Annotated in this window: 44 protein-coding genes (1 of these 44 running past the window's edge); 17 read left to right on the top strand and 27 right to left on the bottom strand. The window is 69.3% G+C overall.

Going from position 1 to position 57,671, the window contains the following annotated elements; translation table 11 throughout:
• The 3 genes from Aph01nite_RS13870 to Aph01nite_RS13860 all read right to left on the bottom strand — a co-directional run.
• On the bottom strand, nucleotides 1–644 hold the 5' portion of the coding sequence (locus tag Aph01nite_RS13870) for a LacI family DNA-binding transcriptional regulator (protein ID WP_204041268.1). It extends 358 nt beyond the left edge of the window; the window shows 644 of its 1,002 coding nt (coding positions 1–644); the start codon lies at nucleotides 642–644; its stop codon lies beyond the left edge, outside the window.
• On the bottom strand, nucleotides 641–3,418 hold the full coding sequence (locus Aph01nite_RS13865) for a glycoside hydrolase family 3 protein (RefSeq protein ID WP_204041267.1): 2,778 nt from the start codon (nucleotides 3,416–3,418) through the stop codon (nucleotides 641–643). Before Aph01nite_RS13865 ends, Aph01nite_RS13870 begins: the two co-directional genes overlap by 4 nt.
• Nucleotides 3,419–3,587: 169 nt before the next feature.
• The gene (locus Aph01nite_RS13860; RefSeq protein WP_204041266.1) at nucleotides 3,588–4,790 is read right to left on the bottom strand and encodes an ROK family transcriptional regulator; all 1,203 of its coding nucleotides are present in this window, start codon (nucleotides 4,788–4,790) and stop codon (nucleotides 3,588–3,590) included.
• A gap of 245 nt (nucleotides 4,791–5,035) precedes the next feature.
• Between Aph01nite_RS13860 and Aph01nite_RS13855 the strand changes: the two genes are divergently transcribed.
• Genes Aph01nite_RS13855 through Aph01nite_RS13845 form a run of 3 tightly spaced genes read left to right on the top strand, consistent with a single transcriptional unit; the run spans nucleotide 5,036 to nucleotide 8,578 of the window.
• Nucleotides 5,036–6,697: a type 2 periplasmic-binding domain-containing protein gene (locus tag Aph01nite_RS13855; RefSeq protein ID WP_204041265.1), complete on the top strand. Its 1,662-nt coding sequence runs from the start codon at nucleotides 5,036–5,038 to the stop codon at nucleotides 6,695–6,697.
• Nucleotides 6,684–7,685 carry an ABC transporter permease gene (locus Aph01nite_RS13850; protein ID WP_204041264.1) on the top strand — a complete coding sequence of 334 codons (1,002 nt, stop codon included), beginning with the start codon at nucleotides 6,684–6,686 and terminating at the stop codon, nucleotides 7,683–7,685. The genes Aph01nite_RS13855 and Aph01nite_RS13850 overlap by 14 nt, the downstream gene beginning before the upstream one ends.
• Complete coding sequence (locus Aph01nite_RS13845; protein ID WP_204041263.1) at nucleotides 7,682–8,578, top strand: carbohydrate ABC transporter permease; 897 nt, start codon at nucleotides 7,682–7,684, stop codon at nucleotides 8,576–8,578. The genes Aph01nite_RS13850 and Aph01nite_RS13845 overlap by 4 nt, the downstream gene beginning before the upstream one ends.
• A 24-nt stretch (nucleotides 8,579–8,602) precedes the next feature.
• On the opposite strand, the gene sthA is transcribed toward Aph01nite_RS13845, so the two are convergent.
• The gene (gene sthA / locus Aph01nite_RS13840; protein ID WP_204041262.1) at nucleotides 8,603–10,006 is read right to left on the bottom strand and encodes a Si-specific NAD(P)(+) transhydrogenase; all 1,404 of its coding nucleotides are present in this window, start codon (nucleotides 10,004–10,006) and stop codon (nucleotides 8,603–8,605) included.
• 161 nt (nucleotides 10,007–10,167) lie between these two features.
• Here sthA and Aph01nite_RS13835 point away from each other — a divergent pair, with 161 nt between their 5' ends.
• Nucleotides 10,168–10,515, top strand: coding sequence for a peptidylprolyl isomerase (locus tag Aph01nite_RS13835; protein WP_204041261.1), 348 nt, complete (start codon nucleotides 10,168–10,170; stop codon nucleotides 10,513–10,515).
• 3 nt (nucleotides 10,516–10,518) lie between these two features.
• Here Aph01nite_RS13835 and Aph01nite_RS13830 read toward each other — a convergent pair whose 3' ends face one another.
• Together Aph01nite_RS13830 and Aph01nite_RS13825 are read right to left on the bottom strand one after the other, a co-directional pair.
• The gene (locus tag Aph01nite_RS13830) at nucleotides 10,519–11,325 is read right to left on the bottom strand and encodes a family 1 encapsulin nanocompartment shell protein (RefSeq protein WP_204041260.1); all 807 of its coding nucleotides are present in this window, start codon (nucleotides 11,323–11,325) and stop codon (nucleotides 10,519–10,521) included.
• Complete coding sequence (locus Aph01nite_RS13825) at nucleotides 11,325–12,368, bottom strand: Dyp-type peroxidase (RefSeq protein ID WP_204041259.1); 1,044 nt, start codon at nucleotides 12,366–12,368, stop codon at nucleotides 11,325–11,327. Before Aph01nite_RS13825 ends, Aph01nite_RS13830 begins: the two co-directional genes overlap by 1 nt.
• Nucleotides 12,369–12,516: 148 nt before the next feature.
• Between Aph01nite_RS13825 and Aph01nite_RS13820 the strand changes: the two genes are divergently transcribed.
• From Aph01nite_RS13820 to Aph01nite_RS13810, 3 genes are read left to right on the top strand one after another with little or no spacing between them, the layout of a single operon-like run.
• Nucleotides 12,517–12,936 (top strand): helix-turn-helix domain-containing protein, encoded by a 420-nt coding sequence (locus Aph01nite_RS13820; RefSeq protein ID WP_204041258.1) that lies wholly within the window; start codon nucleotides 12,517–12,519, stop codon nucleotides 12,934–12,936.
• A gap of 9 nt (nucleotides 12,937–12,945) precedes the next feature.
• The gene (locus Aph01nite_RS13815) at nucleotides 12,946–13,416 is read left to right on the top strand and encodes a VOC family protein (protein ID WP_204041257.1); all 471 of its coding nucleotides are present in this window, start codon (nucleotides 12,946–12,948) and stop codon (nucleotides 13,414–13,416) included.
• A gap of 27 nt (nucleotides 13,417–13,443) precedes the next feature.
• Complete coding sequence (locus Aph01nite_RS13810) at nucleotides 13,444–13,800, top strand: YciI family protein (protein WP_204041256.1); 357 nt, start codon at nucleotides 13,444–13,446, stop codon at nucleotides 13,798–13,800.
• Nucleotides 13,801–13,816: 16 nt separating this feature from the next.
• On the opposite strand, the gene Aph01nite_RS13805 is transcribed toward Aph01nite_RS13810, so the two are convergent.
• The 10 genes from Aph01nite_RS13805 to Aph01nite_RS13760 form a co-directional block, all read right to left on the bottom strand.
• On the bottom strand, nucleotides 13,817–14,065 hold the full coding sequence (locus tag Aph01nite_RS13805) for a metallothionein (protein WP_204041255.1): 249 nt from the start codon (nucleotides 14,063–14,065) through the stop codon (nucleotides 13,817–13,819).
• A 147-nt stretch (nucleotides 14,066–14,212) separates the two neighbouring features.
• Nucleotides 14,213–15,664, bottom strand: coding sequence for a hypothetical protein (locus Aph01nite_RS13800; RefSeq protein ID WP_204041254.1), 1,452 nt, complete (start codon nucleotides 15,662–15,664; stop codon nucleotides 14,213–14,215).
• Nucleotides 15,665–17,823: 2,159 nt separating this feature from the next.
• Entirely contained in the window at nucleotides 17,824–19,167 is a 1,344-nt protein-coding gene (locus Aph01nite_RS13795; protein ID WP_204041253.1) for a serine/threonine-protein kinase, read from the bottom strand.
• Nucleotides 19,167–20,657 carry a serine/threonine-protein kinase gene (locus tag Aph01nite_RS13790; RefSeq protein ID WP_204041252.1) on the bottom strand — a complete coding sequence of 497 codons (1,491 nt, stop codon included), beginning with the start codon at nucleotides 20,655–20,657 and terminating at the stop codon, nucleotides 19,167–19,169. Before Aph01nite_RS13790 ends, Aph01nite_RS13795 begins: the two co-directional genes overlap by 1 nt.
• A 78-nt stretch (nucleotides 20,658–20,735) precedes the next feature.
• Nucleotides 20,736–21,866 (bottom strand): MFS transporter, encoded by a 1,131-nt coding sequence (locus Aph01nite_RS13785; protein ID WP_204041251.1) that lies wholly within the window; start codon nucleotides 21,864–21,866, stop codon nucleotides 20,736–20,738.
• A 227-nt stretch (nucleotides 21,867–22,093) separates the two neighbouring features.
• Nucleotides 22,094–25,000 (bottom strand): glycoside hydrolase family 3 protein, encoded by a 2,907-nt coding sequence (locus Aph01nite_RS13780; RefSeq protein WP_204041250.1) that lies wholly within the window; start codon nucleotides 24,998–25,000, stop codon nucleotides 22,094–22,096.
• 28 nt (nucleotides 25,001–25,028) lie between these two features.
• The gene (locus Aph01nite_RS13775; protein ID WP_239161659.1) at nucleotides 25,029–25,841 is read right to left on the bottom strand and encodes a carbohydrate ABC transporter permease; all 813 of its coding nucleotides are present in this window, start codon (nucleotides 25,839–25,841) and stop codon (nucleotides 25,029–25,031) included.
• Nucleotides 25,838–26,695, bottom strand: a complete 858-nt coding sequence (locus tag Aph01nite_RS13770; protein ID WP_204041249.1) for a carbohydrate ABC transporter permease — start codon at nucleotides 26,693–26,695, stop codon at nucleotides 25,838–25,840. Before Aph01nite_RS13770 ends, Aph01nite_RS13775 begins: the two co-directional genes overlap by 4 nt.
• The gene (locus Aph01nite_RS13765; protein ID WP_204041248.1) at nucleotides 26,692–27,987 is read right to left on the bottom strand and encodes an ABC transporter substrate-binding protein; all 1,296 of its coding nucleotides are present in this window, start codon (nucleotides 27,985–27,987) and stop codon (nucleotides 26,692–26,694) included. The genes Aph01nite_RS13770 and Aph01nite_RS13765 overlap by 4 nt, the downstream gene beginning before the upstream one ends.
• Before the next feature lie 8 nt (nucleotides 27,988–27,995).
• Nucleotides 27,996–30,254 (bottom strand): TIM-barrel domain-containing protein, encoded by a 2,259-nt coding sequence (locus Aph01nite_RS13760; RefSeq protein ID WP_239161669.1) that lies wholly within the window; start codon nucleotides 30,252–30,254, stop codon nucleotides 27,996–27,998.
• A gap of 173 nt (nucleotides 30,255–30,427) precedes the next feature.
• On the opposite strand from Aph01nite_RS13760, the gene Aph01nite_RS13755 reads away from it, so the two are divergent.
• Entirely contained in the window at nucleotides 30,428–30,625 is a 198-nt protein-coding gene (locus Aph01nite_RS13755; protein WP_204041246.1) for a hypothetical protein, read from the top strand.
• A 115-nt stretch (nucleotides 30,626–30,740) separates the two neighbouring features.
• Nucleotides 30,741–32,003, top strand: a complete 1,263-nt coding sequence (locus Aph01nite_RS13750; protein ID WP_204041245.1) for an ATP-binding protein — start codon at nucleotides 30,741–30,743, stop codon at nucleotides 32,001–32,003.
• A gap of 57 nt (nucleotides 32,004–32,060) precedes the next feature.
• On the opposite strand, the gene Aph01nite_RS13745 is transcribed toward Aph01nite_RS13750, so the two are convergent.
• The 3 genes from Aph01nite_RS13745 to Aph01nite_RS13735 form a co-directional block, all read right to left on the bottom strand.
• Entirely contained in the window at nucleotides 32,061–33,569 is a 1,509-nt protein-coding gene (locus Aph01nite_RS13745) for a glycosyl hydrolase 53 family protein (RefSeq protein WP_204041244.1), read from the bottom strand.
• The gene (locus Aph01nite_RS13740; protein WP_204041243.1) at nucleotides 33,566–34,681 is read right to left on the bottom strand and encodes a glycoside hydrolase family 53 protein; all 1,116 of its coding nucleotides are present in this window, start codon (nucleotides 34,679–34,681) and stop codon (nucleotides 33,566–33,568) included. Before Aph01nite_RS13740 ends, Aph01nite_RS13745 begins: the two co-directional genes overlap by 4 nt.
• Before the next feature lie 71 nt (nucleotides 34,682–34,752).
• The gene (locus tag Aph01nite_RS13735) at nucleotides 34,753–36,720 is read right to left on the bottom strand and encodes a beta-galactosidase (RefSeq protein ID WP_239161658.1); all 1,968 of its coding nucleotides are present in this window, start codon (nucleotides 36,718–36,720) and stop codon (nucleotides 34,753–34,755) included.
• 163 nt (nucleotides 36,721–36,883) lie between these two features.
• Here Aph01nite_RS13735 and Aph01nite_RS13730 point away from each other — a divergent pair, with 163 nt between their 5' ends.
• Genes Aph01nite_RS13730 through Aph01nite_RS13715 form a run of 4 tightly spaced genes read left to right on the top strand, consistent with a single transcriptional unit; the run spans nucleotide 36,884 to nucleotide 40,937 of the window.
• A complete protein-coding gene (locus tag Aph01nite_RS13730) occupies nucleotides 36,884–38,200 on the top strand; it encodes an ABC transporter substrate-binding protein (protein WP_204041242.1) in 1,317 nt (438 codons plus the stop codon).
• Nucleotides 38,201–39,091, top strand: coding sequence for a carbohydrate ABC transporter permease (locus Aph01nite_RS13725; RefSeq protein WP_204041241.1), 891 nt, complete (start codon nucleotides 38,201–38,203; stop codon nucleotides 39,089–39,091).
• Nucleotides 39,088–39,924, top strand: a complete 837-nt coding sequence (locus Aph01nite_RS13720) for a carbohydrate ABC transporter permease (protein ID WP_204041240.1) — start codon at nucleotides 39,088–39,090, stop codon at nucleotides 39,922–39,924. Before Aph01nite_RS13725 ends, Aph01nite_RS13720 begins: the two co-directional genes overlap by 4 nt.
• A 14-nt stretch (nucleotides 39,925–39,938) precedes the next feature.
• Entirely contained in the window at nucleotides 39,939–40,937 is a 999-nt protein-coding gene (locus Aph01nite_RS13715; RefSeq protein WP_239161657.1) for a LacI family DNA-binding transcriptional regulator, read from the top strand.
• On the opposite strand, the gene Aph01nite_RS13710 is transcribed toward Aph01nite_RS13715, so the two are convergent.
• Nucleotides 40,934–43,195 (bottom strand): glycosyl hydrolase family 95 catalytic domain-containing protein, encoded by a 2,262-nt coding sequence (locus tag Aph01nite_RS13710; RefSeq protein ID WP_204041238.1) that lies wholly within the window; start codon nucleotides 43,193–43,195, stop codon nucleotides 40,934–40,936. The genes Aph01nite_RS13715 and Aph01nite_RS13710 overlap by 4 nt on opposite strands.
• A gap of 47 nt (nucleotides 43,196–43,242) precedes the next feature.
• Here Aph01nite_RS13710 and Aph01nite_RS13705 point away from each other — a divergent pair, with 47 nt between their 5' ends.
• Together Aph01nite_RS13705 and Aph01nite_RS13700 are read left to right on the top strand one after the other, a co-directional pair.
• The gene (locus tag Aph01nite_RS13705) at nucleotides 43,243–45,153 is read left to right on the top strand and encodes a beta-galactosidase (protein ID WP_204041237.1); all 1,911 of its coding nucleotides are present in this window, start codon (nucleotides 43,243–43,245) and stop codon (nucleotides 45,151–45,153) included.
• Nucleotides 45,154–45,575: 422 nt separating this feature from the next.
• Nucleotides 45,576–45,752 carry a hypothetical protein gene (locus Aph01nite_RS13700; protein WP_204041236.1) on the top strand — a complete coding sequence of 59 codons (177 nt, stop codon included), beginning with the start codon at nucleotides 45,576–45,578 and terminating at the stop codon, nucleotides 45,750–45,752.
• Between the two features lies 1 nt (nucleotide 45,753).
• Here the strand turns inward: Aph01nite_RS13700 and Aph01nite_RS13695 are convergent, their stop codons facing one another.
• A complete protein-coding gene (locus Aph01nite_RS13695) occupies nucleotides 45,754–47,703 on the bottom strand; it encodes a phosphocholine-specific phospholipase C (RefSeq protein WP_204041235.1) in 1,950 nt (649 codons plus the stop codon).
• Nucleotides 47,704–47,751: 48 nt separating this feature from the next.
• On the bottom strand, nucleotides 47,752–48,360 hold the full coding sequence (locus Aph01nite_RS13690; RefSeq protein ID WP_204041234.1) for a class I SAM-dependent methyltransferase: 609 nt from the start codon (nucleotides 48,358–48,360) through the stop codon (nucleotides 47,752–47,754).
• A gap of 52 nt (nucleotides 48,361–48,412) precedes the next feature.
• Here Aph01nite_RS13690 and Aph01nite_RS13685 point away from each other — a divergent pair, with 52 nt between their 5' ends.
• Complete coding sequence (locus Aph01nite_RS13685; protein WP_204041233.1) at nucleotides 48,413–48,838, top strand: MerR family transcriptional regulator; 426 nt, start codon at nucleotides 48,413–48,415, stop codon at nucleotides 48,836–48,838.
• Here Aph01nite_RS13685 and Aph01nite_RS13680 read toward each other — a convergent pair.
• Nucleotides 48,829–49,596, bottom strand: coding sequence for an SDR family oxidoreductase (locus Aph01nite_RS13680; RefSeq protein WP_204041232.1), 768 nt, complete (start codon nucleotides 49,594–49,596; stop codon nucleotides 48,829–48,831). The two genes, Aph01nite_RS13685 and Aph01nite_RS13680, sit on opposite strands and share 10 nt — an antisense overlap.
• Nucleotides 49,597–50,093: 497 nt before the next feature.
• Here Aph01nite_RS13680 and Aph01nite_RS13675 point away from each other — a divergent pair, with 497 nt between their 5' ends.
• Complete coding sequence (locus Aph01nite_RS13675) at nucleotides 50,094–50,528, top strand: YbjN domain-containing protein (protein WP_204041231.1); 435 nt, start codon at nucleotides 50,094–50,096, stop codon at nucleotides 50,526–50,528.
• Here the strand turns inward: Aph01nite_RS13675 and Aph01nite_RS13670 are convergent.
• The 4 genes from Aph01nite_RS13670 to nrdR form a co-directional block, all read right to left on the bottom strand.
• Entirely contained in the window at nucleotides 50,497–51,306 is an 810-nt protein-coding gene (locus tag Aph01nite_RS13670) for an MBL fold metallo-hydrolase (RefSeq protein WP_239161656.1), read from the bottom strand. The two genes, Aph01nite_RS13675 and Aph01nite_RS13670, sit on opposite strands and share 32 nt — an antisense overlap.
• Before the next feature lie 161 nt (nucleotides 51,307–51,467).
• Complete coding sequence (locus Aph01nite_RS13665; RefSeq protein WP_204041230.1) at nucleotides 51,468–52,535, bottom strand: Fic family protein; 1,068 nt, start codon at nucleotides 52,533–52,535, stop codon at nucleotides 51,468–51,470.
• A gap of 754 nt (nucleotides 52,536–53,289) precedes the next feature.
• Nucleotides 53,290–56,127 (bottom strand): vitamin B12-dependent ribonucleotide reductase, encoded by a 2,838-nt coding sequence (locus Aph01nite_RS13660; RefSeq protein ID WP_204041229.1) that lies wholly within the window; start codon nucleotides 56,125–56,127, stop codon nucleotides 53,290–53,292.
• 332 nt (nucleotides 56,128–56,459) lie between these two features.
• Nucleotides 56,460–56,912, bottom strand: coding sequence for a transcriptional regulator NrdR (gene nrdR, locus Aph01nite_RS13655; RefSeq protein ID WP_204041228.1), 453 nt, complete (start codon nucleotides 56,910–56,912; stop codon nucleotides 56,460–56,462).
• Nucleotides 56,913–57,671 lie beyond the last annotated feature (759 nt).

The following is a 57,671-nucleotide window of genomic DNA, read 5'->3' as shown; positions in this document are numbered from 1 at the left end:
AGGCCCCTGGCCGCGGCCGTGAACCCGGCCCTGGTGCGCTCCGCGAAGCCGGTGCCGCGCTCGTAGACCACCCGCGGCGCGCCCAGCAGCGCGATCTCCCGGTGCCCGCCCGCCGCCAGGTGCTCCGCGCAGAGCGCGCCGGCCCGTGCGAAGTCCAGGTCCACGCAGGTCAGCCCGTCCGCGTCGGCCGGGAAGCCGATCAGCACGCTCGGCTCGCCGAGCTCCCGCAGCAGCGGCACCCGCGGGTCGCGCACCTCCACGTCCATCAGCAGCAGCCCGTCCACCAGCGCGCTCGCCGCCACCCGCTGGATGCCCTCCGGGCCCTCGTCGGCGGTCATCAGCAGCACGTCGTGGTCGAACTGCCGGGCGGTGGCCACCACCGAGGTGGCGAACTGCATGAGCACCGGCAGGTTCATGCCCGCGCGCAGCGGCAGCACCAGCGCGATCACGTTCGCCCGCTTGCTGGCCAGCGCCCGCGCCCCGGCGTTCGGGTGGTACCCCAGCGCGCGCACGCTCTCCAGCACGCGCTGCCGGGTGGTCGCCGAGATGGCCCGCTTGCCGCTCAGCACGTACGACACCGTGCTGACCGCGACTCCGGCGTGCCTGGCCACGTCGGCGATGGTGACCGTACGGACTTTCCTCACCGGCCCAGCCTGAGCGTGCGCAACGTGACTCCTTCGTTCTCGAACACCACATAAAGATCGCGCACCCCGGTCACGGGCGAAAGGGCGGTCCCCGCCTCGACGAAGTCGTGACCGCCCGCGGTGGGCCGTACGGTGACCGTGCCCAGGACCTCGCCGTGCAGCGGATCGTCCAGGCGGAGGGTGAGCACACCGCCCTCGGTGCTGGCCGCGCTGAGCACGGCCTGCTCCGGCCGGTCGCCCAGGTCGGCGTCGCGGAAGGCGATCCAGGCCCCCGGCGCGGCCGAGCGCACGGCGTCTCCGCGTTCCCTGGCGGCGTCACACAGCACTATTCCGTCGTACTCGTCATGGTCGGCCGCGTCCAGCCCGCGTACCTGCCGCGGCGGCACCCGCTCGCCCTTGACGGTGAACGGCGCGCACAGCCGTACGTCGCGGCTGGAGGCGCCCACGAGCACCTGGTGGGTGGCGTCCTCGATCACGAAGCGTCCCCGGGTGACGTCCCAGAACGCCAGGTCCGCGACCGGCACCTGGATCTCGACGACGCGGCTCTCGCCGGGCGCGAGCCGTACCTTGCGGAAGCCGCGCAGGGCGCGGACCGGCTGTTTGACGCGGGAGCGCTGCTGGTGGGTGTAGACCTGCACGACCTCCTCGCCCGCGCGCCAGCCGGTGTTGGTGACGGTCACCCGGACGGTGAGGGTGTCGCCGGGGCCGAGGTCGTCACCGGCCAGGGTCAGGTCGGCGTAGCCGAAGCGGGCGTAGCTGAGGCCGTGGCCGAACGGGTAGAGCGGCGTGCCCCGGAAGTACAGGTACGTGGCGTCGGTGGCGATGATGTCGTAGTCGAACAGGTCGGGCAGTTCGCCGGCCGAGCGGTACCAGGTCTGGGTGAGGCGGCCGCCCGGGTCCTCGTCGCCGAACAGCACGTCGGCGAGGGCGTGGCCGTACTCCTGGCCGCCGTGCGAGGACCAGATGATCGCGGGCACGTGCGCGTCGGCCCAGTTGACCGCGAACGGGTAGCCGCTGGAGATCACCAGCACGGTCGCCCTGTTGGCCTCGTGCACGGCCCTGACCAGCTTCTCCTGCATCGGCGGCAGGGCCAGGTCGGCCCGGTCCTCGGTCTCCCTGCCGTTCACCAGCGGGTGGTCGCCGACCACGACGACGGCCACGTCCGCCGCCGCGGCGGCCTCGGCGGCCAGCGCCGCGCCGCTCTCCACCAGGTCCACGGTGAGCACGGTGGCCAGATCGGGGTCCTCGGTGAGGCGCAGGCTGCCGCCGTCGGCGGTGACGTACTGGTCGGTGGAGATGTGGCGGAGCACGACGCCGCGGAAGCGCTCCTCCATCCGGAAGGTCTGCCTGACCTCCCAGCCGTTGGGGCCCGGCTGGTCGTTGACCAGCACGCCGTCGTCGCCCACGCTGACGTGCCGGCCGTTGGCGACGCTGCGGAAGGCGTACGCGCCGCCGCCCCAGTCGAAGACGTCGAACTCGGCCGAGGCGCCGATGCCGAGCGGGCCGCCGGTGTAGTCGGAGACGGCGCTGACGTAGCCCTCCTCGGCCCGCAGCGTGACCCGGTCCACGCCCTCGCAGTAGACCGTCTCGCAGCGTTCGGCGATCCCGTTCCTGGCGGTCACCCGGTAGGGCAGGGTGCCGCTGTACCAGTCCTCCAGCAGCACGTCGGCCAGCGGGCCGATCACCGCCACCCGCTTGGGCGCGCAGAGCGGCAGCAGGCCGTCGTTCTTGAGCAGCGTGATCGACTGCCGGGCCGCCTCGCGGGCCAGCCGCTGGTGCTCGGTGCAGTTGACGACGTCCTCGCCGATCTCCTCGTACGGTTCCACCGGGTCGAACTCCCCGAGCCTGGTCCGGACGGCCAGCGCGTGCCGGACCGCGGCGTCCACGTCGGCCTCGGTGATCAGCCCCCGGTCCAGGGCGGTCCTGAGGTGCCCGAGGGTGGCGGCGGTGCTGGCGTCGTCCTGGGTGAAACTGTCCAGGCCCGCCTTCAGCGCGTGCGCGTACGCCTCGGCGGGGTCGTCGTGGTAGGCCTGGGTGCCGAACAGGTTGGCGGGGGCGTACGCGTCGGAGACCACCAGCAGGTCCTGGGCGGCCCAGGCGCGCAGCACGTCGTTGATCAGCGGGGACAGGTGCGCGGGACGGCCGTTGACCAGGTTGTAGCTGGGCATCACCGCGACGGCCGCGCCGGACTCGATGGGCGGCCGGAAGGCGCGCAGCTCGTACTCGTGCAGGACCCGGGGCGGCAGGTTGCTGGAGCTGACGCAGCGGTCGGTCTCGTTGTTGTAGGCCAGGAAGTGCTTGAGGGTGGGCGCGGTCTTCAGCACGGGCCCGTCCCCGCGCAGGCCGGTCGCGTACGCGGTGCCCATCACCCCGGTCAGCCACGGGTCCTCGGAGTAGCCCTCCTCGTTGCGCCCCCAGCGCGGGTCGCGCAGCGGGTTCACCACCGGCGCCCACACGTTGCGCCCGGCCCCGGCGGGGTCCTTGCGGTGGAAGGCGATCACCTCGTCCGCGGTGGCGGCGCCCACGCTCCGTACCAGCTCGGGGTTCCAGGTGCTGGCCAGGCCGATCGCCTGCGGGAAGACCGTCGCCGGGCCGAGCCAGGCCAGGCCGTGCAGGGCCTCCGTGCCGGTACGGAAGCTGCGCAGGCCGAGCCGTTCCACCGGGGCCTGGTACTGGTGCAGCAGCCCGATCTTCTCCGCCAGGGTGAGCCGGGCGAGGAGGTCGGCGACCCTCGACTCCGCGGGGAGGCTGGGATCGCGGAACGGCTCGGACATTGGGATCCACCATCCTCGGTGTCGAAGCGCTTCGATGAACGGGCGAAAGAAAGCGCCTCAATCGAAGCGCTTCGATTAGGTATCACCCAGATGAAATCGGCCTCACACCCGAAGGGTGCCGCTTGACGAACCTTCGGTCAAGACCCATTTGTCGGGGCTGTCAGCATGATCAACCGAGCGCGGGAAGCCTGCCCGAATCGACGGAGTCGAGGACCCTGGCCGCCGCGCCGAGCGCCCCCGCGCCGTGCCCCAGCGTGGAGACGACCAGGCGGCAGCCGCCTCCCCCGGGGGCGATCGAGCGGCGGAACAGCTCCTCCTCCGCCCGCTTGTGCACCCACGGCGCCAGCCGGACGAAGTAGCCGCCCAGCACGATGACCTCGGGGTTCAGGGTGTTCGCCAGGATCGCCACGCCGGTGCCGAGCGCGCGGCCCACCGCGTCGAAGGAGGCGAGGACCTCCGCGTCGCCCGCGCGGGCCCGGCGCAGCACCTCGTCGAGCTCGGGCTCCAGCTCCGCGGGCGGCACCCCGGGCGGCAGCACCGCGCCGATGCCGGCCACCGCCTCCAGGCAGCCCCGCCGGCCGCACCGGCAGAGGGGGCCGTCCGGCTGGACCTCGATGTGCCCGATCTCGCCGGTGTAGCCCTGCCCGCCGCGCCGCAGCCGCCCGTCCATGATCACGCCGGCGCCCACGCCGGCCTCGCCCGTCAGGTAGACCAGGTCGGTCACGCCGCCGTGCGGGCCGAAGCGCAGCTCCGCCAGCGCGCCCAGGTTGGCGTCGTTGTCGACCAGGACGGGGAAGCCGGGATCGCGCATCGCCTTGGTGAGGTCGCCGCAGAGGTCGACGTCGCGCCAGCCGAGGTTCGGCGCGAGCCGTACTGAACCGTTCACGTCCACCAGTCCCGGCACGGCGACCGTGAGGCCGAGCACCTGGCGGGCCTCCTTGGCCATCCGGCTCACCACGCGGCGCGCGATGGCGGCCATCCCGGCGACCGCCTGGGCCGCCGAGGCTGTGCCGCCGGGGAAGGAACGCCGCCAAGACAGCAGCTCCTCGCCCTTGAGGTCCACCGCGACCGCGGTCAGGTAGTCCACGTTGACCTCGATGCCGATCGCCGCGTACGGCGAGCCGTCCAGCACCAGCATGGTCGCCGGACGCCCGACCCGGTTCTCGGTCAGACCGGTCTCGCGCAGCAGCCGCCGGTCGATGAGATCGGCGACCAGGCTGGAGACCGTAGCCTTGTTCAGGCCGGTGGACGCGGCGATGTCAGCGCGGGAACAGGGTGAGTTCTCGCGGACGAACCGCAGGACGACGGCCAGATTGGTGGCGCGGACGTCGGTGAAGTCGGCCGGCTGAGGCCCGTTGTGCGAAGTGATCAAAGTCAGCCCCGTTCCTGCTCGGGCTCATCATGCCTCATGCGCCCCCGATCCGGCCTCTGTCATCCGCTGTCATCCGCTGTCATCAATCTGTGATCGGGTCCCGGGGGTCCGCGGGGGCGAAACCTTGTGGTAACCGTCACCCTCGACTAATTTGTTTGGTCGAAAGACGAACTAACTCTACCGCGTAGATGTGGTTCTCCGCACCCCTCTCCAACACGCACGAACCTAAAGGAAGGGAGCGCGTCGTGACGCATTCCCCCGATGGCGCGACTACCACCCGGCGCGGGTTCCTCGCGCTCGCCGGCCTCACCGCCTTATCGGCCTGCGCCGCCCCCTCCGGGCCCAAACCCGGCGCGGCCAAGGCGACCGCCGCGGCCATGGACAAACTGACCTCGCTGGTCCCCAAGTTCGTCCCGCTCCAGGCGGTCAAGCCCGACATCACCAGCAGCGTGCCCGGGTTCGGCCGGGACGGCTTCCTCAAGTACCCGACCGCCCTGGTCGACTCCATCACCGCCAAGCCGGGCAAGGGCGGCACGTACAAGGTCATGGTGCCGACCTGGAGTCCGCTGCCGCCGCCGCTGGGCAGCAACTCCTACTACGACGCCGTCAACACCGACATCGGCGCCACCATCGACTTCAACTACCTCGACGGCATGACCATCCATGAGAAGCTGCCCACCCTGCTGGCCGGCGGCGACGTCGCGGACGTGACCACCGTGCCCGGCTGGGCGCTGACCGCCGTGCCCGACTACTCCAAGGCCGTGGACGGGCTGTTCGAGGATCTCACGCCGTACCTGGCCGGGGACATCTCCTCGAAGTATCCGGCGCTGGCCGCGATCCCCACGCTGGCCTGGCAGTACTCGGTCTTCAGTGGCAAGCTCAAGGCCGTGCCCGCGTGGCCGACGCCCATGTTCGGTCTGGTGCTCTTCCACCGCAAGGACCTCTGGGACAAGCTCGGCCTGACCGCGCCCAAGTCCGCCGACGAGTTGTTCGAGATGGGCAAGCAGGCCACCGACCCCAAGGCCAAGCGCTGGGCGTTCAGCGACGTCTTCGAGATCATGCGGGAGATCTACCGGGTGCCGCGCAAGTGGCGTAAGGAGGCGGGCAAGCTCGTCCACGCGTACGAGACGCCGGAGTACGAGGCCACGGTCGCGTGGATGCGCAAGGTCGTCGATGCCGGCCTGGTGCACCCCAACGTGCTGTCGGCCAAGCAGGCCGCCGACACCAAGGAGCTGTTCAAGTCCGGCCAGGTCCTGGTGGCCTCGGACGGCTTCAGCTTCTGGGCCGAGACGCTGATCCAGATGTCCAAGGAGGACCCCGACTTCTGGATGGAGCCCCTCCCGGTCTTCGGCGGGGACGGCGGCAAGCCCGAATACCGGGTCAACCAGGACCCCAGCTACACCTTCATCAAGAAGGGCACCCCGAAGGAGAAGATCGAGGAGCTGCTCTCGCTGTTCAACTACTTCTCCTCCCCCTTCGGCACCCAGGAGCAGCTGCTGTTCAACAACGGCGTCGAGGGCAAGCACTTCACGCGGGACGCCGCCGGCGCGCCGCAGCAGACCGAGCTCGGCCCCAAGGAGATCGTCGGCAGCTACGTCTGGCTCGGCGGCCGGATCGACCCGATCTTCGAGTCCCAGGCCCACCCGAACTACGTGCAGGCCGCCACCACCTGGTGGAACTCCGCCGTCCAGGTACGGCACCAGGACCCCTTCGACGGCATCCGGGTCCAGGAGCCCGGCGACTTCACCGCCGCGGTGAAGCCCTTCGAGGACAAGGTGACCGACATCATCCGGGGCCGCCGCGACGTGAGCACGCTGTCCCAGGCGATCGACGAGTGGCGCAAGGGCGGCGGCGACGCGGGCCGCGAGTTCTACCAGAAGGTCCTCACCGACAATGGCCGTGCTTAAGAGCCGCACCGACTCGGAACCGGCGGGTGACCTGACCTCACCCGCCGGCTCCGCCCGCCGCAGACCGCGCCCGGGAGCGCTCCCGTTCCGGGCTCGGCTGCGGCGGGACTGGCAACTCCTGGCGATGACGCTGCCGGCCGCCGGCCTGGTGCTGGTGTTCCACTACGTGCCCACGCTCGGCAACGTCATCGCCTTCCAGGACTACACCCCGTACGACGGGGTCGCCGGCAGCCCCTGGGTCGGCCTGTACAACTTCCAGTGGCTCTTCTCCGACCCCGAGTTCTGGCAGGCCCTCCGGAACACCGTCACGATCACCACGTTCCAGCTGGTCTTCTACTTCCCGGTGCCGATCGCGCTGGCGATCCTGCTGGACAGCGTGCTCTCCAGGAAGCTGCGCCTGTTCATCCAGGGCATCGTCTACATGCCGCACTTCTTCTCCTGGGTGCTCGTGGTCAGCCTGTTCCAGCAGATCCTCGGCGGGGCCGGGCTGCTCGCCCAGACGCTGCGGCAGCACGGCCACGAGCCCTGGGACATCATGACCAATCCGGACGCGTTCCTCGTGCTGGTGACCGCCGAGTCCGTCTGGAAGGACGCCGGCTGGGGGACGATCATCTTCCTGGCGGCGCTGGCCGCCATCAACCAGAACCTGTACGAGGCCTCCGCCGTGGACGGCGCGTCCCGGTGGCGGCGGATGTGGCACATCACCCTGCCGGGCCTGCGCCCGGTCATCCTGCTGCTGCTCATCCTGCGCCTCGGCGACGCGCTCAACGTCGGCTTCGAGCAGTTCTTCCTGCAACGCGACGCGGTCGGCGCGCACGCGGCCGAGGTGCTCGACACCTTCGTCTACTGGCGCACCCTGATGACCGGCGCGTGGAGCTACGGCGCCGCGGCGGGCCTGTTCAAGGGCCTCGTCGGGCTCATCCTCATCGTGATCGCCAACAAGGTGGCGCACAGGTTCGGCGAACAGGGAATCTACAAACGATCATGAGTACGCGACCGACCTGGCAGGAGCGGCCCACGCTGTTCGGGCTGACGATCAAGGGCTTCCTGCTCACCCTCATCGTGCTGTGCATGATCTACCCGATCTACGTGGTGATCCTCACCAGCGTCTCCACCGCGCAGGCCGTCACCGAGGCCGGCGGCCTGGTCACCCGCCCCAGCGGCCTGTCCCTGGACGCCTACCGCGAGCTCTTCGGCGGCGGCGTCGTCACCCGCGCCGTCCTGGTCAGCACCGGCGTCACCGTCGTCGGCACCGCGGTCAGCCTCGGCCTCACCATCCTGGCCGCGTACGGCCTGTCCCGGACCAACTCGCTGTTCCACCGGCCGCTGCTGTTCCTGTTCCTGCTGACCTTCCTCTTCACTCCCGGCATGATCCCCAGCTACCTGCTGGTCCGCGAACTCGGCCTCATCGACAGCTACTGGTCGCTGATCCTCCCGTCCGCGATCAGCGCCTTCAACCTGGTCGTCATGCGCGCCTTCTTCATGAACATCCCCGGCGAGGTCATCGACAGCGCCCGCATCGACGGCGCCGGCGACTTCCGCATCCTCGGCCGCATCGTCCTGCCCATGTCCAAGGGCGTCACCGCCGTCATCGGCCTCTTCTACGCCGTCGGCTACTGGAACGCCTTCTTCAACGCCGTCCTCTACATCAACGACAACGCCAAGTGGCCTCTCCAGCTCATCCTCCGCCAGTACGTGCAGCAGGGCATGAACCTCGTCCCCAACACCCGCACGTACGACACCGCCACCGGCGCCCTCCCCCCGAACCTCGCCATCAAGATGGCCATCGTCGTGGTCGCCCTGGTCCCGGTCCTGATCATCTACCCCTTCGTCCAGAAGCACTTCACCAAGGGTGTGATCATCGGCGCGGTCAAGGGATGACCGGTGGCGGGCCTCCCTTCGTGATCAATCCGCGAAGCGGGCCACGCGGCGGAGTTTGTTCATGGCGTCGAGGGCGGCGACCTTGTAGGACTCGGCGAGGGTGGGGTAGTTGAAGACCGCGTCGACGAGGTAGTCGATGGTGCCGCCGCAGCCCATGACGGCCTGGCCGATGTGGATGAGTTCGGTGGCGCCGGTGCCGAAGACGTGGACGCCCAGGAGGGAGCGGTCCTCGGCGGAGACCAGGAGCTTGAGCATGCCGTACGTGTCGCCGATGATCTGGCCGCGGGCGAGTTCGCGGTAGCGGGAGATGCCGACCTCGAAGGGGATGCTGGCGTCGGTGAGCTCGTCCTCGGTGCGGCCGACGAAGCTGATCTCGGGGATGGTGTAGATGCCGATGGGCTGGAGCAGGTGCATGGCGTTCACCGGCTCGTCGCAGGCGTGGTAGGCGGCCAGCCTGCCCTGTTCCATGGAGGTGGCGGCGAGGGCGGGGAAGCCGATGACGTCGCCGACCGCGTAGATGTGCGGGACGGAGGTGCGGTAGTACTCGTCGACGGTGATGCGGCCGCGGGCGTCGGCGGCCAGGCCGGCCTCGCCGAGGGCCAGGTTCTCGGTCATGCCCTGGCGTCCGGCCGAGTACATGACGGTCGCGGCGGGGATCTTCTTGCCGCTCTCCAGGATCGTCAGGGCGCCCCGCTCGCGGCGTTCCACCGCGGCCACGCTCTCGCCGAACCGGAAGGTGACCGCCAAGTCGCGCAGGTGGTACTTGAGGGCCTCGATCACTTCGAGGTCGCAGAACTCGAGCATGCGGTCGCGGCGTTCGACCACGGTGACCTTCGTGCCGAGGGCGGCGAACATGGAGGCGTACTCGATGCCGATGACGCCCGCGCCGACCACGACCATCGAGTCCGGCACCCGGTCCAGCTCCAGGATGCCGTCCGAGTCGATGATCGTCTGGCCGTCGAACTCCACCGTGTCCGGCCGGGCCGGCCGGGTGCCCGTGGCAATGATGATCTTGTCAGCGGTGACCTTGGTCTCCCGGCCGCGTTCGTCGATCACCGCGATGGTGTGCGGGTCCACGAAGTGCCCCGAACCGGTGAGTACGGTGACGTGGTTGCGGGAGAGCTGGTTGCTGATCACCTCGACCTCGCGGCCGACCACGTGCTGGGTCCTGGCCGTCAGGTCGGAGACGGTGATCTCTTCTTTGACTCGGTAGTTGCGGCCGTACATCTCGCGCTGGCTGAGGCCGGTCAGGTACAGCACGGCCTCGCGCATGGTCTTGGAGGGGATCGTGCCGGTGTTGATGCACACGCCCCCGATCATGTTCCGTCGTTCGACGATCGCCACCCGGCGTTCCAGTTTGGCCGCGGCGATCGCGGCCTTCTGCCCACCGGGCCCGGAACCGAGAACAAGCACATCAAAGTCGCTCACACCGCAAGTGTGAGCGGTTGGCGCAGTAGGGTGAAGACCCTGACCGCCCTTCACCTGACGAATGACGATTTGTTGCTTGGTGGCAACTTCGCTGTAAATATCCGGCGGGGTGCAATCGAGGGACAAGCAATCGTCAAGCGCGTACCGGAAAGATCCCATCCATGTGGAGAGACACCCCTGAGTACCTCGGCGAGCTGCTCATCTGGGAGATCGAGGACTACCTCAGCGCTCAGACCGTCCAGCCCGAGCGGGCCAGGGTGGCCTTCATCCGGCTGGCCGACGAGTGGGCGGCGGCGTCCATCGGCGCCGAACTGGAGACGGGCGGCAGCTTCTACGCGGCCGCCAAGCGCGCCGACTCGCTGGGCATGACCGTCCCGGGCGACATGTTCGGCATCGTCACCCGCGACGAGCACCCGGAGATCTTCAAAGCCGTCCCGGGGACGACCTTCCCGCCCGTGCCCGATGGGAATGGTTTCGTCATCATCCGGCTGGTCGCGTTCGAGCTTTAGGAATCATTCGGATGATTCGAGCAATGTCACCGTGGCCTCGGCGGTGTAGACCAGGAAAGTAAGGCTCTCCTGGAAATACAGCCGCACGGTGTCGGCGTCGTGGCTGAGATAACCGATCGAGACGTCCTGGCCGAGGTGCAGCTCGAAGTCGCCGCCGCGCGTGGACAGCAGGAAGGCGCCCGCGACGGCGGGCGCCCAGACGAGTTCGCCGTCCACGAGCCGGGCGAGATGATCGTAGATCGGATAGCCCTGGTCGGTCGTCTCGACGACCGCCGTGTACGCGTCCGCGCTGAGGGCCAGCCGGTACGGGCCGTTCACCCCCGCCAGGCGCAACGCGGACAGGGCCCGGCTGATGGCGTCGGGATACTCGCGCACCTGCGCCGGAAGCGTGAGCGCCGGATTGGACGAGCCCTCGCGAAGGCCCGTGATACCCGCGTCCGCGTACCCCTCGAAGATCGCGCGGTCCTCGGCGAAGGCGAGCAGGCGGGCGGCGTCCTTGACCGGCTGCCAGTCCGCGTCCTTGGCACCGCGTTCGACGTCGTCGATCTGCCGGCGGTCGAGGGTGAAGGGCACCCGCAGTTCGACGATCGGCTGCGAGCGGCGGGCGCGGGCGGTGACGCCCTCCGAGTGCGGGCCGAGGTCCCGCAGATGACCGGTGCCGACGGCCGCCAGCTGGATCCCCGCGGGACCCGCGACGTCAACGAGGCGGCGACCGGCCACGTAACGCTTGAAGGTGCGCCGCGCCTCCTCCTCCAGGTCGCTCCACGCGGCCGAGGAGATCGGCGCCAGCTCCCGATACAGGTTGTCCATCAGACATCGCCTCCTTTGAGATCACCGATCCCCAGGGACGGTGCGAACAGGGGTTCAGGTACAGCCGGGGTCTCGGCGCGGACTTCGGTCGTGGCGCCGGGCGGGTCGGGCAGGTCGTCGAGGAAGTCGGCGCTCGGGACGAAGAACAGGGTCCCGGTCACGGCGACGGAGAAGTCCAGGATGCGGTCGTGGGCGGCGGGCGGCTCGCCGAGGAACATGCGCCGGAGCATGCGTTCGGTCACGTCCGGGGTACGGGCGTAGCCGATGAAATACGTGCCGAACTCGCCGCGCCCGACCTCCCCGAAGGGCATGTTGTCGCGGAGGATCTGGCGTTCCGTCCCGTCGGGATCCTCGATCGTGGTCATCGCGACGTGGGAGTCGGCCGGCTTGACGTCGTCGTCCAGTTCGATGTCCGACAGCTTGGTGCGGCCGATCACCTTCTCCTGGGCCTCGACCGGCAGGGCGTTCCAGGCCTGGAGATCGTGCAGGTACTTCTGGACGATCACGTAGCTGCCGCCGGCGAAGTCCGGGTCCTCCGCGCCGATCAGGACCGCGTCGGACGCCGCCGGGCCGACCGGGTTCTCGGTGCCGTCGACGAAGCCCAGCAGGTCGCGTACGTCGAAGTACTTGAAGCCGTGGACCTCGTCGCGGACCGTCACCACCTCGCGGATGCGATCCATGATCTCCGAGGCCAGCGCGAAGCACAGGTCGGGCCGCTGCGCCCTGATGTGGAACAGCAGGTCGCCCGGGGTGGACACGGCCCGGTGCACGGGTCCGTCGAGTTCCCGGAACGGGTGCAGCTCGCTGGGGCGAGGGCCGGCGAACAGGCGGTCCCACGCGTACGAGCCGATCCCGGCGACGCAGCTCAGGGTGGCCTCCTGCGCCCGGAACCCGATGGCCCGCTGGAGACCGGCCAGGTCGGACAGGAGGTCCCGGACGCGGGACTCGCCTCCTGAGTCGATCGTCACCACCAGGAAGATCGCCGCCCTGGTCAGCGGGCTCAGCACCTCCTGCGGGATCGCCTCCCGTCCCGGTTCCGCCATCGTCGCCCTCCTGTAACAGCTGTTCTACCAGCGTATTTGCCCATTTCGGTCCTGCCGGATCCGCCCCCTTCCGGCTCTTTTCCCGCCTGCGTACGGGACGGTCCTACCATGAACGAGGTGCCAGGGTTTGGGGGAACGAGTGGGTGGCATGAGTCCGCAGGAGGACCAGAACCGGCGGCTGTTGCGGGCCAGGGACGCGATGGACCGGGACTTCGCCAAGCCGCTCGACGTGCCCGGACTCGCCGCCGTCGCCTTCATGTCGGCCGCGCACTTCAGCCGCAGCTTCCGGGCGGCCTTCGGCGAGACGCCCCACCGCTACCTGCAGCGGCGCCGGATCGAACGGGCGATGGCCCTGCTGCGGGAGACGGCGACGCCGGTCACCGACGTGGCGCGGGAGGTCGGGTTCGAGAGCCTCAGCACCTTCATCCGGACGTTCGGCTCGATCGTCGGGTCGTCCCCCACGGAGTTCCGCGCCAAGGCCGCGCCCTTCTCGGCGCCGATCTGCTTCGTGAAGAGCTGGACGAGACCGAGCAGTTTTGGACAAGCCGAATCCGGGGCCGGCTCATAGCCTGGACCCATGTTCAAGCAGATCAGCATTCATTCGGTACGCGTCCTGGACCAGGACGAGGCACTTGACTTCTATGTCGGCAAGCTCGGGTTCGAGGTCAGCAACGATGTCGACCTCGGCTTCATGCGGTGGCTGACCGTCGCGCTGCCCGGCGACCCCGACCGGCACATCCTGCTGGAGGTGCCCGGCCCGCCGGCGCTCAGCCCGGAGGTGGCCGTGCAGGTGCGCGAACTCGTGACCAAGGGGGCCATGGGCGTGGCCGCCATCCTCACCACCGACGACTGCCAGAAGACGTTCGAGACGCTGAAGGCCCGGGGCGTCGAGTTCACCGAGGAGCCCGTGGTCCAGCCGTACGGGATCGACTGCGCGCTCCGGGACCCGTTCGGCAACCACATCCGCATCACCCAGCCGGCGCTCCAGCCGCGGAACGTCGACGAGAGCGACATCGCCCGCTGGGGCGGCGAGCCCGGGAACGGCTGACCCCGGGCAGCGGCTAGCGTCGATGGCATGAAGTATCTACTGATCATCTACGGGACACAGGAGTCCTGGGACGCGATCCCGCCGGACGAACGCGACGCGATGATCGCCAAATTCGACGCGTTCAACACCAAACACATGAAGTCCGGCGAGCTCCTGGGCGCGTACGGTCTCGCTCCGGAGTCCGAGGCGAAAACCGTCCGCGTCCGTGACGGTATGCCCGTCGTCACCGACGGGCCATACCTGGAGGCCAAGGAATACCTGGCCAGTACCTACCTCCTGGACGTCGCGGACGAGGCCCGCGCCCTGGAGATCGCCGCAGAACTGCCCGCGGCGGCCCTCAGCCAGGTGGAGTTCTGGCCGATCCTGCACGAGGCGTCCCCCTGACCTACTGCCACGCGGATCAGGTGTGGGCGGCGCCGACGCGGTCCACGATGTCGGTCTCGCCGGCCTTGCGGGCGCAGTGGGCGCAGCAGTACCAGCTGCCGTTGGCCTCCACACCGTGACCCATGATGCGGCAGGAGCAGTGCTCACAGACGGGCGCCATCTTCGTGATCGCGCACTCGAAGCTGTCAAACGTGTGCACCGCGCCCTGGGCGTGGATCTCGAAGGTCATGTCGTAGTCGTTGCCGCAGACTTCACAAGCCGCCATTGTCTCCCCCTTATGTAGATGCTTACGGCGGGTTGGTACCCGTTGGCGGGGGCGCGGCAAGGGCCTTGCTGAAGGCTTTGGGGGGTTCAGAGGGATTGTTTGCTGGGCGCCCGCTCCGTCTCGATGACGAAGCGGGCGCCCGGCGTTTCACAGGGCCTTGAGCAGGGTGGTGATCGTGGTCTTGGCTCCGGCGAAGGCCTCGGGAAGCTCCATCAGCGTGGAGTCGGTGGAGTTGATGGGGGTGTCGGCGGGGCGGTCGCTGCCGCCGAACAGGATGTACACGACGCGGGTGCCCTGCAGGGCGTAGATCTCGTACCGGGCCGAGTACGCGGTGTCGGTCTTCTGTTTGATCGCCTGGCCGAAATTGTCCTCACCGATGCCGGGAAGCTTCGCGATCTTGCTCCAGGCGATGCCGCCGATCCGGGAACCGGCCGTGAACTTGGTCTTGCCGCGCCGGTCGATGAGGAAGAAGCGGGCGGTCTCCGCGTCCGGGAACTCGCGGACACTGACCAGGAGGTTCCGCCAGCGGATCTTCCCGCCGGCGACGGGCATCTTGTCGTTCCACCACTGGCACTGGGTGTGGTCCGCCTTGCCGTCCTTGGCGGTGACGGCCTCGCCCTTCGTCGCGGGGACGAGCTGACCGGCGACCGCGTTCAGGGCGACGCAGTGCGGGGGCAGGTCGATGCGTACGGGCTTGGGGCTTTCGCTCGGGCTCGGGCTCGGCTGGGGCCGGGCGGCGAAGGGCGGCGGCTTGCCCTGCTGCCAGGCGGTCACCGACTGGGCCAGCTGGCCGAGCAGCGTCTTGACCTCGCGGATCGCGTTGGCCTCGGTGATCGACTGCTTGGTGTCGGTGGAGAACAGGTCGGCTTCCTTGTGCTGCTGGCTCGCCTCGTACCGGACCTGGAAGGTCACGTTGCCGACGCGGCCCATGCCCTGGCCGAAGGAGTAATGGTGATCCTTCTCGCGGACCAGCTGGTACTGGGCGACGGCCTCCTCGCCGACGCCGGTGAACTTGGTGGGCTTGGAGTAGTAGCGCTCCTCGGTGGAGTTGTTGCCGCCATAGGTGTACTGGCTGACCTCGCCGTTGAACTGGATCTTTGCGGCCTTCTCCGCGGTGGTCTCGCCGAGGGCCTCGTAGCGGGCGACGTTGACGACGATCTCGCGGCTGCGGGTGACGTCGCGGTAGGAGATGTCACGATTCGCCCAGGTGCAGGTCCAGCGGACGTAGCTGACGATGGTGTCCGACCGGTTGTCGTTCGTCGTAGAATCGATCTTCGCCCGGGGCACGAGGCGTTCCGTCTCCACGGGGTCGAGCATCCCGCACACGTCGGCGTTCGCACCCGCGCTCGCGGCGGCCGAAGCCGTCGCCGACGGAGCCGCGCTCCCCGAGGACGACGCCGCAACCGGCGCCTGCTCCTCGGACCGCGTCTTCATGAACACGAACGTGCCGCCCGCCACCAGCAGCACGACGACCAGCGCCAGCACCGGCACGACCCAGCCCGCCCGCTTCCGCGGCGGCCCCTGCCACCCCCCGCCCGGCTGCGTCGTCCCCGGCCAGGGCCCACTCCCCGACCCCTGCCCTCCCATCTGGTACGGCATGCTCTCCTGCCCGGACGGCTGCCAGGGCCCCCCGACCGGCGGCGCCTGCGCCCCACCCGACCACTGCCCAGCGGCGTCCGGCGAAGACGGCCCGCCCCAATTCCCGGGCGTACCTCCCTGCGGAGACCCACCTGACTGCGCTCCCGGCGCCTGCGGACCGCCGCCCGGCCAAGCCCCCGGCGGGCTCCCCTGAGGAGGCCCATCCGCCTGCGGACCCGACCAAGATCCCGGCGCTCCCCCTTGTGGAGGACCGCCTGGCCACTGCCGCGTCGAATCCGCCGATTGAGGTCCCGGGGACCAAGATCCGGCAACTCCGCCCTGCGGAAACCCGCCCCGCTGCGAGTCCGGAGCGTCCGATGGCGGAACCGCACCCGGCCAAGCTCCCGGGGCATTCGGCGCTTGCGGACTGCCGGGCCACGCTCCAGACCCATCCGATCCCTGCGCCGCAACGGGCCAGGCACCGGGCATACCCGGAGGCTGCGAGCCTCCGGACGCATCCGGCGACTCTGCTCCATGAGGCCACGAACGAGGCCCCTCCGGTCCCTGGGCGGCAGTCGGCCACGAACCAGGCATACCCGGACCCGGCGCATCAGGCGATTGTGCTCCGTGAGGCCACGAGCCGACCCCCTCCGGTCCTTGCGCCGCAGTCGGCCACGAGCCAGGCATTGCTGAACGTTGCGAACCTCCGGGCCGGGATCCAGGGGTGTCCGGCGACTGGGATGCGTGGGGCCACGAGCCAGGCGGGTTGGGCGGCTGGGCTGGGGACCACGCTCCGGGGTCCGGGGATGTGGTGGGCCATGCGCCGGGTGCGTCCGGAGGTTCGTTCGTCCAGGGTCCCGAAGCGTTCGGAGGAGTGTCTTGCTGGGGTCCCGGGGCGCCGGAGGGGGTGGGGGTAGCCGGTTCCCGGCCTGTGGGAGGACCGCCCCAAGGTCCGGGGGCCGCTTCCGGCGGAGGGCTGGAGAGCGGAGGCGTGTGGAGGGAGTAGTCGTTGGGGCCGGTTGTCTCGTCGTTGGCGGTGGAGGGTGTGGGCGGCCAGCCGGGGGCGGCCGGGGGTTCGTGCTGACGGCCTGGCGGGGGCGGTAACGGAGAACCGCTGCGCCAGGGCTCTTCGCTGTCCGTCGCCGCGCGCGGCTCGGGGCGGTCGCCGGAACCGGAGGGCCAAGGGATGGGGCCGGAGGGTAAACGTTCAACCGGTCGGGTGTCGGGGTCCGAATCCTGTGGCTCGCCAAGCTTGCCGGCTCCCTCAGGTGCCGAAGACGGGCCAAAACGATCGTCCGGTTTCAAGCCTGGAGAGCGGTCAATCGGCGGGCCAGACCGGTCTTCAGGTCGGAACTGCGTGACGGCGCCAAAATGCCCGCCCGCGACTCTGGTCGTCGGCATGTCAAAGGAAGGCCGGTCCGCCGGATCCTCCGGACGCTCGTCCGAGTTCCGCCCGAACTTCGGACGGAGGATCTGGGCCGACTGCGTCTTGGAGTCGTCCTCGGGCTCCGGCTCCGACAGCCGTCCCCTCGGCTCCGGGGGTGGACCAAAGGGCAGATCAGAATTGTCCGGCCAATCGGGCACACGCGGGGAATGCCCGCTCCCCGGAGAGTCCGGGCGTCCGAAGCCCTGGTCGCCGTGGTCCCGGTAGTCAGAAGGTCCGGCCATCTCGGTATTCACCGGTGTGGGCGCGGTGGTGTCAGATTGCGACCCAAGAGATTCGGATTCACGGCCGGAAAACCGCGCCGAAGCGAACTTCCGCGTGAACGACTCAGGCTGAACAGCCTTAGGAGACACGGATTCAGCGTGGACGGGCTGGTCGGCCTCGGGGTTGATGGGGTCAGGCGTGGAGGAGTCCGGCTCGGAGCCTTCGGAGTCGGCCTCAGCGGAAGCGGACCCCGAGGACCCAGATGACCCGGTGGACCCGGATGGCTCGGGCGGCCCCGGGTCGGTGGGGGTCGGAGTGTCGGTGTCGGCCTGGTCGTGGGGGTGGCTGGGGTCGGGGGGGCCGTCGGGGGTGGGATGGGGGGGCTCGGGTGGGGGGTCTGGGGTGGGTGGGGGGAAGTAGAGGCGGGGGTCGGGATTGGGTTCGGTGAGGGGGCGGCGGGGCGGGGGCTTGAAGGGGTCCCACGGGGTGCCGGGAGGTGTGGTCATGGAGGGCTCCTGGAGGGGGTGGAGGGCTAGCCGAGGCCGACGCTGACGAGGGTGGCGGCGTGGGTGGCGGCCTGCCATGTGGGTGATCGCTCGGCGGCGTCGGGCGGGGCGGCCCCCGACTGCCGGTAGGCGACTTCGACGATCAGATTGCTCTGGCGGAACCACACGGACGTGCCGGTGACCCCTGGCTCGCTGATGGCGCGCGTGAACGCCTCCTGGGCGAGGGCGTAGCTCTCGGAGCCCCCGCCGGAACGGTGGCCGTCGAACGCGCGGGCGGCCTGGTTCTCCCCCGCTTCGGCAGGGTTGAGTCGATACGTGACGGTCAGCGCGATGTTGGTGCGATGCTGCGCCCAGCCGCAGCTGCCGCCGTCCTGCTCCCCCCGATCCGCCCCTTCGCCGAGCAGTTCGGTGGCCTGCCTGCTGGTGAGCGCCTCGCACGGATCCGGCATCACCGTGAACCGCCCCGGCGTGTCCGGACCGCCCGCCCCGAGGTTCCACGCGGCGAGCCCGGCCGCGACGCCGAGCCCCACGGTCAGCGCGCCGATCAGCACCAGCCGCCCGGTTCTGCGCGGCCGTACGACGACGGGTGGCGGGAGGAGAGACTGCAGCATGTGACGCGCGGCCGCGGCGGGCGGGCGGCGGCCGGGGTCCTTGTCGAGGAGGGCGAGGATCACACGGGCCAGTCCCGGGGTGGCGCGCATCATCGGCGGCGGCTCGTGCATGAGGACGGCGGCGAGCACGGCGGCCGGGATGTCGCGGTGGAACGGCCCCCGGCCTTCGACGGCCGTGTAGAGGGTGGCACCTAGCGACCACAGGTCCGACGGCGGTCCCGCGGGTTCCCGCCGGAACCGCTCGGGCGCCATGTACGCCGGCGACCCCGAACTGTCGGCCGGATCGGCCCCGAGCGGCGCGGCGATGCCGAAGTCGGCGAGCATGGCCCGCCCGTCCTCGCCGATGAGCACGTTGGCGGGTTTCACGTCCCGGTGCAGGATGCCGTTGCGGTGGGCGAGGTCCAGCGCGTCCAGGACGGCCAGGCCGATCTCGGCGACCCGGTTGGACGGCAGCGGCAGCAGCTTGTCGAGGGAGGTGCCGGGCACCAGGTCCATGACGATCCACGGCTGCCCGTGATGCGGCACCACGTCGTGGATCATGACGATGGACGGATGGCTGAGCCGTCCGGCCGCGCGGGCCTCCTGGAGGGCGCGCCCGGCGTATTCGGCGAGCTCGCCGGCGGCCAGGCCGCTGGGCACGCGCATCTGCTTGACCGCGACCTCACGCCGCAGCAGCTCGTCGTGGGCACGCCAGACCGTCCCCTCGCCGCCCTGGCCGAGGGGTTCCACGAGCCGGTAACGCCCGGCGAGTAAATCCACTACGCCCGGCTCCACAACGTGTCGGCGACGACGGTGGCCGCGCGGAGGGCGGCGGCGCGGATCTGCTCGGGGGTGCGGTCACCCAGGTCCGCGTACTCGATCTTGCCGACCAGGTCGCCGAGGCGGAAGTAGATCAGGTTGCCGAGCACGCGGCCCCCGGTGGAGCTGACGTCGGTGGCGAAGGCCTCCTCGCCGACGCCCTGCAGGCTACGCGGCCGGGAGATCACGACCTGCTGTTTGCGGTCGGCGCCGATCTCGTACCAGATGAACTCGCCTTCGCGGAGGCCGTTGTCGGAGCGGCGGCGCAGCCCGGTGTAGAGGGTACGGGCCGACTCGGCGGTGAGCGCCCACGGGTCGGGGGTGTCGGAGTCGGTCTCCGGGTCGATGCGCAGGCCGGTGCCCTCCACGGTCCACTGGCAGCCCTTTTCGATCTTGCGGCCGGGTACGGCCTTGCCTAAGGCGGCGGTCACCTCGGCGGCGGGCAGGGCCGTACAGAGATCGACGGGTTTGGCGAAGGAGGGCGAGGAGCGGCGGGCGGGCGGCTCGGAAGAGTCGGGCCAGAGGGCCACGACGGCGGCCGCGGCCAGCAGCGGGACCGCCACCGCGGCGGCGACCAGCCCCCGCCGGGTACGGCTCCGCCGCGCCGCCATCGGCATGGTCACCTCGGGCATGCCGCCCCGGGCGATCTGCCGGAACAGGTCGAGGGCGGCCGCCGGTTCCGGGCGGCCGGTGGGGTCGCGCGACAACATCCAGCGCACCAGCGGCCCGATCGGCCCGGCGGCGGACGGCGCGGGCACGTCGTTGGAGATCGTCGCGTAGAGGACCTCCACCTGGGAGCCCCTGAACGGGGGCGCGCCCTCCAGCGCCAGGTAGAGGGTGGCCCCCAGCGACCACAGGTCGGACGCGGGGCCGCCCGGCTCGCCGGACAGGCGTTCCGGCGCGATGTACCCGGGCGAGCCGATGAGCAGGCCGTCGCCGGTGAGGGCGGTGGTGTCGGCCGGCCTGGCGATGCCGAAGTCGGTGAGGACGACGCGGCCGTCGCTGGTGAGGAAGACGTTGCCGGGTTTCACGTCCCGGTGCTGCACGCCGAGGGCGTGGGCGGCGGCCAGCGCCTCCAGCATGCGGGCACCGATCTCGGCCACCCTGGCGGCCGGCATCGGCCCGTGCGTCCTGATCTCGTCGGCGAGGTTGCGGCCGTGCAGGCGCTCCATCACGATCCACGGCTTGCCGCCTTCGACGAGCACGTCGTGTACGCCCACGATGGACGGGTGCCGCAGCCGCGCGGTGACCTCGGCCTCCCGCATCACGCGGGCGACCAGCTCGGCCCGCTTCCGCTCGTCGAGCCCTTCGGGGAAGCGCAGTTCCTTGACCGCCACCTCGCGGTCCAGCGTCTCGTCCCTGGCCAGCCACACCGTGCCCATGCCGCCGGAACCGAGAGGACGGAGCAGGAGGTACCGAGAGGCCAGTCTTTCCCCGATCGATTCGGCCATAGCGGGAGGATAGCGAAATCCCGTTCGGGTGCTTCACGGATTGCCCGTGCCGTTACAGCACCATTTCCGGTACGGAAGTCATCGGCGGGCCGCGGCCAGGAGCAGGGGCAGCCCGAGTACGCCGAGGCAGGCGAGCGCGGCCGGGAGCGCGAGCCCGGTGGTCAGGGCGGCCACGGCGAGCGGACTGGCCACGAATCCCGCGTACGACACGGTGGACACGGTGGTGACCACGGCCCCCGTGGTGTCCCTGGCTCCGGCGTCGCTGAGGATGGCGGGCATGAGCGGCCCGAACGCCAGCCCGGCGAGCGCGAACCCGGCCAGGCTCGCCCACGGGGAGGCCGCCAGTCCGGCCAGGACGATTCCGGACGAGCCGCCCAGACCGGCGATCAAGAACAGCGGCCTGCTGGTCCGGGTGGGCACCGCCTGGGCGATCAGGCGGCCGACGGTGAGCGCGGCCATGTAGGCGGCTGGTGCGGCGGCGGCCAGGACAGGGCCGGCCGCGCGGTAGTCCTCCAGCAGGATGGCCGACCACTGCTCCACCGCGTTCTCCACGATCAGCAGGCAGGCCCCCAGCAGGCCGAAGACCACGCCCACGCCCCAGAGCCCGGCGCGCGCCTTTTCGGCCGGGTCCCCGGCGTCCGGGAGGCCGAGCGGCAGCCGTACGGCGGCGAGACCGGTGGCCAGCACCACGGCGGCGGCGCAGGCGAGGACGGCGGCGGTGGACAGGCCCAGGTCGCGGGCGAACCCGGCGGCGGGGGCCGCCACGATCACGGCGACCGGGAACGCGGCGTGCACCGGCTGGAACAGCCGCCGCCCGGTCACCCGTTCGCCGCGCGCGGTGGCCATGTTGAGCGCGACGTCCACGCTCCCGCTGGTGACGCCGACGACGAGCAGCGCCACCGCGAGCGTCCACGGCGCCGTGACGAAGCCGAGCAGGCTCGCGACGGCGGCCAGCCCGGCCATGGACAGGGCCAGGACCAGGCTCTCCCGGCCGCGAGCGAGCCTGCCGGTGACCATCATCGCCGGGATCGCCCCAACGGAGACCGCCGTGAGGGCCAGCCCAAGATCGGCGGTGGAGGCCCCCAGCTGCGCCTTGATCGCGGGCAACAACCCGGCCCAGGCGCCCCAGAAGACCCCCCATCCCGCGCAGACGACGACCAGCCGGCCGCCGACACCGCTCACCCGTTCCCGCACCAGACCACCGAGCACGCCGCCCCCCTTCGTCCTGCGACCTTGCAGGGTAGTGAGGGGTCACCGCAAGAGGGAGCTGGCCGGGGCAGCCTGCTCCCCCGGGTCCGGCTGTCGAAGCGAGGGTCCGGGCGAATCACCGCAGGAGAAAGCTGGCCGGGACAGCCTGATCCGGCTGTCCAAGGGAGGGTCCGGGCGAATCATCGCAGGAGGGAGCCGGCCGTCAGCACCGGCTCCCTCCTGGGTCGTCAGTTCAGGGTGAGGGTGCGGACGCGGAGATCGCCGGTGACGGTGAGGTACACGTCGTGCACCCCGGACGTCCTGGTCAGCGCCGCGCTGGCGCTGGTCCAGGAGTAGACGTCGCCGGTGGCCGGAACGGGAATCGTCCCGATCACGCGGCCCGTGGGAGAACCGACGCGGACCTGGATGGACCCGCCCGCCACGGACGAGACGCCGACGGTGGCGGACGCCGGGCCGCGCAGGTCGGCGCCCTTGAAGGCGATCCATTCCCCGGTGGTGGCCCCGACCGCCGTGCCGCTGGGTTTGCTCTCGTCGACGAGCTCGATGCCCGCGTAGTCGTCGAAATCGCTCGCCCGAGTCGGGCGGGTCAGGTCGCGGTGCGGAATGCTCTCGCCGGGCACGTTGACGGTGGCGCGCTGGCGGATGGCGGCGGACGAGCTGCCCACCAGCACGTCGTGGGTGGCGGTCTCGGTGACGAACCGGTTCCTGGTGACGTCCCAGAGCGCGAGGTCGGCCCTGGCGACGGTGAAGCGCACGGTGGTGGACGCGCCCGGCGCGAGGGTCACCCGCTGGAAGCCGCGCAGCTGTTTCACGGGCTGCTTGACGCGTGACCGCTGCTGGTGGGTGTAGAGCTGGACGACCTCGTCCCCCGCCCGGCTCCCCGTGTTCGTCACCTTGACCGATATTTCGTAACCCGCGCCCTTGGGGGTGACCTTGAGGCCCTGGTAGCCGAAGGTCGTGTACGACAGCCCGTGCCCGAACGCGTAGAGCGGGCTGCCCGTGTAGTACAGATACGTCGAACCCGTCTTGATGATGTCGTAGTCGGTGATCGGCGGCAGGGCGGCCCCCGCCCGGTGCCAGGTCTGGGTGAGCCGGCCGGCCGGGTTGACGTCGCCGTACAGGACGTCGGCGAGGGCGTGGCCGGTCTCGGCGCCCGCGTGGGTGGTCCACAGGATGGCCGGCACGTGCTCCTGGAGCCAGTCGACGGTGGCCGGATAGCTGTTCTGGAGCACCACGACCGTCTTCGGGTTGGCCGCCCGTACGGCCTTGACCAGGGCTTCCTGGCCCTCGGCCAGTTTGGTGGAGGTGCGGTCGTGGTCCTCGCGGCCGTTGATGAACGGCATGCTGCCGACGACGACCACGGCCACGTCGGCGGCCTTCGCGGCGGCCACGGCCGAGGCGACGCCGTCGGTCACGACCTCCTTGGTGAACCTGGCCGCGGTGGCCTTCGCGCCCACCGAGAGCTTGCCGTCGGCGTCCACCTGCACGTACGTCTCCGGCAGCCAGAACCACGGCTGCGTCACCTCGTATCCGGCGTACCGGATGAGGAAGCTGCCGTCGCCGGCGGGTTCCAGCTTGAACTGCTGCTGCACGAACCACCCGTTGGGCTGCTCGTCGCGCGTGATGAAGGGCGCCCAGTTCCACCCGAGGTAGCGGCCGTTGGCGGCGTTGCGCAGGGTCACGACGCCTTCGCCCCAGTCGGTGAGGTCCCACTGGGCGGCCGGCGTGAGCGCGGCGGCGGTGCCGACGGTGTCGGCGTCCGTGGTGCCCGTGGCGGTGACGTACCCGCCGGACCCCACCTGCTTGAACGCGACCCTGTCCACGCCCTCGGTCGCGGTGGCCGTGGCGCGCTCCCTGATGCCGTCCAGCGCCGTCACCCGGTACGGCAGGCTGCCGCCGTACCAGTCGGTGTAGAGCGTGTCGCCGAGCGGGCCGATGACGGCGACCTTGCGGCTGGGGGCGAGTGGCAGCAGGCCGGAGTTCTTCAGCAGGACGGTGGCCTTGCCCGCGGTCTCCCGGTTGAGGGCGCGATGCGCGGGAGAGTCGACGACCGCCTTGGTGATGCCGCCGTAGGGGCCGCCGCCCGGGTCGAACTCGCCGAGCCGGAACCGGATGCTCAGGATGTGGCGGATGGCCGTGTCCACGTCCGCCTCGGTGATCAGCCCCTGCGCGAGCGCGTCGGTCACGGCGGTGACGGTCCTGGCGGAGTTGGCGTCGTCGGTGGTGAAGCTGTCCACGCCGGCCTTGAGCGTGGCCGCGTCGGCCTGGGCCAGGGTCGGGTAGTAGCGCTGGGAGTCGACCAGGTTGTTGGGGGCGTGCGCGTCGGTCACGTTGAACAGGTCGCGGCTGGTCCAGGTCCGTACGCTCGCGTTCAGGTCGGTGACCGTCGCCGGGCGTCCGTTGACGACGTTGTAGGCGGTCATCACGCCGGTCGCGGCCCCGGCGGCGATGGCCGTGCGGAAGGCGGGCTCCTCGTACTCCTTGAGCACCCGCGCCGGCAGGCTGGAGTTGGTGGTGGTCCGGTTGACCTCGTTGTTGTTCGCCATGAAGTGCTTGAGCACGGGCGCGGCGCGCAGGTGGTCGGGGTCGTCGCCGGTGATGCCGGTCCCGTACGCGGTGGAGATCGCGCCGGTCAGCAGCGGGTCCTCGGAGTAGCCCTCCTCGTTGCGCCCCCACCGGGGGTCGCGCAGCAGGTTCACCACGGGCGCCCACAGCTGGAGCCCCCACACCCGGGGGTTCTCCGCGTTGTATCCGCGCGCCTCGGTCCCGACGACCGCGCCGACCCTCTTGATCAGCGCCGGATCCCAGGTGCTGGCCAGGCCGACGGCCTGCGGGAACACCGTCCCGGCCGCGGTGCGCACGGCCCCGCCCGCGTCGATGTCGGTGGACCAGGCGACGCCGTGCAGCGCCTCGGTGCCCGTCTTGAACGAGCCGATGCCCAGGCGCGGCACGGCCGGCTGGTACTGGTGCAGCCAGGAGATCTTCTCGGCCAGGGTGAGCCGGCCGAGCAGGTCGCCGATGCGCTGCGCGAGCGGCAGCGCGGGGTCGCGGAACGGGAACTCCGCCGCGGCCCGCGCGGGAACGGCGGCCGGTCCGAGAACCAGGACCAGCGCGAGCAGTAATCGTCGGAACATGGGAAAGCCTCCAGGTCAGGTTGGTGGCTTACTTGATGGCGCCCACGGCGATGCCGCGGGTGAGGGTCCGCTGGAAGATCAGGAAGAACACCACGGCGGGCACGATGCCGAGCAGCGCCGAGGCGCTGGACATGGTGGCGTCCATCAGCCGGTCGCCCTGGAGCACGCCTAGCGCGACCGGCACGGTCTGGTTGTCGTTGGAGATGAGGAAGACCAGGGGCAGGAAGAACTCGTTCCAGGTCCAGATGAAGAAGAAGACGAGCAGCACCGACAGGGTGGGACGGCTGATCGGGACGACGATCCGCCACAGCGCCCGCCACTTGCCCGCGCCGTCGATGGCGGCGGCCTCCAGGATCTCGGCCGGGAACCGCCCCAGCACCGCCGACAGCAGATAGGTCCCGAAAGCCGCCTGGATGACGGTGAAGATCAGGATCACGAAGAGCCGGCTGTCGTAGAGGCCGACCTGCTTGGCCAGGTAGTACAGCGGATAGACCAGGGCCTCCTGCGGCAGCGTGTTCGCCACCAGGAACACCACCAGGATCCAGAGCCTCCCCCGCACCCGGCCGATCCCCAGCGCGTACGCGTTGAGCACCGACAGCACGACCGCGCCCACCGCCACGCACGCGCTGATCAGCAGGCTGTTCCACAGCTTGAGCCCGAAGTCGACGCGCTCCCAGAACGCCACGATCCCGTCGAGGTAGAGCCCGTCCGGGAACGCCAGCGGCCCCGCCGACGAGTACTCCTCCGGCGACTTGAACGCGTTGAGCCCGACCAGCAGGAACGGGAAGAGCATGACGAACGCCAGCACGACCAGGGCGGCCAGCAGGGAGTAGCGCCTCACGGCTCACGCTCCTGGACCCGCAGGAACAGGAACGTCACCACGATGATGATCAGCGCGAGCACGGTGGCGATGGCGGAGCCGTACCCGACGTTGACCCGCTCGAAGAAGTTCAGGTACGAGAAGTACGACGGCACCATGGTCGCCCCCGCGGGACCGCCCCGGGTCAGCACGAAGATCGGGCCGAACACCTTGAGGGCGGCGATCGTGCAGGTCAGCAGCACCACGAAGAACTCCGGACGGATCTGCGGCACAGTGATGTGCCAGAACCGCCGCCACCAGGACGCGCCGTCGATCTCGGCGGCCTCGTACAGCGCCGGGTCCACCCGCTGCAGCCCGGCCATGAAGATCACCACCGGATACCCCAGCTGGAACCAGACCATGATGGCCATCACCGTGGCCAGCGCCAGCGACGGATCGCCCAGCCAGTTCACGTCCAGCCCGAAGATCTCGTTCACCGCGCCGTACGAGGGGTGGAGCAGCCACCCCCACACCACGCCCGCGATCGCCACCGGCAGCACCTGCGGCAGGTAGAAGGCCGCCCGCAGCGCGGACGCCGTACGCGGCCCGAACCTTCTCGCGATGTAGTCGAACAGCGCGGCGGCCAGCACCAGCCCGAGCAGGGTGGGCACGACCGCCATCGCCAGGATCAGCGCGACATTGTGCTGGAAGGACGCCCAGAAGCGCTCGTCCTTCAGCAGCCTCGCGTAGTTCTCGAAACCGATCCACTTCGGCGTGCCCACCCCCGACCAGCGGGTGAAGCTCGTGGCGACGTTCATCAGGAACGGCAGCACGATCACGCTGACGAACAACACGAGGCTGGGGATCAGATAGAGCCAGTATCCCCGGGACCTCATCCGCCGATGTCCGCCAGATTCTCCTCGTAGGGCGCGGCGATCTCGTCCAGCACCGCGTCCGGCGCGGTCCCGTTGATCAGCCCCTGCACGCCGGCGACCAGCACGTCGTAGTAGCCGGGCGCGGGCCAGTCCGGGTAGAACGCCAGGCCGTCCTGGCCGGACAGCTTGTTGAAGTTCTCCACCAGTTCCTTGCTCTTGGCGTCGGTGATCGCCGCCGGGTCGGCCGCCACGGGCAGCCCGCCCGAGTTGCCGAGCAGGTTCTGGATCTCCTTGCTCATCGTGATGTCGATGAAGTCGTACGCCAGGTCCTTGTTCTCGGAGTTCTCCGGCACCACCCAGAGGTTGCCCGAGGAGCCGGGCGCCATCTGGTTGCCGGGCCAGAGGAAGGACCCCCATTCGAAGTCCTTGACCGTCGACTGCACCCTGCCGTACCACCAGGAACCGGACACCATGATCGGGAACTTGCCGCTCATGAAGGCCACGCCCATGTCCTCGGCCTTGATCCCGGCGGAGTCCTTGTCCACGTAGCCCTTCTTGGCCCAGTCGGCGTACGTGGTGGCGGCGTAGGTCAGCTCAGGGCCGTGGAAGTCCACTTTGCCCTTGTAGAGCTGGTAGCTGTCCACCCAGGGGCGCTGCGCCTTGCTCAGCGCGAGCAGGTAGAAGATCTGCTGGGCCGGGTACTCGGCGCCCGCGTTGGCGATCGGCGTCACGCCGGCCTTGACGAAGGCGTCCAGCCCGGCCGTGAACTCCTCGTACGTGGCCGGAACGGCCACGTTGTGCTTCGTGAAGAGATCCTTGTTGTAGTAGACCATCACGTATTCGGCGTAGTTCGGGATGCCGAACCACTTGCCGGAGCCCATGATCCCGCGCTCGTCGTACTTGGCGGTGGTCTGCAGCGACGCCGAGAGGGCCTTGTCCCAGCCGCGCTTGGCCGCCTCCTCGCTCAGGTCCGTCAGCAGCCCCTGCTTGGACAGCAGCCCGGCGGTCGCGTTGCCCTTGTTGTACTCCATGATGTCCGGCGCCTCGTCGGAGTTGAGCACCATGCCGGCCGTCTTCTGGATCTGCTCGAAGCCCTTCGCCTCGAACTTCACCGTGACGCCGGGGTGCGACGCCTCGAACTTCTTGATCGCTTCGGCCCAGGCCTTGCCCATCGCGCTGTCGGCGCCCTCGTAGTGCCAGAGCGTGAGCGTCCTGGCCTGGGCGGATCCGGAGGCTTGCGGGGCCGGGCTCTCGGTGCCGCCGCAGGCGGTCAGCAGAACCGCCATGAGAACGAGGAGGGGGGATTTGCGCATGGCGACTCCTAGAGAATGACGAACTCGGCGGAGGCGCCGACGAGCTCGACGTGGGAGATCCGCTTGGGACCGTCGGCGCTGACCACCAGCCGGTCTCCGTCCACCGCCGCGGTCACGGCGGTGGTTCCGTCCAGATCCCTGATCTCGGTACGGCTTACGCCTTCCGGCAGGCCGTACACGACCAGGGTGATGTCGGGGTCGTCGGCCACCGTGTCGCCCGGGGTGGCCGTGGGGATGAGGGCGCCGTACCGGACGTACAGCGGGATGCGGTCGAGTTGCGGGGCGACCGTCAGGTGGCGCCCGCCGGCCAGGATTTCGCCGGTCCAGTAGTCCACCCAGGACCCCGCCGGCAGGTAGACGCTCCGCACGCCGTCCGCCGAGATCATCGGCGCGACGAGCAGGTCCCGGCCGAACAGGTACTGCAGGTCGGACCGCCAGGCCACCGGGTCGTCGGGGTAGTCGACGCAGAGCGCCCGCATCATCGGCGCGCCCGTCTCCGCCGCCGTCACCGCCGCCGAGTAGATGTACGGCATGAGCCGGTACCGCAGCCGCAGCGCGTCGATCGCGCCCTGCTCGGCGTGGGGCGGGAACTCCCAGGGTTCGCGGCTGGTGGTGCCGTGGAACCGTACGAGCGGGGAGAGCGCCCCGAACTGGGACCAGCGGATGTAGAGGTCGGGGGTGGGCGTGCCGGTGAAGCCGCCCGCGTCGTGGCTCCAGAACGGGATGCCGGACAGGCCGTGCGAGAGGCCGCCGCGGATCGTGCTGCCCATGGCCGGGTAGGTGGCGTCGACGTCGCCGCTCCACTGGGCGGCGTGGCGCTGGCCGCCCAGGTAGGACGAGCGCGCCCAGACCATGCCGTGCCCGGCGACCTCCCGGGTGACGTCGGCGACCAGGTCGTTGAAGAGCAGCGTGTAGACGTTGTGGAGTTCGACGCCGGTCATGCCGTTGAAGGCGACCGAGTCGGCGGGCACCCCTTCGGCGAAGTCGGTCTTGAAGACCTCGACGCCCTGCTCCAGGAGCCGCTTGAGCAGGCCGCGGAACCAGGCGGCGGCGTCGGGGTTGGTGAAGTCGACGATGCCGGAGGCCGGGTAGGAGCCGTGCCAGACGTCGGCGACGTACACCTCGCCGTCCCGGTTCTTCAGGAAATATCCGGCGTCGGCGGCCTCGGCGAACGCCGGGCTCAGGTGGGAGATGTAGGGATTCATCCACAGGCAGACCCGGAACCCCTGCTCCGCCAGCTCGGCCAGCATGCCCGCCGGGTCGGGGAACGCCACCGGATCCCAGCGCAGCTCCGACCAGTGCCCGTCGGCCTGCCAGAAGGTGTCCAGGTGCAGTACGTCGCACGGGATGCCCTTGGTCCGGATCGTCCGGGCCCGCGCGAGCACCCGCTCCTGGCTGTCCCGGAAGAACCCCGACGAGATCCAGGCCCCGAACGCCCACTTGGGCGGCAGCTCCGGCTTGCAGGTCAGCCCGTCCAGCCGGGCCAGCACCTGCTCGGGCCCCGGCCCCGCCAGCACGTAGTAGTCGATCAGGTCGTCCGGCACCACGATCTGCACGTCGCTGTGGGTGGACTGGCACACGTCGAACTCGACCGGCATGCCGCTGTCCACGACGATCCCGTAACCCCGGCTGGACAGGTAGAACGGCACGTTCTTGTACGCCCGCTGGGACTCGGCCCCGAACGCGTCGAAGTTCCACATCAGCGGCCGCTGCCCGCGTTTGTCCAGCGGCGTGAACGACTCCCCGAACCCGCAGAACACCTCGTCGGCCGGGGCCAGGAACGTCTCGTGGTAGGCCACGGTCGTGCCGTCCACCGTGGAGCGCCCGAACGGCAGCGTACGCAGTCGCCCGCTGATGTCGGGCCGCCCCGGATCCTGCTCGACCAGCACCTTCCCGCTCTCGTCGACGAACCGCATGTTCCACGGGTTCAGCCGGATCTCCACCCGCAGGCGGCCCGCGTGCAGCACCACCCGGCTCTCGTCGGCCGTCACCACCGCGTGGTAGCTCCCCGGCGTCACCATCGAGATGGCCCGCGCCGACCGCGTACGGGCGTCCGCGTCCTGCATCAACCGGACCCGGATGACCCCCTCCCCGGCCGCGCAGATCCGCACCACCAGGGTCTCGTCGGCCGAGGTGGACCCCTTGAAGGTCACTCCCGCCCAGTCGACGGTCACCACTTCCGCCCTGGTCAGCGCCGAGAGCCCGCTCTCCCCGTGCCCCCGTACCGGGAGTTCCGGCGGATCGGCCACGAAGTATTCACGAGCCACCAACGGCGGACGGTACGGCATGCCGAACTCCCAACCCTCCAGACGACCACTTCGCGAATTAGTTTGCCGACCATCCCAACAAACGTCAACGCCAAGCCTTCGCCAAGCCCTTGCCTGCTTTGTCCTGTTTTGTGGTAACTTGAGAACTTGGTCCGAGCAAAGTGGGAAATGAGATGTCTAAATTCGTGCACGTCCTGCCAACTGACGACGTCATCCCCCACGAGGGAACCCCAGACTGCGTCTGCGGCCCCTACACCCAGTCCATCGAACTCCGCGGCGCCATGGCCGGCCAGGGCCCCGTGGCCGTCCTCTACCGCCACTACGCGGTAGTCCCCTGCCGCAACTGGGAAGCCTCCCCCGAGATCCTCTGACGGCAGATCCACCATCCCATCAGCGGCAGATCCACCACGATCACTGCGTTAGATCCACCACGTAGGTAGCGGCAGATCCACCACGATCAACGCCTGGACTGCCTATTCTGATGAGATGGACATCGATGAGCTGACAGTCTTCCCCCGGCGGGCGGAAGCCATGACAGCAGAGGCTCTCCGCGACACTCGAGTCGTGGTGATCAATGGAGCGCGCCAGGTGGGTAAGAGCACGCTCGCGCAGGCCATCGTTCATCGGTCACCCAACGCGCGTGAGATCTACTTGGATCAGGCGGCGGTTCGAGCGGCCGCGCGGCAGGACCCTGACGGCATCGTTCACCATGACGGGTTGATGCTCATTGACGAGATCCAGCGCGTCCCGGACCTCCTGCTCTCCATCAAACGGGAAGTCGATGCGGACCCTCGCCCTGGACGCTTTCTGCTGACCGGCTCAGCGCGGCTGCTCGGCCTCCGCGACCTTCCCGACGCGCTTCCCGGCCGGACCGAGACGATTGAACTCTGGCCGCTCTCCCAAGGCGAGATAGAGCGGGGCCCGGATGGGTTCATCGAAGCGGTGTTTCACCGGGGAGTGGACATAGGGGTTCCCAGATCTCGTCTCCACCGGGCGGACTACGTCGATCGAGCCCTGAGGGGCGGCTATCCCGAAGCCGTGCACCGCCCTTCGCATCGCAGACGCGCACGGTTCTTCGAGTCCTACGTCTCGGACCTGATCAGCCGAGACGTCAAGCAGATCTCCGACATCGAGCAGCCAGCCGACATGCGGCGATTGCTCAATGTCCTGTGCGCGCGTATGGGCGGTCTCCTGGTGATCGACAACATCAGCCGGGACCTTGGGCTCGCCCGTACGACGGTAAAGCGCTACATCGATCTACTTGAGTTGGTCTATCTCGTGCGGCGGATTCCCGCATGGTCCACCAATGCCACCACGCGAGCCGTCGCGACCCCGAAGCTCCTTGTCATCGACTCCGGCCTGGGCGCTCACCTGGCCGGTCTCACACCGGCCCGAACCGCAGGGATCACCGCCCCTATCGGTCCCCTCCTGGAGAACTTCGTTCTCGGCGAGTTGGCCCGCCAGCTGACCTGGGCAGACGAACCCGTTCGCCTCTACCATTACCGAACCCGCGACAACGTCGAAGTCGATGCCATCCTCGAACGAGCGTCCGGTGAGATCGTCGGTATCGAGGTCAAGGCTGCCGAAACCGTCCGGGCAGACGATTTCAACGGTCTTCGCCACCTGGCGGACCGGGTAGGTGATCGCCTCATCGCCGGTTTCGTCCTGTACGCAGGCCAGGAGAAGCTTCCCTTCGGCGACAGGATGCGCGCCCTCCCCATGACCGCTCTGTGGGAAACGGCCAACTGAGCCCGCCTGCGAAGGCCGGACACGGCCCCGCGAATCGGAGCCGTGTCCGGATGATGGCTACTGGTGCGTGAACTGGGTCAGGGCGGGCAGCGCTCGGTCGTTGAAGTCGAAGAGGGCCTGGTTCTCCCATTCGTTGCCGGATGAGGGGTTGGTGGGATCCCAGCCGTTGCCGGGGACGGCCGTCCAGGTGGGTTCCCAGTAGACGGCGCCGAGGCCGCGGCCGTTGGGGACGGCCTGGACCAGGGACATGACGTCGCGGAGCATGGCGGACTGGCCGGCGGCCGAGGACGGGTACCCGGAGACCGGCGTGGCGGAGTTGACCATGTTGCCGAAGGCGTCGTCCGTGCCGGGTGTGAACGGGTAGGCGGTCTCGGCGAGGAGCACGGGCTTGCCGTACCGGGTGGCGATGTCGTCGATGTTGGCCTGGAAGGCGCTGAACGTGCCGTGCCAGTACGGGTAGTACGAGACGCCGATCACGTCGTAGAGCACGCCGTTGGCGGCGGCGCTGTCGAACCACCAGCGGAACAGGCCGTTGTCGCCGCCGTTGGCCACGTGCAGGACGACCCTGGTGGCGGAGGAGACGGCTTTGACGGCGTCGTAGCCGGAGCGGATGAGCTGGGCCAGCTGGGCGAAGCGGGAGCTGCGGCCGTCCTCCCAGAGCATGCCGTCGTTGATCTCGTTGCCGACCTGGACCATGTCGGCCGTGGTGCCCTGAGCGCGCAGGGCGTTCAGCACGTCGTAGGTGTGGTTGTAGACGGCCGTTCTGAGCTGCGCGAACGAGAGCGACGTCCACGCGGCCGGTTTGTACTGCTTGCCCGGGTCGGCCCAGCTGTCGGAGTAGTGGAAGTCGATCAGCAGGCCCAGGCCGAGGGCCTTCGCCCGGGAGGCCATGGCCAGCACCCTGGCCTTGTTGTTGTAGCCGTCGGCGGGGTTCACCCAGACCTTGAGGCGCGCGTAGTTGACGCCGTTGTCGCGCAGGATGGCCAGCGCGTCCTGGCGCACCCCGGCGGCGGTGAAGTAGCGGCCGCCGAACGCCTCCGACTTGGGCAGGCTGGACACGTCCGCGCCCTTGATCGACAGCGTGGCCGAGCCGGTGCCGAAGCTCACGTCGTCGAAGTTGGCCCAGCCGCCCGCCGCGGCCGAGCTGTTGAGGCTGATGGTGCACTGGGAGTTCGTCACGGTCTGGGTGACCGCGACGCGCAGCCAGTTCCCGGACACCGGCACGTAGGTCCGGCGTTCCGCGCCGCCGCAGTTCTTGAGCGAGATCCAGCTCTGGGTGGCCACCCCGGCCCGCACCCACGCGCGCAGCGTGTACGTGCCGTTGGCGATCCCCGACAGGAACTGCCAGGTCTCCACCGCGTACGCCGAGGACGACCAGTGCGACAGCCGGTAGCTGCCGGAACGCCCGCCCGCCTCGTGGAAGTCGGCCGCGGCCGTGCCGGAGGTGCTCCACCCGGAGAGGTTGACGGTCTCGAACCCGGTGTTCGTGAGCGTGGTCGCCGCCCGCGCGGGCAGCGGGACGAGTACGGCGGCGAGCAGGACGAAGACGGCCAGGATCCTGCTCATCGTCCCCGCCCCAGCTCACGCATGGCGGGCAGCGGGCGGTCGCCGAAGTCGAACAGCGCCTGGTTCTCCCAGCCGTTGCCGGACGCGGGATCGGCCGGATCCCAGCCGTTGCCCTGCACCCCCGTCCAGGTCGCCTCCCAGTAGAAGACGCCCAGCCCGAGCCCACCGGGCACGGCCCGCATGATCTCGGTGACCTTCCTGACGAACGCGCGCTGCCCCTCGGGCGTGGCCGGATACCCCGGGTACGGCTCCGCCGCCAGGATGATGTTCTCCCAGCCGTCCTTGTCGGCCGTGGTGAACGGGTACGCGGTCTCGGCGAGGATCATGGGCTTGCCGTACCGGGTGGCGAGGTCGTTGAGGTTGGCCTGGAAGGCCTCGAAGGTGCCGTGCCAGTACGGGTAGTAGGACAGGCCGATCACGTCGTAACGGATGCCGTTGGCGGCGGCGTTGTCGAACCACCAGCGGTAGAGGCCGTTGTCGCCGCCGTTGGCCAGGTGCAGGACCACCCGGGTGCGCGCGGAGACGGACTTGACCGCGTCGTAGCCCGCGTTCAGCAGGCCCGCCATGCCCGGCCAGTTGTCGTAGCGGCCGTCCGGCCAGAGCAGGCCGCCGTTGAGCTCGTTGCCGATCTGCACCATGTCGGCCGTGGTGCCCTGCCGCCGCAGCCCGTTGAGCACGTCCCTGGTGTGGTCGTAGACGGCCTGCTTGAGCTGCTCGTACGGCAACGCCGCCCAGGCCGCCGGCTTGTTCTGCTTGCCCGGGTCGGCCCAGGCGTCGGAGTAGTGGAAGTCGACCAGCAGTTTGAGCCCGGCGGCCTTGGCCCGGCGCGCGACCGCCAGCACGTGGGCCTTGTCGTTGTAGCCGTCGGCCGGGTTCACCCACACCTTGAGGCGGATGTAGTTGAGCCCGGCCTTCTCCAGGATGCGCAGGGCGTCGCCGCGGCGTCCCGAGCCGTCCCGGTAGACGCCGCCGTACGCCTCGGACTTGGCGAGGCTGGAGACGTCGGCCCCGCGGATGGGGAGCGGCGGGGCGGGCCGGGGGTGGGCTTGGGCGGGCGCGGCCAGGGCGAGTCCGAGCACGGCGCAGGTCAGCGCCGCAAGCAGACGTTTCATGGGACCTCCGGTCAGGAGAGGTGGATGGTCAGGAGGTGGACGGTCAGAGATGGACGGTCAGAGGTGGACGGTCAGAGATGGACGACGGTGACCGCGCCTGCGGCCACCTCGCCGTAGAACGGCGCTCCGGTCAGGACGTCGGTTCCGGTGATGCCGGGTACGGCCGCCGGGACGTCGGCGTGGTTGATCAGGAAGACGTGCCGCCCGCGCCGGACGTACTCCAGCGTCTCGGGCAGGCCGCGCGGGCGGGTGACGGCGGCCCGGTCCAGGATCGGGCCGAGGATCTCGCCGAGGCCGCCGACGGGCGCGGTGGCCAGGTACCAGGCCGAGCCCGCGCCGAGCTCGTTGACAGTGACGGCGGGGTGCCCGGCGTCGGGCCCGGTGCGGAACGTCTGGTCGGAGCGGGCCCCGGTCAGGCGGACCCGCTCCGACCAGACGCGGGCCGTGCCCCCGCCGGAGAGCGTGACGGTCTCCCGCTCGCGGAGCGGGTGGAACTCCTCCACGGACAGCCCCAGCACCTCCCGCAGCACGCCCGGGTACGCCCCGGGATGCACGGTGTCGTGCTCGTTGACGATGCCCGAGAAGTACGAGACGACCAGCGTGCCCCCGGCCTCGACAAACCGCTGGAGGTTCTTCCCCGCCGCCTCGGTCATCAGGTACGACGACGGCACAACAACCACCCGATATCCCGAAATATCGGCGGAAGGGTGGACGAAGTCGGTGGTGACGTGGGCGCGCCAGAGGGATTCGTAGAAGGCGCTGATCCGCTCCAGAAAGGTGAGATCGCCGGACGGCCGCCACTCCAGTTCGAGCGCCCAGTACGCCTCCCAGTCCCACACGATCGCCACCTCGGCCGCCACCCGGCTCCCCCGCACCCCCGCGAGTTCGCGCAGGTCGGCGCCGAGAGAGACGACGTCGCGCCAGATCTGGGAGTCGGTGCCCGCGTGCGGCACCATCGCCGAGTGGAACTTCTCCGCGCCGAAGCGCGAGGCCCGCCACTGGAAGAACATGACCGAGTCCGACCCCCGCGCCACGTGCGCGAGGCTGTTGCGCCGCATCTCCCCCGGGCGCTTGGCGATGCCGCGCGGCTGCCAGCTCACCGCCCCGGTGGAGTGCTCCATGAGCATCCAGGGCGCGCCCCCGGCCAGCGAGCGGCTCAGGTCGGCCGACATGGCCAGGTGGATGTGGTTGTCGGGGCGCTCGCCGTCCAGGTAGTGATCGTTGGCGATCACGTCCAGTTCGGGCGCCCACCGCCACAGGTCCATCGACTTGCAGTTCACGGTTCCGGCGAAGTTGGTGGTCACCGGCTTGCCCGTACCGCGCAGCAGGTCGCGCTGGAGCCGGTAGTGCGCCAGGTGCGCCTCGTTGGAGAAGCGCGCGTAGTCCAGCCGCTGCGCCGGGTTGACCACGGTGTGGCTCCACCGGGGCGCGTCGATCTCGTCCCAGTCGCCGTACCGCTGGCCCCAGAAGGTGGTGCCCCAGGCGTCGTTGAGCGCGTCGAGGCTCTCGTACGCGTGGCGCAGCCACTCCCGCCAGGCGGTGACGCTGGCCGCGCAGTAGCACTCGCCGAGAGGCGCGCCGTACTCGTTGTGCACGTGCCACATGACCACGGCCGGGTGCTCGCCGTACCGGTCGGCGAGGCGGGTGACCAGCGCGGACGTGGCCGTGCGGAAGGCGGGATGGCTGGAGCAGGCGCCCTCCCTGCTGGCGGTCCCGACGGTCACGCCCTCCCGGGTCACCGGCCGCGAGTCCGGATATTTCCGGGAGAACCACGGGGGCGGCGCGGCGGTCGGGGTGCCCAGGTTCACCGCGATGCCGGCCGCGTGCAGCCGGTCCAGGACCTCGTCCAGCCAGCCGAACTCGTAGCGGCCCTCGGCGGGTTCCAGCAGGGCCCAGGCGAAGATCCCCAGGCTGACCAGGGTCACCCCGGCCTCGCGCATCAGGCGGATGTCCTCCTCCTGGACCTCGCGCGGCCACTGCTCGGGGTAGTAGTCGCCGCCGAACGCGATGCCTTCCGGCAGAGCGGGATATCCAGGCACAGGCCCCCCAAGCGTGAATCGTTTCTGTGAACGTGCACAGTAATGCACGATCGGGCATTTGGGACAACATGCTGGGATTTAACGAGAGCGTAACGAACATTGACAGGCCAGCAAGCCCCATCCCACTCTGTGAACGTTCACAGACTTCCAGCCGGAGGCATCTATGCGCACCCATCGCCTGGCCCTAGCGGCGGCTTTCGCGACCCTGCTCGCCGCCGGATGTGGCGGAACCGCGGAATCGCCTGCGGCGGCCCCGTCCGCCCCGGCAAGCTCGGCCCCCGCCGGTCCGGTCACCCTCACGTACTGGACCTGGGCCCCCAACATGGACAAGATCGCCGCCGTGTGGAACCAGGCGAACCCGGATATCCAGGTCACCGTCAGCAAGCAGGCGGGCGGCGACGACGCGGCCGCCAAGTTCCTCACCGCCGCCAAGGCCGGCAACGCGCCCGACCTGGTCCAGGCCGAGTACCAGCACCTGCCGTCGTTCATCGCCGCCGACGCGGTGGCCGACATCGCCGCCGAGACCGCCGCCGTCAAGCCCGAGTTCAGCGAGGGCCTCTGGGGCCTGGTCACCCTCGGCACCGAGAGCGTCTACGCGATCCCGCAGGACAGCGGCCCGATGATGCTCTACTACCGCAAGGACCTCTTCGAGAAGTACGGCATCTCCGTCCCCAAGACCTGGGAGGAGTACGCGGAGGCCGCCAGGACCGTGCACAAGGCCGACCCCAAGGTCTACCTGGGCAGCTTCTCCAGCAAGGACCCCGGCTGGTTCGCCGGCCTGGCCCAGCAGGCGGGCGCGCAGTGGTGGTCGATCTCCGGGGACGCGTGGAAGGTCGGCATCAACGACGCCGCCACCACGAAGGTCGCCGACTTCTGGGGCGGCCTGGTCCAGGAGGGTGTGATCGACGACCAGCCGTACTTCACGCCGGAGTGGAACAAGGCGCTCAACGACGGCACCCAGCTGAGCTGGCCGTCGGCCGTGTGGGGGCCGGGTGTGCTGGAGAGCAACGCGCCCAAGGGCAAGGGCAAGTGGGCCGTGGCGCCGCTGCCGCAGTGGAACGCCGGGGAGAACTTCAGCGGCTTCTGGGGCGGCTCCTCGACGGCGGTCTCCGCCACCTCCAAGAACCGGGCGGCCGCGGTCAAGTTCGCGACCTGGCTGAACACCGACCCGCAGGGCATCGACCTGCTGGTCAAGGAGGCGTTCGTGTACCCGGCCTCCGGCAAGGGCCAGGCGGCGCTGGGTGAGCCCCCGGCGTACTTCGCGGAGAGCCAGCCGGACTTCTGGCAGCAGGCGGCCACCATCGGCTCCTCGGCGCGCGGGTTCACCTTCGGGCCGAACGTGGGCGTCACGTACAACGCGTACAAGGATGCCTTCGACAAGGCGTTGCAGGACAAGTCGCCGTTCAGCGCCTCGGTCGGGACCATGCAGGACACGACCGTGGCGGACATGCAGAAGTCCGGCTTCACGCTGGCCCAGTAGATGGCGGGCGCACGCGGCGGCGCTCCCCGGAGCGCCGCCCCCTACCTGTTCCTGACCCCGGCGATCGTGCTGTTCACGCTCTTCCTGGCGGTGCCGATCGGCTACACCGTGTATCTGGCGCTGCGGCGCACCCGGGTGTCCGGGCTCGGCCTGGGCCGGGGGTCGCGGCGGGAGGTCTTCGTCGGCCTCGACAACCTGCGCGCCGCGGTCACCGACGGCGAACTCTGGGCCGGCTGGCTTCGGGTGCTCGGCTACGGCCTGATCGTGCTGGTGGTCATGCTCGGGCTGGCGCTGCTGTTCGCGCTGCTGCTCGACTCGGCCCACGTGCGGCTGGCCCGCTTCTCCCGCATCGCGATCTTCCTGCCGTACGCGGTGCCGGGGGTGGTGGCCTCGCTGATGTGGGGCTTCCTCTACCTGCCGAGCCTGACGCCCCTCGGAGGCCTCGAGTTCCTGAGTCCGTCGGCGTTGACGTACTCGATGGCGAACGTGGCCGTGTGGGGCGGGACCGGGTTCAACATGCTGGTGCTCTACACGAACCTGCGGGCGATCCCGCGCAGCTACTACGAGGCGGCGCGCATGGACGGCGCGTCCGAGCTGGCCATCGCGCTCCGGGTGAAGATCCCGATCCTGGTGCCGGCGCTCATCCTGACCATGGTGTTCTCCATCATCGCCACGCTTCAGGTGTTCACCGAGCCGACCGCGCTGCGGCCGTTCACCAACACGATCAGTTCGACCTGGAGTCCGTTGATGAAGGTGTACCGGGACGCGTTCGTGACCGGCGACCTGTACTCGGCGGCGGCCACGTCGCTGGTGATCGCGGCGATATCGCTGGTGCTGTCGTTCGGGTTCCTGCGCCTGGTGCGCGGGCGCGCGTTCGGGGAGAGCCGGTGAACCGGCGGCCGGTGGGCGCGCTGCCCACGGGACTGCTGGTGCTGGGCGCGCTCTACTGCCTGCTGCCGGTGAGCTGGGTGCTGATCTCGGCCAGCAAGTCCCCCGGCGAGCTGTTCACGCTGGGCACGCTGACGCCGGGGACCGGGCTGCTGGAGAACGTGCGGGAGCTGGACGCGTACCGGGACGGGGTGTTCTGGCGGTGGATGCTGAACAGCGTCGTGTACGCGGGAGGCGGCGCCCTGCTGTCCACCCTCGTCTCGGCGGTGTCCGGCTTCGCCCTGGCCAAATACCGCTTCCCCGGGCGGAACCTCATCTTCAACGTGCTGATCGGCGGCATCCTGGTGCCGTCGGTGGTCCTGGCGGTGCCGCAGTACCTGCTGTTCTCCAAGCTGGGGATGGCGGACACGTACTGGGCGGTTCTGCTGCCGCAGATCCTGCATCCGTACAGCATCTATCTGGCCCGGGTGTACGCGAGCGCGGCCGTGCCGGACTCGCTGCTGGAGGCCGGCAGGATCGACGGCGCCTCGGAGGGCCGGCTGCTCTGGCGGGTCGGGCTGCCGCTGATGGTGCCCGGCATGGTGACGATCTTCCTGTTCCAGTTCGTGGCGATCTGGAACAACTTCCTGCTGCCGTTCATCATGCTCGGCGACGACGGCAAGTTCCCGCTGACGGTGGGCCTGTACACGCTGCTCGCCGCCGGCGCCAACCAGCCGTCGCTGTACAACCTGATCATCACGGGCGCGCTGCTGTCGATCATTCCATTGATCGCGCTCTTCCTGACCATGCAGCGCTACTGGCGTACGGACCTGTCCGGCGGGGCCGTGAAAGGCTAGTGGAGAATGCCAGTGTGAAGAGGCCGACTATCCACGACGTCGCGGCGGCGGCGGGGGTCTCGCGGGGGACGGTCTCGCGGGTGCTCAACGGGGACCGATACGTGAGCACCGCCGCCCGGCTGGCGACCGAACGCGCGATCGCCGAGACGGGATATGTGGTGAACCGCACCGCCCGCAGCCTGGTGACCCAGCGGTCGGGGTCGGTGGTCATGGTGCTCTCGGAGCCGCACGAGAAGATCTTCGAGGACCCGAACTACAGCACGTCCATCCGGACCTCGATCAGGCGGCTGGCGGAACGGGACCTGTCCCTGGTGATGATGATCGCCGGGGACGCCGGCGACCGGGACCGGGTGCTGCGGTACGTGAAGGGCGGCCACGCCGACGGGGTGCTGCTGCTCTCCACGCACGCCGGGGACCCGCTGGTGGACGCGCTGCACGACGTGCACATCCCGGTCGTCTCGCTGGGGGCGGTGATCGGCCGGGAGAACGTCATCCCGTACGCGGCCTGCGACGAGCGCGGCGGCGCCCAGCAGATGACCCGCTACCTGGTCGAGCAGGGCCGCAAGAAGATCGCGATGATCACCGGCCCGATGGACACCCCCGGCGGCATCCAGCGCCTGGAGGGTTTCACGGACGTGCTCGGCCGCAAGGCGTCCAAGAAGCTCATCGAGCACGGCGACTGGACCCGCCTGAGCGGCGAGAGTGCGATGGCCCGCCTGTTGGAGCGCTCCCCTGACATCGACGCGGTCTTCGCGGCGTCGGACGTGATGGCCTCGGGGGCGCTCACGACGCTGCGCGCGGCCGGGCGGCGGGTGCCCGAGGACGTGGCCCTGGGCGGGTTCGACGACTCCGACGTGGCGATGTCCACGCACCCGGCGCTGACGACGGTCCGCCAGCCGCTGGCGGAGATCGCGGAGAGGACCCTGAGCATCCTGCTCGACCTGATCGACGGCGCCGAGCACGTCCCCTCGGTGGCGCTGCCCACCCAGCTGATCGTCCGCGACTCCACCTAGACCGGGCGGCGCACGCTGACGGGCACGCCCGCCGGGAGGCGCAGCCCGCGGCCGTCGAGCGTGACGCGCGTGTTCTCCACGGCGGTCAGCGCGACCTCGACCGCCCGGGGCGACCAGGCCAGGCGCTCGACCGTGACGCCGTTCCTGGCGCGCAGGCCGGTCACCTCGCCGGACGGCCAGGGGCAGGCGGGCAGCAGGTCGATGCGGCCCTCGTGGGTGGAGCGCAGCAGCATGGCGGCGATCAGAGCGGGGGTTCCGCCGCAGATGTCCACGTTGAAGATGGCGTCGCGGTTGTGGGTGGAGACCAGGTTGGGCCGCCAGTAGCGGGTGCTCAGCAGGGTCAGCGCCTCGGCCGCCTCGGCGGTCATGCCGAGCCCGGCCGCGGCCAGCCCGATCTGCACCAGTCCGTACGCCATCTCGTCCGACTCCGCGCTCCGCCACCACTCCAGCCGTTTCCGTACGGCCTGGGCCCCCGCTTCGGCGAGCCGGAGGTCGGGTTCGTACCAGAAGGGATAGAGGTGCGAGGCGTGGCGGTGTTGGTGGTTGTCCTTGAGGTCCCACGCCCATTCGGCCAGTTCGCCGGTGGGCGCGACGCGGTAGTCCGGCAGCCGCCGCGCCAGGGCGTCCCAGCGGGGGCGGGGATCGACTCTGCCCAGGTTGGCGAGCAGGTCACGGACGGCGGCCAGGTCCATGGTGGCGTTGATCGCGGCCTGGGCGGTCTCGCCCGGGGGCGCGTTCTCCGGGGAGTAGGACGGGACGAAGTTGCCCCGCTCGTCCAGGAAGTCGTCGTAGAACGTGGCCGCCTCGGTCATGAAGGGGATCGCCCGGGTGCGCAGGAAGGCGGTGTCGCGGGTGTGGCTGTAGTAGTCGAAGTAGAGGCGGGCGAGCCAGGCGGCTCCCGCCGTCCAGAAGGTCTGGCACCAGCGGGGGGTGAAGTGGTTCTGGCGGCCGTGGGTGGAGAGGTGGACGGGGGTGAGGATGCCGCGGCAGCCGTACAGGCGGGTGGCGTTGAGGCGGAAGTCGGGGAGCAGGGAGTCGGCGAGGTCGAAGAGAGGGAGCAGGAGTTCGGGGGTGCCGGTGCCGAGCAGGCCGGCGACGGCTGACTGGAGGTTGCCGTCGAGGGTGTAGCCGGACTGCCAGGCGGGCTGGTAGGTGCCGGACCAGACGCCCTGGAGGGTGGGCGGGAGGTCGCCGACGCTGGAGATGATCGCGTAGCGGCCGGCGGCGTAGAGGGTCTCCGTAAGGGCGTCGCCGCCTTGGGCGAGGGTTTCCTCCGCGGTCACGGTGGGCTGGCCGGGAGTGAGGCGGAGGCGGGAACGGTGGAAGAGGTCGCCGTGGACGGGGGCGTGCCTGGCCAGGAGTTCGTCGAAGCCGCCGGACGGGAGGGGGACGTCGGTGAACGTGGTCCTGGCGATGATCGTCAGTGATCGGGCGCCGCGGATCTCCAGAAGCGCGCCGGTGGTCCAGAGATGACCGCCTTGCGAGGTCACGTGACATTCGACCCGGTAGAGATTGGTGTCCAGGCGCAGGATGAACGCGCCGGTGATCGAGGACGTGAACTCGACAGGCACGGGGCCAGCCTGCGGGGATTTGTCTCCCGAAGGGTCGGCCGATCCGACCGTCGCGGACGCCCCTCGTGCAGACCCGGCCGATCCGACCGACGCGGACGCGCCTCGTGCAGACCCGGCCGATCCGGCCGACGCGGACGCGCCTCGTGCAGACTGGGCCCGCCCTGCCGGTGGAGGGGTGCCCGGTGGGGACAGGGTGAGGGCGCCGGAGACGTCTCCGGTGAGGCGGATGGCGATCACGTCGTCGGGGCGGGAGGCGAAGACCTCCTGGGTGAGACCGGGCCAGCCTTGGGCGACGACGCCCGACGTGAAGTCACATGTCCGGAAATATGGGGAATCGCTGGTCAGGGGGTGGAAGGTGAGGACCGCCGAGGGGACCAAGGGGTCGATCTGGCGGAGTTCGGTGTAGGCCGGGTTCTCCTGGACGGCCAGGTCGAGGACCCGGTCGGCCGCCCGCTGGTACGCGCCGCCGTACAGGAGGGAGCGCAGTTCGGGCAGGATGCGCGCGGTGTGCGGGGGGTCGAGCGGCGGCGTGAGCGGGAGGAAGAGGCGCTCGTGGGAGAGCGTGACGAGCAGACGGCCGGGGCCGCCTTGGACAAGGGCGCCCTGGCGGCCGTTTCCGGTGATGAGGGCGTGCTCCCAGTCCTCGGCGAGGCCGGCCGACGCGAAGCCGTTGACACCGGAGATCATGACAATTAGTTTGACCTCCATCCTAATGGGCGGCAAGAGGGGGGCCGATGCCGGGCCTGCGCTACGGCGGCGACTACAACCCCGAGCAGTGGCCGGAGGAGGTCTGGCACGAGGACGTCAGGCTGATGCGCGAGGCCGGCGTCAACCTCGTGACCATCGGCGTCTTCTCCTGGTCCCGCCTGCAACCCTCCCCCGGCGCGTACGACTTCGCCTGGCTCGACCGGGTCCTCGACCTGCTCCACTCTCACGACATCCAGGTCAACCTGGCCACACCCACCGCCTCCCCGCCGCCCTGGTTCGGCCAGGCCCACCCCGACTCCCTCACGGTCACCGCCGACGGCGTACGGCTCACGCACGGCAGCCGGGACACCTACTGCGTGAGCGCCCCGCCGTACCGGCGAGCGGCGAGAGAGCTGGCGGCGGCGCTGGCCGACCGGTACGGCGAGCACCCCGCGCTGGCCCTGTGGCACGTGCACAACGAGTACGGCACCTGGTGCCACTGCGATCACGTCGCCGCCGCCTTCCGGAACTGGCTGCGGGAGCGGCACGGCTCGCTGGCGGCGCTCAACGAGGCGTGGACGACCGCGTTCTGGAGCCAGCACTACTCCGACTGGGCGCAGATCACCCCGCCCAGGAAGACCCAGTACCTCCCCAATCCCGCGCAGGCTCTGGACTTCCGGCGGTTCCTCTCCGACGAGATGCTCGCCTGCTACCGAGAGCAGCGGGACGTCCTGCGGCCGACCGGGGTGCCGGTGACCACGAACTTCGTGTTCGGCGGGTGGGTGCCGGTCGATCACTGGCGGTGGGCGGAGGAGGTGGACCTCGTGGCCATCGACGACTATCCGTCGGGGAATCCCGAGGAGGAGAGCGCGTTCGCGGCCGATCTGGCGCGGTCGTGGGCGCGGGGGCGGGACTGGCTGCTGATGGAGCAGGCGGCGGGGGTGCGGTACAGCGGCGGCAGGATGATCCCGAAACCGGCGGGCGCGATGGCGCGGCACTCGATGCAGCACATCGCGCGGGGCTCGCGGGGGGTGATGTTCTTCCAGTGGCGGGCGTCGCGTGGGGGCGCCGAACAATGGCATCACGGCATGGTTCCCCACGCCGGACCCGACTCCCGAACATTCCGGGAAATATCATCTTTTGGGCGGGCGCTGGCGGGGATGCCGGCGCATCCGCCGGGAATCGATGCGACGGTGGCCATCCTGTGGGACTACGAGGCCTGGTGGGCGCTGCAATCGCCGGGGCTGCCGTCTCCCGACCTCGACTACCTGGCACCGATCCGCCAAGCCCACCGGACCCTTTGGCACCGGGGAATTACTCCCGACTTCGCCCACCCTTCGCACGATATTTCACGATATGAAATGGTGCTGGTGCCGAGCCTCTACCTGATGAGCGAGGAATCCGCCGCCAACCTGACCGGCTTCGTCCGGAACGGCGGAACCGTGGTCGTCTCGTACTTCTCGGGACTGGTGGACGAGCACTGCCGGGTCCATCTCGGCGGCCATCCCGGCTGCCTCCGCGACCTGCTCGGCGTCTCCGTGGACGAGTTCCACCCGCTGACCGAGCCCGTCGCCCTGTCCGCCGGGAACGCGGAACCCACCCACCCCGACCTGACCAGCGGGATCACGCTCACCGGGACGATCTGGTCCGAGAACATCCGTCTGACATCGGCCGACGCCGTCGCGACCTATCCCGGCGGAACCCCGGCCATCACCCGCAACCGCGTCGGAACCGGCACGGCCTGGTACCTGTCCACGCGACTGGACGACGACGGCTACGCGGCACTGCTCACCACCGCCGGGCTGTCTCCCGCCGCGACGCCACCCGGCGTCGAGATCGTCCGCCATCGCGACGGAACCGTGTACGCCATCAACCACACCGCGGACACGATCCTGGGCGAAACCCCCGAACCCCTGCCACCAGGGGGTTTCGCGGTCTTCAAAGACCCTTGCCGCTGACCTGCCCAAACGTGAACCGGATCAGGAATGGTGACTTATCACGCCCTTGTTGACATTGGAGTGACGTCCGACGCGGGCAGGGAACATTCCAACCGGACGGGTAAGGCTGTCAACCACCGGTGAGCGGCAGCCGTCCTCTTGAGGCAACGGTCAAACTCTGCAAGTAAAAAACAAGGGGACGGCAAACACGAAGGCGCATAGTCTGCTCAAAGTCACCGGAAGGAGGGCGATCAACATGGCCATTCGCGGAAACCGCCGACGAATCAGGATTCCCAGGACCCGCCGTACGAGGGTGTTCGACCTCGATCTTCGCTCCCCCTCTGGCCGGCTGCTGCCGTTCTAGCGCTTTACAGCAGTTTTATGCCGTCATCTGTACAAATCTCATGATAGGTAACGAAAACGTCACGTCCGGGGGGATAGCGATGCTCAAGGTGGTGCCACCGCTAGCCAAGGTCAGAGACATCCGGTCGGCGCTGCGCCGGAGGTCCGGCGGGCCCGCGCTCACCAACCACGACACCAAGGTCGTCCACCTCTCCACCTATCGGCACGCCAAGATCATCCATTTCCCCACCCGTACCGACCCGACGACGGTGGCCTGAGTCACTCCGTGACGATGCCGGGGTCGCTCATGCTCGGCTCGCCGTTCTCCACGTGCCCGGCCAGGCGGCGGGTGTACGCGGGATCGTCCGAGGTGATCCGCAGGTCGTACCAGCCGTGGCTGGCGGCCAGGTCCACCGGATGCGTCACGCGGACACCCGCCTCCAGCATGTACGCCACCGGAGCCACGACCCCGTAGACGTCCTCGACCGTGACCGCGCAGGACGTGTCGCCGGTGTTCTCCAGCGTGATCGCGGTGTCCGTGTGGCCGACCTCGGGGCCGTGACCTCGGAAGGTTCGCAGAAAGCCGTTGGGGCCGTAGACGGACAGATCTCCCGTGGTCCACACGTCCGAGAGCGTCTTGCCGGATTCGACGGTGTGGGTCCACGGTCCCGTGCCGTCCGCGGCGGTCACGTAGAAGGTCACACCCGCCTCGCCGCGGCTCTCGAACTCGATCACCAGCGATCCGTCCGGCCGGGACCGGCCCTCGACGCGCAGGTCGTAGGGCAACGGGCGGGCGGGCCGTACTCCCGCCCCCTGACGGGGCAGCGCGGGGTCGGCCGGGAGCGGCGACACATGGTCGGGGTGGCGGAGACGGTCGGCGGGGGCGTACCCGCTCGTGTCGGGCAGTGCCGCCGGAGCAGGGTCGGTCCGGGTGAAGTCGAACGCCGAGGTCAGGTCACCGCACACCGCGCGCCGCCAGGGCGAGATGCCCGGCTCGTGTACGCCGAAGCGCGCCTCCATGAACTGGATGATCGAGGTCAGGTCGAACACCTCGGAGCACACCCAGCCGCCCTTGCTCCACGGCGAGACGACGATCATCGGCACCCGCGCGCCGAGGCCGTACGGGCCGTGGTGGAACGCGCCGCCGCCGGTGTAGATCTCGCCCGTGACGTCCACGGTGGACGCGCCCTGGCCGGGCTCCCCCGCCGGATACGGCGGCACCACGTGGTCGAAGAACCCGTCGTTCTCGTCGTACGTGATGAGCAGCACGGTCTTGCTCCACACCTCCGGACTGGCCGTCAGCGCGTCGAGCGTCTGCGCGATGTACCAGGCCCCGTAGTTGGGCGGCCAGTTCGGATGCTCGCTGTACGCCTCCGGAGCCGCCAGCCACGACACCTGCGGCAGCCGCCCGCCCAGCACATCGGCCCGCAGAATGTCGAACAGCCCGTCCCCGGCCTTGACGTTCGTCCCGGTCCGCGCCTTCTCGTACAGGGGGTCCCCGGGCTGGGCGTCCCGGTAGGCGTCGAAGAACAGCAGCGAATTGCTCCCATAGTTCCCGATGTACGGAGCGTGGTGGGTCCATCCCCAGACGTTCGCGGCGTCCAGCCCGTCCCCGACGTCCTGGTAGATCTTCCAGGAGATCCCGGCCCGCTCCAGGCGTTCCGGGTAGGTCGTCCAGCCGTACCCGAGCTGGTCGTTCTGGAGCACCGGGCCGCCGCCCGCGCCGTCGTTGCCCGTGTGCCCGGACCACATGTAGAAGCGGTTCGGGTCGGTCGGCCCGAGCACCGAGCAGTGGAAGGCGTCGCAGACGGTGAACGCGTCGGCCAGCGCGTAGTGGAAGGGCAGGTCCTCGCGGGTGAGGTAGGCCATCGTGCCGGCCGTCTTGGCGGGCACCCACCGGTCGTACCTGCCCTGGTTGAAGGCTTCGTGCCCGCTGTTCCACTCGTGGTCGAGATCCTCCAGGAACGTGCCGCCGAGCGGCCCGCCCTCCGGCCGGAACGGCAGCACGTCCCTGACGCCGTCGGACTGGTACCAGACCGGCTTGCCGCTCGGCAGCGTCACCGGCCGGGGGTCGCCGAACCCGCGCACCCCGCGCAACGTGCCGAAATACTGGTCGAAGGAGCGGTTCTCCTGCATGAGCACGACGATGTGCTCGACGTCCTGAATCGTCCCTGTCCGGGTGCCGGCCGGGATGGCGGCGGCGCGGGCGATACTCTCCGGCACCTGCATGGGGGGCTTCCTTCTGCTCGCTGATCGGCGCAGAAGGCAGCCTATTCGTCAGCTCTTGTACGCCCTGAACGCGGTCAGCGAGCGCAGCTCGTGGCGGTCCACCTTCTCGAACCGGCCGGCCAGCGCGTCCTGGATGCGGGACAACATCGGCTCGGGCAGGCGGAGGCGGCGGGTGATCCTGGAGGGCTTGGTGCCGCCGTGCCACGCGACCACGAGGCGCCCGCCGGGCCTGGTGACCCGGTGGAGCTCCCGCAGCCCCGCCTCCAGGTCGGGCCAGAGGGCCACGTTGTTGACACTGATCACGCCGTCGAAGTAGCCGTCGGGGAAGCCGGTGGCGTCGGCCGTACCCAGACGGAGATCGACCTGACCGGTTCTGGCCTTCTTGCGGTTGCGGGCGGTCGCCTGCACCCGCATCTCGGCGGACGGGTCCACGCCGTACACGGTCCCCGCGCTCGCGAGGAGGGCGATCAGCTTGCCCGGGCCGTAGCCGACCTCCAGCACGCGGTCGTCCCGGCCGTGCGCGAGCAGCTCCGCGACCTCCCGCTGGCGGTTGGTGACACTCATGAACCGGCCCGCCCAACGCCCCCGGCGGCCCTCCGGGAAGGCGAAAGGCGAGCTGACGGGCCCTTCGACGACCCACGACCGTAGTTGCCTCATTTCCATACCTTCAGGCTGGTGGTTCAAGCCGACTTGAAGTCAAGATGGGGGCATGGATCCCGTACCCATCGGTGAGGCCGCCCGGCTCCTCAAGATCAACACCTCCGCGCTGCGGTACTACGAGGAGATCGGCCTGGTCCGCCCGGCGGCCCGGGTCGGCGGACGCCGTACCTACGGGCGGGCCGAACTTCGGCGGCTGGCGTTCGTGCAGATGGCGCAGGAGCTGGGCTTCAGCCTGGAGGTGATCGCCGAGGTGCTCGACCAGCCCGGCGGGCGCTGGCACGAGGCCATCGACGCCCAGATCGCCCGCCTGGAGGTCCTGATCGAGCAGGCCCGCCGCGCCCAGGACTTCCTCGTACACGCCCGCGAGTGCACCACCGCCAACCCGGTGCAGGAGTGCACGACGCTCGCGCACGTCCTGGACCGCCGCGTGGACGGCCTCACCCTCGACGAGATCGCCAAGGAGCATCACCCGTAGCCGTACGCCGGGGTGCCCGGCTTGACCGTGGCCGCCAGGAACTCCTCGAATGTGATCACACCGGTCCGGTGCTCCGGCGTCAGATGCCTGCCCTCCCGATAGGCCGCCGCCGTCTTCCCCGGCAACCAGATCGGGACCAGCAGCCTGCGCCGTCCCGTCGCCCGCAGGTAGGTGGTGATCAGCTCCCGCAACGGAACCACCTCAGGCCCGCCCATGTCGGGCACGCGCCCGGCCGGCGCCCCGAGCACCAGCCCGGTCATACGGTCGGCGACCTCGCCCGAGTCCACCGGCTGCATACTCCACCCCATCGGGTACGGCGCGACCGGCGCCCGAGTCATCCCCTGGATGATGAACCGCATCAGCTCATGGAACTGCGTCGCCCGCAGAATCGTGTACGGCAGCCCCGACGCCTCGATCAGCTGCTCGACCTGGAACTTCTCCTGGTAGTACCAGTACGGGTGCCCGTCCACCCCCACGATCGAGATGTAGAGCAGGTGCGTGCCCGGCGCGGCCGCCCCCAGCAGCCGCCGGGCGCCCGCCACGTCCGCGCCCCTGGTCCGGGGAGCGCTTGCGAGATGCACGATCGTGTCCACCCCGGCCACGGCCTCGGGCAGGCCCTCCCCGGTGGTCAGATCGCCCTGGTACAGCCCGGGCTTGCGGCTCAGCACCCGGACATCACGAATGCCGTCCTTGAGCCGGTCGACCACGCGGCGCCCGAGAACGCCCGTGCCGCCGGTGACGAGTATCGATCCAGTCATGGCCCCAAGAACCGGAAAGCCCCCCGGATTGTGACAGGTCCCTGAATTGCCGGGTGACAAACCGGAGTTTGTCGGGATTAAGGACCGAACGCAGAGCGAAGATCCGCTCCCCGTCCGTTTCGAACGCTGCCACCAATACGACTCTTCCCGCAGCCATGGCCACCAACCCTGGCTCCCTGTTGACCTCGGCGTACACCAGCCCGGCGACGACCGGGGCGGCGGCGCTGGGTGGGGGCGTCGAAGCGGCGCTGCCCGCCCGGGCGGAAGTGAGACGGTTGGGACACATGTTGGTGACCACTTTGGCCAGCCATGACCCCGATGCCTGAATCGTCTCCCGCGTCGTACCGTTCCATCGCAGGTAGGCGTCCTGAACGAGTCCTCCGCCTCGACCCCCGACCCCGGCATCCGGTACGCCGGCGCGAACATTCTCGGCCGGTGTTCTCCGAACTCCGCGTCAGGGTCATCAAACTCGGGCATCCGTCTGTCAGGATGGTGGTGTGAGCCCATCCCCGGCCGTGGTCCAGCCCGACCAGGAACTGATCATCGAGATCCTCAATGAGCTCGATATCGAGTTCACTTTCGACTCCGACGGCGACCTCGCCATCTCCACCGACGCGCTCACCGTCTTCTTTCTGTTCGGTGCGGAAGGCGACCTTTTCACTATTCGAACCTTCTACGACCGCCACTACACCATCGACGAGAAGCCACTCCTGCTGACCGCGCTCAACGAGTGGAACACCGACACGATGTGGCCGAAGGTTTACGCCTTCACCCCCGACAACGGCATCATCCGCGTCATCGGCGACGCGCAGCTCTACATCGGCGCGGGCGTCACCCGCGAACACCTCACCACGATCGTCGCCCACTGGGTCCGCTTCGCCATCAAATTCCACCGCTGGCTCAGCGACCGGCTCTCCTTCGAGGTCGACTGAGCGCCTCGACGGTGAACTCCGCCGGATAAGGCGACCGCTCCACCGCCTCCTCCTCGGTGATCACCCCGTCCTGGTACGCCCGGCACAACGCGGCCACCTGGGCGATCTCCGCCCGCTGCGCTCGGACGAACCCGGCCTCCACCGGTTCGCCATGACCGGGCACGAGCGTCACGGGTTCAAGCGCGAGAACCCGATCCAGCGCCCCGGGCCAAGCCTCGGGATACGCATCCCCAAAAGCCGGCGGAGCCCCTTGCTCCACCAAATCCCCCGCGAACACGACCCCCGCATCCGGAACATGCACGATCAAGTCATGATCCGTATGCGCGTCCCCCGGATACATGAACCGAACAACCCGCCCACCCAAGTCGACATCCCCCACCGGCGCATCCCCCGGCAGCACAATCCGAGCCCGCTCGATTTCCTCCGCTATCGCCGACTTACCCTCATCCCGATAGCGCCGAGCCCACTCCTCCCGCTGCCCCTCCCCGTTCTCCGCCAGCTCCCGCCGGCACCCCGGATGCGCCCACACCTCTACATCTCCGAACGCCGCCGTACCAAAAGCATGGTCAAAATGCGCATGCGTCAACGCCACCCTCCACGGCAGCCCCGTCACCTCCCTCACCGCCCCCGCAAACGCCCTCCCCTGCGCCCCATCACCCCCGGTATCCACCACCAAACAGGCCCGCTCCCCCACAACCAGCCCCAACGAGAGATCCAGCTCAGCATGCCGCCGAACCCAGACCCCCTCCCCCACCCCAACCCACCACGCCTCAACCACGCGCAGATTCTAAAGGCCACATGCCCGCGACCCCCGAGCCTCGCAACGGCGTCACCTAACTCCCGTTCACAAGACGCCGATTCTTTGGCCCGGAAGCACTGGAGCCTTTAGCGGAATGGCCGGTTGCTCTTGGTTCCGGTGCGGCGAGAGCCTGACCGTTCTTACTCCGATGCCAAACTATTCGGCAGCCGAGTCCACGTCGCCCCACGACCAGTGCCATCTGGTTGGACCCTTCTCTCGCTCTTCAATTGCTCAAGAACGATCCGGATTGTCTGATCACTTACGCCTGGTACGGCAGCCCTCACCTCAGCCAGACGGAAGGTCGCCGGGGCATGCGACAGGATGTGAGCACGGATGCGCTCCTGCTTGGTTCCGGGCGTTTTGGCGGCAGCCGCCCGATCGGCGAAGACGCCGTACGCGTCCGCAATCAACCGCGTGAAATACCCCAGCCAGGGCCAAGGATCAGCCTCACCGGCATGCCAGCCATGCGTGGAATCGAGAAGCGCCTGGTAGTAGGCGTCCGCGGATTCCGCCACCGACTGTTCGAGGCTCACATAGCGGCCTACGCTGTACCCCTGATCCATCAGAAGGGCGTTGGTGATGGCACGGGCTATCCGACCATTGCCATCCTCGAAGGGATGGATGTCGAGGATGTCGAGGATGAACAAGCCTGCAAGAAGTACTGAATGGTGCTCGCCGGCGCCGATGGCGTCCCGATAGCGATCGATCAGGTCGGTCACCGCAAACGGAGTCCTGGCTGCCGGTACCGGTTTGAATCGGACCTGCGAGCTACCGTCCGGAAGACGGTCGACGACTAGATCGTCCTCGGCCTTGAAGACACCGCCTGGCGATGCCGTATGGGCGAACAACAACTTGTGGAGATGGAGCAGAAGCCCAGTGTTCACGGGCCGCCAGTCCTCTCGGAAGAGGTAATCCTGCGCATCTCGGTAGCCGGCCAACTCCTGCTCACTACGACTACGCAGCACCGTCGTCAAACGGTTGATGATCCTCTCCGCGCGGCTGACGTCCGGTACGACAACTCCTTCGATCGCGGACGAGGCAGTGATGCTCTGCACCCTGGCCCGGTCGGAAAGTTCCATCAGCAACCCAGGCATCTGATCGCGATACAGCGCCTCCGAGCCACGGCCAAAATCGATGGTGCCGAGCTGAGTGACGATCCGGCCCGGTACACGTCCGATAAGACCGTCCAGATCCGCAAAGCTCTTCACCAAACCCCCCAAACAACGCAACAAACATACTAATCAGCATCCAAATTGGCATGTTTAGTAGGTTGCTTAGAGGGTTCCGGGCGAACTGGGGAACGTCCATCTGGGCGCTGGGATGTTGGAGCAGCGCCAGTTTCCGAAGATGCGACACCTCTTAAACGATCATGCGAGCCAGACTGCACCACGTCGGTGCCGGGCTGGCGGCACGTCGAGGTCGTCCGCCGCTTCGATGGCGGAAGCGCCGCCAGCAGTGGCGTTGACCGTCTGACGGATCGCCGATATCAAGCGGCGGAGGCGCTGTCGTGTCTGGGATTCCTCGATGTTCGCCCACCGGGACACGGATCGATCATGAGGATCTGCCCTGGCCCAGGAGTAGACGACAGTCTTGCGACGGACGAGCTCGGGCGTCGGTCGGTGACCGGCCCGGGAGGCCTCGGTGAGGCACGCGGCGCTGTAGCGCAGGTCGGCGAGCATGACCGATCGCCAAGGGCCGCCGGGGACGTAGCCGACGGAGGAACGCGAGCGGGAAGCATGGTGTGCGGTGCGGGACATGGGGCTCCCTGGTGGCACCGCCAGGTCTCTCCTGGCGGGCTACCCGAAGCCGCTGGGTCCTGTTGATCGTTCCTCGGTCATGGTCGAAACGATAACAAGCGTGAGAATCGTTGTTCCTGATTCGGTGAGAAAGAGAAGGGGCAGTGGAGCGATGGGTCCACTGCCCCCTTCTAGTTAGGCGTTACCGGATGCTGCGTCTTTGGTTTTAGCTGCAGCCGCTGGTGCTGCCGCAGCCCTCGCAGACGTAGCAGCTGCCGGCGGGGCGCATCTTGGTGCCGCAGGTCATGCAGAGGGGGGCGTCGGCGGTGCGGCCCTGGTGGCTTTCCAGGGGGTCGACGCGGGTGAGGGTGGGGAGGTTGGTGGGCGGGCGGGGGGTGGGCTTCTCCTCGATGGGGGCGGACTGGGCCAGGGCGGCGGTGTCCACGGGCTCGGCCAGGGCGGCGGGGTCCTCGCCACGCTGCTGGGCGGAGCGTTCGGCGGCCGAGAAGATGCCGAGGGCGGCGCGGTCCTCGTAAGGCAGGTGGTCCAGCGCCAGGCGGCGGAAGATGTAGTCCATCACCGACTGGGCCATGCGCACGTCCGGGTCGTCGGTCATGCCGGCCGGCTCGAAGCGCATGTTGACGAACTTCTGGGCGTACGTCTCCAGCGGAACGCCGTACTGAAGGCCGATGGAGATCGCGACCGAGAAGGCGTCCATGACGCCGGCCAGGGTGGAACCCTGCTTGGACATCTTGAGGAAGACCTCGCCGAGACCGTCGTCCGGGTACGAGGAGGCCGTCATGTAGCCCTTGGCGCCGCCGACCGTGAAGCGGGTGGTCGTGCTGGGGCGCTGGTTGGGCATGCGGCGGCGGGTCGGGCGCGGCACCTCGATGACCTTGACCTCGGGCTCGGCGGCCGCGACGGGCTCCTCGGCCTTCTCGGTCTTCTTGCCCGCCACCGAGAGCGGCTGGCCGACCTTGCAGTTGTCCCGGTAGACCGCCAGCGCCTTCAGGCCCAGCTTCCAGCCTTCCAGGTAGACCTGCTCGATGTCGTCGACCGAGGCCGATTCCGGCAGGTTGACGGTCTTGGAGATCGCGCCGGACAGGAACGGCTGGGTGGCCGCCATCATCCGGACGTGACCCATCGGCGCGATGGCGCGCTCGCCCATCGCGCAGTCGAACACCTCGTAGTGCTCCGGCCGCAGACCGGGGGCGTCGACCACGTGGCTGTTCCTGGCGATGTAGTCGACGATCGCCTCGACCTGCTCCTCCTGGTAGCCGAGCTGCCGCAGCGCCCGCGGGATCGTCTGGTTGACGATCTGCATGGAGCCGCCGCCGACCAGCTTCTTGAACTTGACCAGGGCCAGGTCGGGCTCGATGCCGGTGGTGTCGCAGTCCATCATCAGGCCGATGGTGCCGGTGGGCGCGAGCAGCGACGCCTGCGCGTTCCGGTAGCCGTGCTTGTCGCCCAGCCTGAGGCAGTCGGCCCACTGCTTGCTCGCCTCGGCATGGATCGCCCGGTCCATGGCGTCGACCGTGCGCAGGTCGTCGTTGGCGGCGGCGTGCTTGCGCATGACCCGCTTGTGCGGCTCCGCGTTCCGCTGGTACCCGTCGTACGGCCCGACGATCCCGGCCAGTTCGGCCGACCGCCGGTACGAGGTGCCCGTCATCAGCGAGGTGATCGCCCCGGCGATGGCCCGGCCGCCGTCCGAGTCGTACGCGTGACCGGTGGCCATCAGCAGCGCGCCCAGGTTCGCGTACCCGATGCCGAGCTGCCGGTACGCCCGGGTGGTCTCGGCGATCTTCTCGGTCGGGAAGTCAGCGAAGGTGATCGAGATGTCCATCGCGGTGATGATCAGCTCGGTCAGCTTGACGAAGTTCTGGATGTCGAACGTGTCGTCGTCGGTGAGGAACTTGAGCAGGTTGATCGAGGCGAGGTTGCACGAGGAGTTGTCCAGGTGCACGTACTCCGAGCAGGGGTTGGAGGCGGTGATCCGGCCGGTCTCCGGGCAGGTGTGCCAGTCGTTGATCGTGTCGTCGTACTGCACGCCCGGGTCGGCGCACTCCCACGCCGCCTGCGCCATCTTGCGGAACAGCCCGCGGGCGTCCACCTTCTCCAGGATGTCGCCGGTCAGCCGGGCCCGCAGCCCGAACTGGTCGCCGTTCTCCACCGCGCGCATGAACTCGTCCGAGACCCGGACCGAGTTGTTGGCGTTCTGGTACTGCACGGACACGATGTCCTTGCCGCCCAGGTCCATGTCGAAGCCGGCGTCGCGGAGAGCGCGGATCTTGTCCTCTTCGCGGGCCTTGGTCTCGATGAATTCCTCGATGTCGGGGTGGTCGACGTCGAGGACCACCATCTTGGCGGCCCTGCGGGTGGCGCCGCCGGACTTGATGGTGCCCGCCGAGGCGTCCGCGCCGCGCATGAACGAGACCGGCCCGCTGGCGGTGCCGCCGCTGGAGAGCAGCTCCTTGGAGGACCGGATCCGGGACAGGTTGACCCCGGAGCCGGAACCGCCCTTGAAGATCACACCCTCTTCCTTGTACCAGTCGAGGATGGACTCCATCTGGTCGTCCACGGCCAGGATGAAGCAGGCGCTGACCTGCTGCGGCGACTGCGTGCCCACGTTGAACCACACCGGCGAGTTGAAGCTGAACAGCTGGTGGACCAAGGCGTGCTTCAGCTCGTGGTCGAAGATCTCGGCGTCTTCCTCGGTGGCGAAGTAGCCGTTCTCGATGCCGGTCCGGGTGTAGACCCCGACGACCCTGTCCACCAGGGCCTTCAAGCTCCACTCGCGCTGGGGGGTACCCACGGCGCCGCGGAAGTACTTCGTTGTGACGATGTTGGCGGCGTTCACCGACCAGAACTCGGGGAACTCGACCCCACGCTGCTCGAAGTTGATCGAACCGTCCCGCCAGTTCGTCATGACGACGTCACGGCGCTCCCACGTGATCTGGTCGTACGGATGCGTGCCCGCCGTGGTGAAGATCCGCTTCATCTTCAGGCCCTTGGCGCGCGCCCGCTTGCCCCCGCGTGTGGATGTGCCGTTGACGGTCTCCGTCATGACTCCCCCTTCCGGGGCCCAGACGCCCCTCGTTTCAACCCATACTTGAAAGATATTCACTTTTCGGCCATTACGGCCGGCGAACCCAACCTTCCGGCCATCGCCTTCCAGCGGGTACGACCTCCGGACCCTTCCAGCCGACACGGCCCGACAGCCGCTACCGCCAGGCACGCACTGCCCCTGTGGCCGATACGACCTGCCGGACAATGTCTTGCGGCCGATACAGCCTTCGGGCGTTCGCATGAGGTCCCATTGCTCACGGATATTCAGTTGTGCCCTGCTACTTCTCGTCCACCTCGCCGAATGGCCGTTAAGCCGGGCATCGGGGAGGTTCAGTCGCTGGCGACCGCTCTGAGGCGTTCGATCTCGGCTTCGAAGTCGGCGAGGGTCTCGAAACTGCGGTAGACGGAGGCGAATCGCAGGTAGGCGACCTCGTCCAGTTCGCCGAGAGGACCGAGGATCGCCAGGCCCACCTCGTGCGAGGGAATCTCGGCGGTGCCGGTCGCCCGGATGCTCTCCTCGACCTTCTGCCCCAGTTGAGCGAGCGCATCCTCACTGACCGGACGTCCTTGGCAGGCTCGCCTGACTCCGGCGACCACCTTGTCGCGAGAGAATGCCTCCGTGACCCCGCTGCGTTTGCTCACCATCAGCAGCACCGTCTCCTGGGTGGTGAACCGGCGTCCGCACTCCGGGCATGTCCGCCTGCGCCGGATGGCGCCGCCGTCCTCCGTGGAACGGCTGTCGACCACCCGCGTATCAGGATGTCGGCAGAACGGGCAATGCATAACCGAACGCCTCCCTCCAGTTCCAACTCCCCCAAGTCACCAGTGCTTCCCCGATCCGGCCATCTCATGGGACGCTCCCGCACACCCCACAGACGTACTGCGGTGCGGACAAGGAAACACAATAGATGGTGAACTACATCGGTGTAACCACTAGATGTTGTGGTCTAAACCTAGAAGCACCCAGTGATGATCGCAACTCAGCCACCGAGATCCAACCCGAACTACCAGCTCAGCCAACCCACCCCACCGAACCGTCGGGCGTGTCTAACAAACTGTCAGCCACACCCCCCAAGCCAGCCTGACCAACTCCCCCACCCACCCTCCCAAAGACCCCAATAGACACACACAGCCCACCCGCTGCCACATGTGCGAGCACCGAAGCCCGACTCCGGAGACCACAGACCGGCCCACGGCCCGAAGCCACGCCCATGGAAGCCGGAGCCCAATGCCGAACGCCAGCCATCCCGGACCAGGCACCCCAGGCCGGACACCCACGTGAGCCATCCCAAGCCGGGCGTCTTGAAGCGCCTAACAAAATGACCCGAGGCACCGGCCCTTCGCCGTTATCCGGCGCCGTTAACGCAGGTGACGCTTCTCGCCACACCGGCGCCAAGAGTGATCAGCCTCATTCCGTCAGGGGTTCTCAAGCCGGGTGTCTTAAGCCGGGCACCCGGCTTGGACCGGCGCTGGGGCGGAGCCCCGGGGGTAAACAGAGGGTGGGCGGGAATACCTCGGCAACCCCGAGGCCAGGCCCCCGGC

This window comes from Acrocarpospora phusangensis (assembly GCF_016862995.1).
In the GTDB taxonomy this organism is placed as follows: domain Bacteria; phylum Actinomycetota; class Actinomycetes; order Streptosporangiales; family Streptosporangiaceae; genus Acrocarpospora; species Acrocarpospora phusangensis.
This window is presented reverse-complemented; position numbering and strand designations above follow the sequence as displayed.

Bases quoted from the DNA above. Each gene is read 5' to 3' on its own strand.
- Aph01nite_RS13835 (WP_204041261.1), top strand. From the start codon at position 10,168: ATGTGGAGAGACACCCCTGAGTACCTCGGCGAGCTGCTCATCTGGGAG.
- Aph01nite_RS13830 (WP_204041260.1), bottom strand. From the start codon at position 11,325: ATGGACAACCTGTATCGGGAGCTGGCGCCGATCTCCTCGGCCGCGTGG.
- Aph01nite_RS13680 (WP_204041232.1), bottom strand. From the start codon at position 49,596: ATGACTGGATCGATACTCGTCACCGGCGGCACGGGCGTTCTCGGGCGC.
- Aph01nite_RS13780 (WP_204041250.1), bottom strand. From the start codon at position 25,000: ATGTTCCGACGATTACTGCTCGCGCTGGTCCTGGTTCTCGGACCGGCC.
- nrdR (WP_204041228.1), bottom strand. From the start codon at position 56,912: ATGCATTGCCCGTTCTGCCGACATCCTGATACGCGGGTGGTCGACAGC.
- Aph01nite_RS13765 (WP_204041248.1), bottom strand. From the start codon at position 27,987: ATGCGCAAATCCCCCCTCCTCGTTCTCATGGCGGTTCTGCTGACCGCC.
- Aph01nite_RS13740 (WP_204041243.1), bottom strand. From the start codon at position 34,681: ATGAAACGTCTGCTTGCGGCGCTGACCTGCGCCGTGCTCGGACTCGCC.
- Aph01nite_RS13690 (WP_204041234.1), bottom strand. From the start codon at position 48,360: ATGAGGCAACTACGGTCGTGGGTCGTCGAAGGGCCCGTCAGCTCGCCT.
- Aph01nite_RS13850 (WP_204041264.1), top strand. From the start codon at position 6,684: ATGGCCGTGCTTAAGAGCCGCACCGACTCGGAACCGGCGGGTGACCTG.
- Aph01nite_RS13725 (WP_204041241.1), top strand. From the start codon at position 38,201: ATGGCGGGCGCACGCGGCGGCGCTCCCCGGAGCGCCGCCCCCTACCTG.
- Aph01nite_RS13790 (WP_204041252.1), bottom strand. From the start codon at position 20,657: ATGGCCGAATCGATCGGGGAAAGACTGGCCTCTCGGTACCTCCTGCTC.
- Aph01nite_RS13745 (WP_204041244.1), bottom strand. From the start codon at position 33,569: ATGAGCAGGATCCTGGCCGTCTTCGTCCTGCTCGCCGCCGTACTCGTC.
- Aph01nite_RS13810 (WP_204041256.1), top strand. From the start codon at position 13,444: ATGAAGTATCTACTGATCATCTACGGGACACAGGAGTCCTGGGACGCG.
- Aph01nite_RS13755 (WP_204041246.1), top strand. From the start codon at position 30,428: ATGTCTAAATTCGTGCACGTCCTGCCAACTGACGACGTCATCCCCCAC.
- Aph01nite_RS13800 (WP_204041254.1), bottom strand. From the start codon at position 15,664: ATGCCGTACCAGATGGGAGGGCAGGGGTCGGGGAGTGGGCCCTGGCCG.
- Aph01nite_RS13815 (WP_204041257.1), top strand. From the start codon at position 12,946: ATGTTCAAGCAGATCAGCATTCATTCGGTACGCGTCCTGGACCAGGAC.
- Aph01nite_RS13705 (WP_204041237.1), top strand. From the start codon at position 43,243: ATGCCGGGCCTGCGCTACGGCGGCGACTACAACCCCGAGCAGTGGCCG.
- Aph01nite_RS13805 (WP_204041255.1), bottom strand. From the start codon at position 14,065: ATGGCGGCTTGTGAAGTCTGCGGCAACGACTACGACATGACCTTCGAG.
- Aph01nite_RS13865 (WP_204041267.1), bottom strand. From the start codon at position 3,418: ATGTCCGAGCCGTTCCGCGATCCCAGCCTCCCCGCGGAGTCGAGGGTC.
- Aph01nite_RS13825 (WP_204041259.1), bottom strand. From the start codon at position 12,368: ATGGCGGAACCGGGACGGGAGGCGATCCCGCAGGAGGTGCTGAGCCCG.
- Aph01nite_RS13845 (WP_204041263.1), top strand. From the start codon at position 7,682: ATGAGTACGCGACCGACCTGGCAGGAGCGGCCCACGCTGTTCGGGCTG.
- Aph01nite_RS13710 (WP_204041238.1), bottom strand. From the start codon at position 43,195: ATGATCTCCGGTGTCAACGGCTTCGCGTCGGCCGGCCTCGCCGAGGAC.
- Aph01nite_RS13685 (WP_204041233.1), top strand. From the start codon at position 48,413: ATGGATCCCGTACCCATCGGTGAGGCCGCCCGGCTCCTCAAGATCAAC.
- Aph01nite_RS13660 (WP_204041229.1), bottom strand. From the start codon at position 56,127: ATGACGGAGACCGTCAACGGCACATCCACACGCGGGGGCAAGCGGGCG.
- Aph01nite_RS13730 (WP_204041242.1), top strand. From the start codon at position 36,884: ATGCGCACCCATCGCCTGGCCCTAGCGGCGGCTTTCGCGACCCTGCTC.
- Aph01nite_RS13700 (WP_204041236.1), top strand. From the start codon at position 45,576: ATGCTCAAGGTGGTGCCACCGCTAGCCAAGGTCAGAGACATCCGGTCG.
- Aph01nite_RS13820 (WP_204041258.1), top strand. From the start codon at position 12,517: ATGAGTCCGCAGGAGGACCAGAACCGGCGGCTGTTGCGGGCCAGGGAC.
- Aph01nite_RS13695 (WP_204041235.1), bottom strand. From the start codon at position 47,703: ATGCAGGTGCCGGAGAGTATCGCCCGCGCCGCCGCCATCCCGGCCGGC.
- Aph01nite_RS13750 (WP_204041245.1), top strand. From the start codon at position 30,741: ATGGACATCGATGAGCTGACAGTCTTCCCCCGGCGGGCGGAAGCCATG.
- Aph01nite_RS13770 (WP_204041249.1), bottom strand. From the start codon at position 26,695: ATGAGGTCCCGGGGATACTGGCTCTATCTGATCCCCAGCCTCGTGTTG.